A 43,684-nucleotide genomic window follows, 5' to 3' on the forward strand; every position below is an offset into this window, starting at 1 on the left:
GCCTGTGCCCAGCGGATCGAGGGCAGCGACCGCGGCGCGCTGAGCATGCTGCGCGGCAACGAACCGTACAAGCAGCACTGGCGGCCCGAGGTGCGGGTCAACCAGCGCTTCCTGCTGGCCCGGCGGCGCACCCTGCCGCTGCTGTGGGCCGGTGTCCTGCACGCGCGCCTGCGGCGTCGGGCGGGCGCCGCGCTGCGGGCACTGCGGCAGTGGCGGGACGACCGGAGCCGCCCCGCCACGGAGGCCTCGGGACCGTCAGTTCCGGCGTGAGAACCAGTCGAGGCGCATGCAGAGCTTGCCGCCCATCCAGTGCTCGACCCACGGGCCGAGGTCGAGCGGCGAACACGTGCCGTTCGGCAACGGACCGACCGGCGTCGCCGGCTTCGGGCTCGGGCTCGGGGCCGGAGTCGGGCCGGTACCCGTGCTCGGGCTCGGGCTCGGCGAGGTCGAGGGCTGCGGAATCGTCGTCGGGGCCGTCGGCGGGGTCGAGGGCTGCGGGGGCGTCGGCGGCTGCGGGGTGGGTTCGGTGCGACCGTACAGGAGCGAGCGGTAGAGCTCCGAGGCACGCGGGTTGTCCGAGCACCCCCACACCCCGTGCGGGCAGTAGTCGGTGATGGTGTTGTAGACCGGCTTGTGCGCGTCCATCCAGGCCAGCATGCGGCGCATGTACTCGGTGTTGTCCCCGTTGCGGAACAACCCCCACTCCGGGTACGAGATCGGCTTCTTGTGGGCGGCCGCGAAGTCGACGTGCTGCTGCAGCCCGTACGGCTCCTTGATCTGCTTGTCGAAGTCCACCCCGCGCGGCTGGTCGTAGGAGTCCATGCCGATGATGTCGACGAGGTCGTCGCCGGGGTAGCACTCGGTCCACGGCACCGCGTCGCGCCCGCGGCTCGGCGTGAAGTCGAAGCGGAACTTCTGCCCCGGCACCGACCGCATCGCGGTGACCGCGTTCTTCCAGTACTTCTTCCACGACTCCGGGTCCGGTCCGCAGCGGTGGGTGTACGTGGTGCCGTTCATCTCCCAGCCGAGCACGATCACGGTGTCCGGGACCTTGAGGTCGACCAGGCGCTCGGCCAGCCGCTTGAAGTGCACGTCGAAGTCCCCCGCGGCGCCCTTCGCGAGCAGCTGACGCACCCGGCCGTCGGGGATTCCGGCCTCGTTGAGCGCCTGCATCGGCACGTTGAGGACGAGGGTGCGGTCGGCTCGCTCCCTGCGCCAGGTGGCCCAGTCCTGGAGGAACCCGGCCCGGCCCTCGATGTCCGACCAGGTATTGCCGGGCAGATAGGTGTGCCCGACCTTGATGTCGGTCCCGCCGAGCCACTTCTGCAGCGCCGCGATGCGCCGTACGCCGAGCGTGCCGGAGTCCAGGAAGGCGCCGAAGTCCGCGGCGGCGGGGTGGGCGGGGGTGGGAGTGGGAGTGGGATCGGCACCGCTCCCGGGGCTTTGCCCGTCTCTTGGTACGGCTCGTTGTACGTCGCCCTGCCCGTCTCGTTGTACGTCGACGCCGGGGGCCAGTGCCAGACTGCAAAGGGCACCTGCCGCCAGAACACTCGTGGTGAAGGTGGCCGCTCTATGACGTCGCCGACGCATGTGCGCTCCCTTGGTTCTGAGGACCCTCCGGATTCCCGGTTGGAAAATATTCTTATTGCGCCGATAGGGAAGATAAGCAGCGAACGCGATAAGCCGCTCGAAAGGGTGTATGCCGGATTCCCCTCCGCCACACCGCCCCCTGAGGCCCCCTCAGATCTCCTCCCGACCGGCGACGGGCACGACGAAGGGCCCGGCTCCTTCTCAGGAGCCGGGCCCTTCGTCGCGAGGGGAATGCGACCGAGCGATCTCTGTGCGGACCCCTCAAGGTCCGTATTCGTCAGCCGAGTTGAGGTGGCCGTCCGAAGTGTCCCCGCCCGGCCCCCACCCCGAGCCCTCGGCCGTCACTTGCCGCGGGTGGGGGTCCTGGCGGACGCCTCGGGTCAGGCCTGGGCCATCGCCCTGCCGCGTCGGTAGAGCACCCCTCCCCCCAACACGAGCCCAGCAGCGCCGACCCCGGCCGCCACCAGCCCGGCCCCGTCCCCGAACCCGGTAGCGGCCAGCTGCGGCCCCGCCGCCATGTGCGCGGCAGCGGGAGCCCCGACGACACGAGGCGCGGACCGCTGAGCGGGCTGCGTCCGAGGCGCAGGGTGAGGCCGCGGATGCTGCGCGGGAGGCACGGCGTGGGCGGACGGGGCGTGGTGGGCCGGAGGGGCGTGGTGCGTGGGGGGTGCGTGGCGGACGGGGGGTGCGGGGTGCACCGGCGGTGCGTGGTCGACGGGCGGGGCGTGGTGCACAGGCGGAGCCTGGTGAACCGGAGGGGCCTGATGCACGGGCGGGGCCTGGTGCACCGGAGGGGCCTGGTGCACGGGCGGAGCCTGGTGAACCGGCGGGGCCTGGTGCACCGGGGGTGCCTGGTGCACGGGCGGGGCCTGATGCACGGGCGGGGCCTGGTGAACCGGAGGGGCCTGGTGGATCGGTGGGGCGTGATGCACCGGGGGTGCGTGATGCACGGGCGGTGCATGGTGGACCGGCGGGGCCTCGTGGACCGGAGGGGCCTGGTGGACCGGGGGTGCGTGATGCACGGGCGGCGCGTGGTGCACCGGGGGTGCCTCGTGCACGGGCGGGGCCTGATGCACGGGCGGAGCCTGGTGAACCGGCGGGGCCTGGTGAACCGGAGGGGCCTGGTGCACCGGAGGGGCCTGATGCACGGGCGGGGCCTGATGGACCGGCGGCGCATGATGCACAGGCGGAGCCTCGTGAACCGGCGGCGCATGATGCACCCGGGGTGCGTGGTGGGTGCGGGCCGGGGGCGGGGGCGTACCGGGGCCGGAGTTGCAGTGGCCGCCCATCGCCGGGTTCATGAGACCCGCCGCGCTCGCGGTGTCCCCGCACGCCTGGACCGGCGCATCGGCCGGCGCCCCCGCCGAGTTCCCCGTCAGCACGCCCGGCGAGCCGCTCGTCACGGAACTCGCCCGACTGGCAGCGCCCTGCCCGTACTCGCGGCCGTACTCGTGCCCGTACGAACCCCGGTCCTGCCCCGGGCTCCCGTACGAGCCCCCGTACGCGTCGTCGTACGAGCCCCCGTACGGACCGCCGTGCTCCCCGTACGAACCGGCACCGTCCTGGCCGGCCCGTTCGGCCAGCGCGTCCGCGGCCCGTTCCGCCGGGCTCTCCACGGTCGGCGAGACCGTCTCGCAGTGGTTGCCGAAGGACGGGTTGAGCGCTCCGGCCGGATCGACGGAGTTCCCGCACGCCTGGACCGGGACTTCCACCGGCGCCGAGATCGAGTTTCCCGACAGCAGGCCCGGCGAGCCCGTGGTCTCGCCGTCCGTGGTGGCGGCCTGGGCGTAACCGCCGCTCATCGAAAGGACACTCGTGGCTGCCACGGCAGTAAACAGGGTCTTGCTGATGACCTGGCGCAATGGGCTGTCTTCCGTGTCGCAGGGAAAAGCTGAGGGGAAACGGAGAAAACCGATTTTGGGGCGTGCGGAGGGCACGCCCCAAAATCGGAGTGGAGAGTCCTGGTGCTACATCACTTGTTGATGCAGGTGTTGCCGAACGCCGGGTTCAGCAGCGCGATCACGTTGACGGTGTTGCCGCACAGGTTGATCGGCACGTGGACGGGGACCTGGAGCAGGTTGCCCGACAGGACACCGGGGCTGCCGACGGCCGCACCCTCGGCGCCGGCGTCCGCGAACGCGGGGGCGGCCGCGCCACCCGCGGCGATGACCAGACCGGCCAGAACCGTCGCAGCCTTCATGTACTTCACGTGGGTTTCCTTCCCTCAGTCAAAAAGTCGCGCAACCAGTCGTTGCTCACGGCGCGTTGCCAGAGCTTTCGCCCAAGGAGCCGCTGACAACGTGGTAACGACCGATCCCGGCAAAGGAAACCGAAGGGGAAGTGCCCTGCCGAGTTACTCACCCAAATGGCAGGAGGTAACGCCCTTTGCCCTTACGGGATTTCCCGGATTCGCCGATTCCCCGAAACGTGTGCGGCAACGCATTCGGCACAAAAAAACTCGGGCCGCCGCAGCCCCGGAAGGGACCGCGGCAGCCCGAGCCGCTGCGTACGGGATCAGCCGTTCGCGGCACCGTTGCCGGAGAGGACCGGGATCTGGTCCAGGATGTGCGACAGCGGCTCGTCGCCCTTGGCCTGGGTCGAGTTCTCCGTGCACTGCTGGTTCTGCGGGGCCGAGAGGACCGGCACGTCCTGCAGGACGGTGACCGGCACGAGGCCGACCAGGGACGCGAGGTTGGCCTTGACCGGAACACCGAGGCAGGGCTTGTTCAGCGTGCCCTGGACCAGGGACAGCTGGGGGCTCATGTCGCCGTCGGTCTTCGAGTTGCCGAAGGCCTGCTTCGCGCCGTTGCCGCTGAGCGAGGTCGTGCCGCCGTGGTCGCCGATCGCCATGGCCGGAGCGGCCAGCATGGCGGAGGCGCCGACGAGCGAAACGGTGGCAGCGGACGCGGCCATAACCTTCTTGAGCATGGTCTTCCCTTTTCTTGGTGGAGAGCACGTGCAGTACCGCGCTCTTATTCCACTGCGCCGTACTACTGCCTGGTCAACTTCGCCGCACTGGTTTGGTTCCGGCGCTTCACCCGAACGGTTCCGCAAGAGGCGCCAAGATGCCGAACAATGCCCCGAACGCCGTCCCGAACACAACGCCGTAAAGTGCGATCGGTTCTCCATATAATCCCAGCCTGGAATCGCCGCAGGAACCCGGAAGGTCGCATTTTCGTACGGCCGAAAGAGTGAACGGCAGAAACCAATCCACCCTGGGACCGGTTGGGCAGGTGGCTCCGTACGGGGCATCCACCAGAAAGGGACCACCGTGATCAAGAAGGCTATGGCGGCAGCAGCCGTCGGCGTGTCCGTCGTCGGCGCAACCGCGGCGATGGCGCCGCAGGCGATGGCGATCGGAAATGACGGCGGCACCAGTTCTGTCAGCGGCAACGGCGCGATGCAGGCGTACGGGAACTCCTCCACGTACGGCAACATGAGCCCGCAGATCGGCCTGATCCAGGGCTCGTTCAACAAGCCCTGCATCGCCCTGCCGGCCAAGGCGAACCTGGCCTCCCTCGTGGGTCTCGTGCCGGTCACCGTGCTGCAGGACGTGCCGATCCTCTCGGCGCCGCAGACCCAGCAGTGCACGGAGAACTCGACCCAGGCCAAGGGCGACGAGCCGCTCTCGCACATCCTGGACAACATCCCGGTCCTGTCCGGCAACGGCGCCGCGAACCACTGAGACCAGGGTCCCCAGGACAGCCGGACCGCTGTCAATCCCTTCGGTGGTCCGGCACCCTGATTTCCAACGGCCGGATCGCCGGTGAATTCCGGCGATCCGGCCTTTTGCCTTGCTTGGCATTGCTTGGTACCGGGCGGCGTAATTCAGCCCGCTTTCACGCCGGCCAGCAGGAACCGTTGACGAGTTCGTTCCATTCCCAGTCGGGACGGCCCGGCACCGTACGCCCTTCTGCGGCCCAGGAACGCACCAGGTCCGCGTAGAGGGGCTCGGCCGCCGCCTCGCTCTCGAATCGTCGACGGGTGATCGGGATGAAAGTCTGCCGGCGCCAGGCACCCTGCGTCTCAGTCATGTTTCCTCACCATCGGTCGTGGTGACTGCCTATTACCACGGCCAGGCGGATTTGAATTCCGCGATGCTCTGTCCGGGGGACAGGGCGCAACTTAAAGAGATTCTTTCCGTTTCTCTTCACAGATCCCCGTCAGTGGAATCAGACCAACAGGAGTAGACATGCAGAAGTTGTGGTCGGCCGCAGCCGTCGCCGCAGCCGTTTCCGGTGTCGCGATGATGGCCGCGCCGCAGGCGATGGCGATCGGGGACGACGCCGGTACGACGTCGCTCAGCGGCAACGGCAGCGAGCAGGCCTTCGGCAACGCGAAGACCGACGGCGACATGAGCCCCCAGATGACCCTGGTCTCGGGCTCCCTGAACAAGCTCTGCGCCGGCGTTCCGGTCAAGGCCAACCTCGCCTCCCTCGTCGGCCTCGTGCCGGTCACCGTCCTGCAGGACGTGCCGATCCTCTCGGCCCCGCAGAACCAGCAGTGCACCGAGAACTCGACCCAGGCCAAGGGCGACGAGCCGCTGTCGCACATCCTGGACCAGATCCCGGTCCTCTCCGGCAACGGTGTGGGCAACGGCTGAGCACCACCAGCCTGAACGACGGCCGGTCCCGGGTCACCCGGGACCGGCCGTTCGGCGTGCGGGGCCGGTGCCCGTCAGGCCAGCGCCTCGTCCAGCAGCACCGCCCACTGGGCCACCACCCGCTCCCGGCGGCCCGCGTCGTCGGTGAGCAGGTTGGCGAGACCCAGGCCGCGGGCCATGTCGAGGAAGCCCTGCACCGTCTCGCGCACGCCCGGCACCGACTCGTCGGCGCCCAGGAGTTCCACGGCGATGCGGTGCGACTCGCGGCCCACCTTCGCCTCCAGGTCGGTCACCCGGGCATGCAGCTGGGGCTCGTTGGCGGCCGCCACCCACAGGTGCAGCGCGGCCCGGAACAGCGGGCCCGTGTACAGCCCGACGAGCCCGGCCACGACCTCCCGCCGGTCCCTGCGGTCCAGGGCCCGCAGCGCGAACGACCGCTGCTCGGCGACGTATTCGACCGCGGCCGTGAACAGGTCCTCCCGGGTCGGGAAGTGGTGCTGGGCCGCGCCCCGCGAGACCCCGGCCCGCTCGGCCACCACGGACACCGTCGACCCCGCCCAGCCGTGCTCGGCCAGACACGCCACGGCCGCCTCCAGCAGGCGCTGCCGGGTGGCCCGGCTGCGGTCCTGCTTGGGGGTCTTCGGTGGGGTCACAACACCCATGCGGGGTCCCGTCGTTCGAGGAAGGCCGTCACTCCCTCCCGCGCCTCGGCGGAGGCGAAGAGGGACGCCGAGCGGGCGGTCAGCTCCTTCGACCAGCGGTCGAAGGTCTCCGACACGGTAGCCGTGACCAATGCCTTCGACGCGGCCAGGCCCTCGGGCGAGGACCGGCGCAGCCCGTCGAGGACCGGTTCGAGGGCCGCGTCCACGTCGTCGGCGGCCAGCGTGACGAGACCGGTGCGGGCCGCCTCCGCCGCGTCGAAGCGCTCGCCCGTGAGGTAGTAGCGGCTCGCCGCGCGCGGGTCCATGCGAGGAAGGACCGGCATGGAGATCACGGCCGGGGCGAGGCCGAGCCGGGCCTCGGTGAACGCGTACGAGGAGTCGGGTCCCGCGACCGCGATGTCGCAGGCCGCGAGGAGGCCGAGGCCGCCCGCCCGGACGTGTCCCGTCACCCGCGCCACGACCGGTTTGCGCAGCTCCACCACCGTACGCATCAGGGCGACGAAGGCCTCCGGGTCCGGCGGCGCCTTCAGATCGGCGCCCGCGCAGAAGGTGTTGCCGGTGTGCGTGAGCAGCACGGCCCGTACGCCCGGATCGCCCGCGCAGCGCGCGAGGGCCGCGCCGAGCCCGGCCACCAGGGGCGCCGACAGGGCGTTGCGGTTGGCGGGCGAGTCCAGGGTGAGGGTGGCGATGCCCCGCTCGTGGGCCTCGCGGACGAGTGACCCGCCCCTTTCACGCGCCACGCCTGTCCCGTCGGCCTTGCCCGTCCCGCCTGTCCCGTCGGCCTCGTCCCTCACGTTTCTCCCGTCCGCCTTGTCCGTCCCGTCCGTCCCGTCCGTCACGTCGGCAGCCCCTTCCGTCGGTCCATGTCCGCCTCCGCCCGCACCGCTCGGTCCCCGCACGCCTCCGCCTCTCCGTTCATGCCCGGTCCTTCTCGCGCTGCCGCAGTTCACGCCGCAGGATCTTGCCGGACGCGGCCCGGGGCACGGCTTCGACGAACTCCACCCGGCGGACCTTCTTGTACGGGGCGACGCGCTCGGCGACGTACGCCGTCACCTCGTCCGCGTCCAGGGCCGGCGCCCCCGCCTGGCGGACGACGAACGCCTTGGGCACTTCGTTTCCGTCCGCGTCGTACACGCCGATGACGGCCGCGTCCGCTATGGCGGGGTGGGTGAGCAGGAGCGCCTCCAGGTCGGCGGGGGCGACCTGGAAGCCCTTGTACTTGATGAGTTCCTTGACCCGGTCGACGACGTACAGCCAGCCGTCCTCGTCCACCCGGCCGACGTCTCCGGTGTGCACCCAGCCGTCCGCGTCGATCATGTCGGCGGTCGCCCCGGGCCGGCCGAGGTAGCCCTTCATGACCTGGGGGCCACGGATCGCGACCTCCCCCTCCTCGCCCGGCCCGGCGTCGCGGGCCGGGTCGTCCAGGCACAGGATGCGCATCTCGGTGGACGGCAGGAGCTTGCCGACCGCCCCGGCCGGTGGGTCCGGGGTGGCCAGCGGGACGGTGTGGGTGCCGGGCGACAGCTCGGTCATGCCGTACGCCTGGCGTACCGGCGGCAGCCCCAGGCGGGCCGAACAGGCCGCCGCCAGGCGGGAGTCCAGGGGGGCCGCGGCGCTGACGACGTACTCCAGGCAGGACAGGTCGTACTGGGCGACCGCCGGGTGCTTGGCCAGGGCGAGGATCACGGGCGGGGCGACGTACAGGCCGGTGATGCGGTGCTTCTCGATGGCGCCGAGGAACTGGTCGAGGTCGAAGCGCGGCAGCACCACGACGGTGGCGCCGCAGCGCAGCGGGGCGTTCATGAGCGCGGTCATGCCGTAGATGTGGAAGAACGGCAGGACCGCGAGGATGCGGTCGCCGGGCACCATCGGGACCAGCGGGTGGAGCTGGGCGAGGTTGGTGGCGATGTTGCGGTGGGTGAGCATCACGCCCTTGGGCACGCCCGTGGTGCCCGACGAGTACGGCAGGACGGCGACGTCCTCGGCCGGGTCGAAGGCGACGGCGGGCTCGGGGGCGTCGGTGTTCAGCAGGTCGTGCACGACGGAACGGTGGCCCTCGGCCCGGTCGCAGACGAAGATCTCCCGGATGCCGCCGACGAGTTCGGCCGCCCGGCGGGCGGTCTCCAGGAGCGGGGAGACGGTCACGATCCAGCGCGCCGAGGAGTCGCCGAGCTGCTTGGCGAACTCCTCGGGCGTGCTGAGCGGATGGACGGTGGTGACGGCGGCCCCGGCCCGGGTCGCCCCGTAGAACACCACGGGGTAGAGCACCGAGTTGGGGCTGTGCAGGGCGAGTACGTCTCCCTTGCGCAGCCCGGACGCGGCGAGGGCCGCGGCCAACCTGCGGTGCCACACGTCGAGTTGACCGTAGGTGATGGCACTCGTGCCGCTGGTGTCCGCGGCGTCGACGAGAGCGACGGTGTCGGGGTGGGCGGCGGTCGAGCGGGCGAGGACCGCCTCGTGGATGGGCTCGTCGACGACGGGCACGTCGGCGTACTCGCTGCGGAAGATGCGGGGCGCGCTGGGCGCGGGAACGACGGGGGAGTCCATGGAGGGGTCTCCTAGTACGGCTGGGCGGACTTGTCGAGGCTCGGGGACACCGCGCACCCCGCGGCGTGGCTAGTACGACTTGGGCAGGCCCAAGGACTGGTGGGACACGTAGTTGAGGATCATTTCGCGGCTGACCGGCGCGATCCTGGCCACCCGGGCGGCCGTGATGAGCGAGGCGAGCCCGTACTCGCGGGTCAGGCCGTTCCCGCCCAGGGTGTGGACGGCCTGGTCGACGGCCTTCACACAGGCCTCGGCGGCCGCGTACTTGGCCATGTTGGCGGCCTCGCCCGCTCCGACGTCGTCGCCCGCGTCGTACAGCGCGGCCGCCTTCTGCATCATCAGACGGGCCAGTTCCAGCTCGATGTGGGCCTGGGCGAGGGGATGGGCGATGGCCTGGTGCCCGCCGATGGGGAGCTTCCACACCTGGCGGGTCGTGGCGTAGTCGACGGCCTTGGCGAGCGCGTAGCGGCCCATGCCGATCGCGAACGCGGCCGTCATGATCCGCTCCGGGTTGAGCCCGGCGAACAGCTGGAGCAGCCCCGCGTCCTCGTCGCCGACGAGCGACTCGGCGGGCAGCCGTACGTCGTCGAGGACGAGCTCGAACTGCTTCTCCTCCGCCTGGAGTTCCATGTCGATCCGGGAGCGCTGGAAGCCCGGGGTGTCGCGCGGGACGATGAAGAGGCAGGGCTTGAGGCTGCCGGTGCGCGCATCCTCGGTGCGGCCGACGATGAGGGTCGCGTCCGCTATGTCGACGCCCGAGATGAAGACCTTCCGCCCGCGCAGAATCCAGCCTCCGCCGTCGGCGTCGCGCCGGGCGGTGGTGGTGATGCGGTGCGAGTTCGAGCCGGCGTCGGGCTCGGTGATGCCGAACGCCATGGTCAGCGTGCCGTCCGCGAGACCCGGCAGCCACGTCCGCTTCTGCTCCTCGGTGCCGAAGCGGGCGATGACCGTGCCGCAGATGGCGGGCGAGACCACCATCATCAGGAGCGGACAGCCCGCCGAGCCCAACTCCTCCAGAACGATGGACAGTTCGGCCATGCCGCCGCCCCCGCCCCCGTACGCCTCGGGCAGGTTGACGCCGAGGTAGCCGAGCTTGGCGGCCTCCGACCACAGCGCCGCCCGGTCGAAGCCGCGGCCGTGCCGGGCGCCGAGCGCGGCGACGGCCGCCCGCAGGTCCTTGTTCTCCTGGCTTTCGATGACACCGCTCATGCTTCTTCGTCCTCCGATACGACAACGGCGAGCAGGGCACCGACCTCGACCTGGCGGCCGGGTGCGGCGTGGAGCGCGGTGAGGGTGCCGGAGACCGGAGCGACGACGCGGTGCTCCATCTTCATGGCCTCCAGCCAGAGCAGCGGCTGTCCCGCACGCACGCGACAGCCTTCCTCGACCCCGTCGGCGACCCGCACCACGACCCCCGGCATGGGGGCGAGCAGCGAGCCGGGCGCGACGAGGTCGCTGGGGTCGGTGAACCGGGGGTGGGCGGTCAGCACGTGACACCCCGAAGCGGTGTCCACGAAGACCGTGGAGCCGTACCGCGACACGGTGAACTCCCGCACCACACCGTCGATGTCGAGCCGTACGCGACCGGGTTCGACGGCGTCGAGTCGGACCTGCGGGTAGCCGTCGGCTTCGAGGCCGCGCCGGGTGAGGCGATAGCGGACCTCGTGTTCGCCGTACCGCTTGACCTGCGGCTGCGACGGCACATTGCGCCAGCCGCCGCCGAACCGGCCGCCCCGCGCCGCCGCGTCCGCGAGGGCGGCGGCGAGGGCCGCGAACTCCGCGCCGGGCAGGGCGGTGGTGAGGTCGGTGAGGTTGCGGTCGTAGAAGCCGGTGTCCAGGCGGGCCGCGTCGGCCCCGGCGAAGTCGGGGTGGCGCAGGGAGCGTACGAGCAGGTCGCGGTTGGTGGCCGGGCCGTGGATGCGGGCGCGTTCGAGGGCACGGGCCAGCTTGCGGACCGCATCGGCGCGGGTCGGGGCGTGGGCGACGGCCTTGGCGAGCATGGGGTCGTAGTGCACGCCGACGGTGTCCCCGTCCGCGTACCCGCGGTCCAACCGCACGCCGTAGACGGCCAGTTGATGGATTGGGCCGGTCTGCGGGGCCCAGCCCGCGGCCGGGTCCTCGGCGTAGAGGCGGGCCTCCACAGCGTGGCCCCGGGCGGCGGGCGGGGTGGCCGCGAGGGGCTCGCCCTCGGCGATGCGGAGCTGGAGAGCGACCAGGTCGAGGCCGAACACGGCCTCGGTGACGGGGTGTTCGACCTGGAGGCGGGTGTTCATCTCCAGGAAGTGGGCCCGGCCACCGGCGACCAGGAACTCGACGGTCCCGGCCCCGCGGTAGTCGGTGGCCTTCGCGGCCCGGACGGCCAGGGTGTGCAGCTCTTCGGACACCTCGGGGCCGAGGCCGGGCGCGGGGGCCTCCTCGATGACCTTCTGGTGCCGGCGCTGCAGGGAGCAGTCGCGGGTGCCGAGGACCCAGATGGTGCCGTGGGCGTCGGCGAGGATCTGCACCTCGACGTGGCGTCCGCCCTCGATGTACGGCTCGACGAACACGTCCCCGTCCCCGAAGGCGCTGAGCGCCTCGGCACCAGCGGCCGCCAACTCCGCGTCAAGGTCTGCCAGTTGACGAACGACACGCATTCCGCGCCCGCCGCCTCCCGCCGTGGCCTTGATCAGCAGGGGGAGATTCGCCTCGGTGACATCGGCGAGGTTCAGGGGTGGCAGCCCCATGAGTTCCTTGGCGCGGGTCTTGGACGCCATGGCCTCGATGGCCTCGGGCGGCGGCCCGATCCAGACCAGCCCGGCGGCGGTGACCGCCCGCGCGAAATCGGCGTTCTCGGAGAGGAAGCCGTACCCGGGATGCACCGCGTCGGCGCCGGCGGCGAGGGCGGCCTTCACGATGAGGTCGCCGCGCAGATACGTCTCGGCGGGCGTGGCCCCCGGCAGCCGTACGGCGGCGTCCGCCTCGCGTACGTGCAGGGCGCCGGCGTCCGCGTCCGAGAACACGGCGACCGTGGCGATGCCCAGCTCACGGCAGGTGCGAAAGACGCGGCAGGCTATCTCGCCCCGGTTGGCGACGAGTACTGACTCGATCATGGCCCTCACATCCGGAAGATGCCGAAGCCGCCGCGGGCGCCTTCGACGGGGGCGGTGTGGATCGCGGACAGGCACAGGCCCAGGACGGTCCTGGTGTCGCGGGGGTCGATGACCCCGTCGTCGTACAGCCGCCCGGACAGGAACATCGGCAGCGACTCCGCCTCGATCTGCTGCTCGACCATCGCGCGCAGACCCGCGTCCGCGTCGTCGTCGTACGGCTGGCCCTTGGCCTGCGCGGAGGCCCGCGCCACGATCGACAGGACACCCGCGAGCTGCTGCGGCCCCATCACGGCGGACTTGGCGCTGGGCCAGGCGAACAGGAAGCGCGGGTCGTAGGCCCGCCCGCACATCCCGTAGTGCCCGGCCCCGTAGGAGGCCCCGATCAGCACCGACAGATGGGGCACCTTGGAGTTGGACACCGCGTTGATCATCATCGCGCCGTGCTTGATGATGCCGCCCTGCTCGTACTCCCTGCCGACCATGTAACCGGTGGTGTTGTGGAGGAACAGGAGCGGGATGTCGCGCTGGTTGGCGAGCTGGATGAACTGGGCGGCCTTCTGCGACTCGGCGGAGAACAGCACGCCCTGGGCGTTGGCGAGGATGCCGACGGGATAGCCGTGCAGCCGGGCCCAGCCGGTCACCAGGCTCGTCCCGTACAGCGGCTTGAACTCGTCGAAGTCGGAGCCGTCGACGATGCGGGCGATGACCTCGCGCGGGTCGAACGGGGTCTTCAGGTCCTCGGGGACGATGCCGAGCAGTTCCTCCTCGTCGTACTTGGGCGGCTCGGCGAGCCCCGCCGGGTCCGGGTGCGCCTTGCGATGGTTGAGGCGGGCGACGATGCGGCGGGCCTGGCGGATCGCGTCGTGCTCGTCGACGGCGAAGTGGTCGGCGAGCCCGGAGGTACGGGCGTGCATCTCGGCGCCGCCGAGCGACTCGTCGTCGCTCTCCTCACCGGTGGCCATCTTGACGAGCGGCGGCCCGCCGAGGAACACCTTGCTCCGCTCACGGATCATCACCGTGTGGTCGGACATGCCGGGGATGTACGCCCCGCCCGCCGTGGAGTTGCCGAAGACGACGGCGACGGTGGGGATGCCGGCGGCGGACAGCCGGGTGATGTCCCGGAAGATAGCGCCGCCCGGGATGAAGATCTCCTTCTGCGAGGGCAGGTCCGCACCGCCCGACTCGACCAGGCTGATGCACGGCAGGCGGTTGGTGTACGCGATCTCGTTCGCGCGCAGGGCCTTCTTCAGCGTCCAGGGGTTGGAGGCGCCGCCGCGGACGGTGGGGTCGTTCGCGGTGATCAGGCACTCGACGCCCTCGACGGTGCCGATGCCGGTGACCATCGAGGCACCCACGGGGTAGTCGCTGCCCCAGGCCGCGAGCGGGGACAGCTCCAGGAAGGGGGTGTCCTCGTCGAGCAGCAGCTCGATGCGCTCGCGGGGCAGGAGTTTCCCACGTCGCCGGTGCCGCTCGGTGTACTTCTCGCCGCCCCCCGCGAGGGCCTTGGCATGCTCCCCGTCGAGCTCGGCGAGCTTGGCCCGCATGGCGGCGGTGGCCTGCCGGTACTCGGGAGCGGCGGGGTCCAGTGCGCTGGGGAGGCTGGGCATGGGGCTCCTCGGGATTCGGCGGGGACGGGGGGCGGGGTCCGGGGGCGGGGTCCGGGGGCGGGGTCCGGGTGGGGCGGGGCGGGGTGGGGGGTGCGGGTGGGGTGCACGGTGCGGGTGGGGGGTGCGGGTGGGGTGCGTGGTGCGGACGGGTTCGCCTGCGGCGAGGCGAGGCGGGGTTGGGTGGGGCTCGGCAGGGTGGGGTGGAGCGGGCGGCGGGAGGCTCACTCCAGCAGTTCCACCGGCACCGGGACGACCCGCCCCCGCAGCCACTCCCCCACCCCCTTCCCCTGGGGGTCGAACCGGGCCTGCGAGGCGACCCCCTCCCCCAACAGCCCCTCGACCACGAAGTTCAGCGCCCGCAGGTTGGGAAGAACATGCCGAGTGACGGGCAACTCGGCTACCTCCGGCAGGAGTTCACGTACGGCTTCGACCGTCAGCGCATGGGCCAGCCACGCCCACGCCGCATCCGACCTCGCCCACACCCCCACGTTCACGTCCCCGCCCTTGTCCCCGCTCCGAGCCCCCGCCACCGCCCCCATCGGCACCCGCCGCGTGGGCCCCGAGGAGTCGAACGGCGGAAGGACCGGCTCCGGGACCGGGACGAGGAGAGCTCCGCGGGGCGATGGAGGCATCAACTCCCGCACTCCGTCGGTGTGTACGGCCACGTGCTCGACCGAACCCGCGTCCACGTACCGCGCCGAGAACACCCCGTACGGCGCCCCCTTCGACGGCGGGGCCGTCACATGGAACCCGGGGTAGCTGCCGAGCGCCAGCTCGATGGCGGCGCCGCTGACCACCCGGCCCACCGCCTCGGCGTCGGCGTCCCGCACGACGAGCCGCAGCAACGCGCTCGCACGCTCCTCCGTGGGGGCGTCCGCCCGATCCGTACGGGACAGCTCCCAACTCACCACCTCAGGGCGCGACTTGGCGCGGGCGAAGGCATCCTCCACCTGCGCCCGCACGAGCTCGGCCTTGGCCTCGACGTCGAGCCCGGTCAGGACGAACACGACCTCGTTGCGCCACCCGCCGATGCGGCTGATGCCGGCCTTGAGGGTCGGTGGCGGCGCCTCGCCCCGCACCCCGCTGATCCGCACCCGGTCGGGGCCCTCCTGGTCGAGCCGTACGGTGTCGAGCCGCGCGGTGACATCGGGCCCGGCGTACCGCGCCCCGGACGTCTCGTACAGGAGCTGGGCCGTGACCGTGCCCGTGTCGACGAAGCCACCCGTTCCCGGATGCTTGGTGATGACGGCCGAGCCGTCGGCGTGGATCTCGGCGAGGGGGAAGCCGGGGCGGGTCAGGTCGCGACGCGGAACCTCGGCGAAGAAGGCGTAGTTGCCACCGGTGGCCTGCGTGCCGCACTCCAGAACGTGCCCCGCGACGACCGCGCCCGCGAGCGCGTCGTACTCCTCGGGCCCCCAGCCGAACCACCACGCGGCGGGCCCGGTGACCAGTGCCGCGTCCGTGACCCGCCCCGTGACGACGACCTCGGCCCCGCCGCGCAGACAGGCCGCGATCCCGGCGCCGCCGAGGTAGGCGTTGGCGGTGAGCGCGCCCTCGGGCAGCGGCAGCGCGTCCCCCTCGACGTGGGCGACCCGCACGGGGACACCCACGCGTGCGCTCAACTCCCGCACCGCGTCGGCCAGTCCGTCCGGGTTGAGCCCGCCCGCATTGGTGACGATCCGCACCCCGCGCTCCCGGGCGAGCCCGAGGCACTCCTCCAGCTGCCGCAGGAACGTCTTGGCATAGCCGAGCCGCGGGTCGCGCAACCGGTCCCGGCCGAGGATGAGCAGGGTGAGTTCGGCGAGGTAGTCACCGGTCAGGACGTCGAGGGGGCCGCCGGTCAGCATCTCCCGCATGGCGTCGAACCGGTCTCCGTAGAACCCGGAGGCGTTGGCGATCCGCAGTATTCGCCCGTCGTGCGCGCCCTGGGTCATCGGGCGGCCCGGGGCGGGCGGCCGGGTCCTGCGGGGCCCGCGAAGGCCTGGGCGATACCGAGCCACCGCTCGGCGTCCGGGCCCTCTGCGCGTACGGAGGTGTCGTCGCGGTGCAGCCGCTGGGTGACCAGCAGGCAGAACTCCAACGCGTCGCCGAAGACGCGCTGTTGGGCGTCCTCGGGCCCGTACGCCCAGAGGCCTTCGCCGTCCGGAGCCGTGAGCTCGACCCGGAACTCCTCGGCCGGGGGCTTCAGTCCCCGCACCGAGAAGGCGTAGTCGCGGGCACGGATGCCGATGCGGGCGACGTGCCGCAGCCGGTCGGTCGGGCGGCGGGTGCGGCCGAGGGCGTCGAAGACGTCCTGCCCGTGCGCCCAGGTCTCCATCAGGCGCCCGGTCGCCATCGAAGCGGTGGACATCGGCGGCCCGTACCAGGGGAACCGCGCCCCGGCCGGGGCCGCCCGCAGCGCGTCCTGAAGCCGTACGCGGCTGTCCCGCCACCAGGAGAGCAGTTCGGCGGGCGGCAGCAGGGCCCCCGCCTCGGCCCCGTCGTCCACGAAGGTGTCCGGCGAGGCGACGGCCTTCTCGACCTCGGCGTCGAAGGCCTCGGGATCGGTGACGGACAGCAGGGCCGCGGTGTCGGTCCACGCGAGGTGGGCGACCTGGTGGGCGATGGTCCAGCCCGGCGCGGCGGTGGGCGTGGCCCACTGGGCCGGACTCAACTCACCGATGAGGACGTCGAGTTCACCGCCTTCGGCCCGCAGGTCGTCAAGTACGGCTAGCACGGCGTCGGTTGGACCGGCCGGTTCGGACACGGTGCGCTCCCCTCCGGGACAGCGGACGGCGGGTGTGTCCCGGAGCATGGCAGCCGCCCACGAAACAAGCAAGCGTGCTTGCATGTATTTTCGGCCGCGGACGGGGTTGTCCGTCCCTCGTCAAGATCGGCCGGGTTACGGCTCTGTCCCAGCGGCCGTGGACGGCGAGTTGGCTTACGAGGACGGCCAGTTGGCGGACGAGGACGTCGGAAACCACCACCCCGACCGGGCCTCGGCAGGGGCCGACGGGGGTGTGGGCGTCGGCGGGGCGGGCTGTGGGCCGGCTGTACGTGTAACAGGAATGTCCTGGGCGGCGGGCGGGAGGAACGGTTCGCCCGGCCGTGTGGTCCTGTTGAGCACAAGCGCTCGCTGGTACCGACCGGAACCGAGCGGCCCGTACAGCCAACCGATACTGAGGAAGAACCGATGCGCGTTCGCAAGCTCACCCTCGCCGCCCTGGCCGTTGCCGCGGGTCTCTCGCTCACGGCCTGCCAGAGCGACGACGGCTCTCCCGCGCCGAGCGACTCCGCCGCTTCCAACGCCTCGTCCGCGGGCGGCGGTTCGGGCTCGGCGGGCGCGAACGCGAGCACCGGTTCGGGTACGGGCGCGGACCAGGGCAGCGGCAAGGGCACGGGCGGAACGGGCAAGGGCACGTCGGCCGGTACCGGTTCCAGCGGATCCGGCGGCAGCGCCAAGGGAAGCGGCGGCAAGTGCCGCACCAACGACCTGAACATCACGGCGTCGGACGCGACGGTCGGCGGCGACAAGGAACGCACCGTGGCCGTGGAGTTCACCAACACCAGCGGCCACGACTGCATGGTGTCCGGGTTCGCGGGCGTCGACCTGAAGACCAACTCGGGGAAGATCTCGGCCACGCGGACCGGCGAGCCGGCCACGCCCTACACCCTCAAGAACGGCAAGTCGGTCTTCTTCGGCATCACCTACCCGTCCAACGACACGGGCGGCTCCGGCGTCCGCATCACGGGCCTCCTCGTGACCCCGCCCGGCGAGACGAAGACGGTCACCCTGGCCTGGCCGGGCGCCTCCTCGCTTCCCGTCACCGAGAGCGGCAGCACCCCGGTCAAGGTCGGCCCCATCGGCAGCGCGGGCCAGGGCGGCGCGAGCTGACGGATCACGACCGAACGAACGGCCCCGCCCGCGCCGATCCGACGCGGGCGGGGCCGGGCGGGGGCTGAGCCACAGGGGGGCACAGCCCCCGTTCCCGCGTCGGGGGCGCGGCGGGCAGAGCGCCACCCCCGGGCGGGAGCGGGCTCCGCATCCCCCTCCGCAGGGGGTACGGGGCGCAGCCCCGGGGGGGCACAGGGGGCGAAGCCCCCGCACGGGGTCCGGGGCGCAGCCCCGGGGGGGCGCAGGGGGCGAAGCCCCCGCAGGGGGTCCGGGGCGCAGCCCCAGGGGGGCGCAGGGGGCGAAGCCCCCGCAGGGGGTCCGGGGCGCAGCCCCAGGGGGGCGCAGGGGGCGAAGCCCCCGCACGGGGTCCGGGGCACAGCCCCGCAGGGGGTCTGGGGCGCAGCCCCCGCAAGGGGTCCGGGGCGAAGCCCCGCAGGGGGTCTGGGGCGCAGCCCCAGGGCTCAGCTCATCCAACCCCGAGCCACGGGCGGGAGGGCGGGCAAACCCCCCGGGGTCTGGGGCGCAGCCCCAGGGGCCGGAACCAACCAACCCCGAGCAACGGGCGGGAGGGCGGGCAAACCCCCCGGGCCGAGGCCGAGCACCCCCAGGGGAGCAGCCCCCTCCGGCAGGGGAGCCACCCCGCCACCCCCGGAGCTAACCCGAGACCGCCCGAATCTGAGTCCGCACCGCCCCCATACTCGCCCCGATCACCAACCCGATCGCCAGCGCCTGCGGCCAGGACAGCGCCTGGCTCAGGATGAGGAAGCCCGCCGTCGCGGCGATCGCCGGCTCCAGGCTCATCAGGATCGCGAAGGTCGACGCGGGCAGGCGCCGCAGCGCCAGGAGTTCCAGGGTGTAGGGCAGCACCGAGGACAGGATCGCCACGGCCGCGCCGAGCGCCATCGTGGAGGGGACCAGGAGCTTGCCCCCGGCCTGCGCGATGCCGATCGGCAGGAACAGCACCGCGGCCACCGCCATCGCGAGGGCGAGCCCGTCGGCCTGCGGGAACCTCCGGCCGGTACGCGCGCTGAACAGGATGTACACCGCCCAGCACGCACCCGCCCCGAGCGCGTAGGCCGCGCCGACCGGGTCCAGGCTGTCGAAGCCGCCCCCGCCGAGCAGCACCACGCCGGCCAGGGCGAGCGCGGCCCACAGGACGTTCACCAGGCGTCTGGACGCGAAGACGGAAAGGGTCAGCGGGCCGAGCACCTCCAGGGTGACCGCGACGCCCAGCGGGATGCGGTCGACGGCCTGGTAGAACAGCCCGTTCATGCCCGCCATCGCCACTCCGAACGCGACGACCGTGCCCCAGTCCGCCCGCGAATGCCCCCGCAGCTTCGGACGGCACACCAGCAGCAGCACGACCGCCGCCGCGACGAGCCGCAGCGTGACGACCCCGGCCGCACCCGCCCTCGGCATCAGCGTCACGGCCACTGCGGCACCGAACTGCACGGATATGCCGCCCGCCACCACCAGCGCCACCGGCCCGAACGCCGCCCGGCGCCCGCCCCGGGCCGGGCCCTTCGGCGCACCCGCCGCCTCCGGTACGGCGACGGCGGCCACCGCGACCGGCTCCGCCGCACTCGCGCCCTGGACCGGATTCACCGGCGCTCACCTCAATCAGCCCGCACGGGCCAGTTCACTCAGTTCAATAGGATGGACTTGCGGATTCAGTATTCTGCACTCCGCCCCGGCCGCGCAACCAGCTTTTCGACGGCGAGCGGAATGACTCCCTCCACCCAATGTAAGCGGGCCGTGTAAGCGGCACCCCCGCCCGATACCCCTCACCCATCCTCGCCCGGGTCCGCGCCGAGCCCTTCCGCCAGCACCTCCGCCAGATGCCTCGCCCGACGCCCCGCCAGCTGGGCCAGCTGCGTACGGCAGGAGTAGCCGTCGGCCAGGATCTCCGTGCCGGGGGCGGCCGCGCGTACCGCGGGGAGCAGTTGGTCCTCCGCACAGGCCAGCGAGACCTCCCAGTGGCCCCGCTCGAACCCGAAATTCCCCGCGAGCCCGCAGCACCCGCCGCTCAGCCCACCCGTCAGACCCGCCTTCTCGCGCAGCCGCCGCTCGGCCGCGTCGCCCAGGACCGCGTGCTGATGGCAGTGGGTCTGCCCGGCCACGGGCCGGTCCAGGCGCGGCGGACTCCAGCCCGGCGCGCACTCCTCCAGCGCCTCCGCGAAGGTGCGTACCGACGCGGCGAGCCGGGCCGCCCGGGGGTCGTCGGGGAGCAGCTCCGGCAGATCCGTACGCAGAGCGGCCGCACAGCTCGGTTCGAGCACGACGACCACCGGCCGCCCCGCCTCCCCCAGGTACGCCTCCATCGCGTCCAGGGTGTGGCCCAGCACCACCTTCGCGCGGTCCAGCTGTCCGGTGGACACATAGGTGAGGCCACAGCAGACCCGGCCCGCGGGGATCTCCGCCCCGATCCCCGCGTCCGCCAGCACGCGCAGCGCCGCCCGCCCCACCTGCGGGGACAGATGATTGGTGAACGTGTCCGGCCACAGGAGCACTGCCGCCCCGCCCGAAGCCGAACGCCGCCCAAGCGACCCACGCAGCCCACGCAGCCCACGCAGCCCACGCAGGAACGTACGCGGCGCCAGCGGCGGAATCGCCCGCTCCGGGGCGATGCCCGCGATCCGCTTCACGAGTGCCGCGAGCGGACGGACCCGGGCCGCCGCGTTCAGTGCCGGCGCCAGCGGCGCGGCAAGCCGCAGCCACTCGGGGAGCCGGCCCAGGGCGTAGTGCGCGGCGGGACGGCGGCGGCCCGCGTAGTGGTGGTGCAGGAACTCCGCCTTGTACGTGGCCATGTCCACGCCCACCGGACAGTCGCTGCGGCAGCCCTTGCAGGACAGGCACAGGTCGAGCGCGTCCCGCACCTCGTGCGAGCGCCATCCGTCCGTGACCACCTCGCCCGCCAGCATCTCGTGCAGCAGCCGCGCCCGCCCGCGCGTCGAGTGCTCCTCCTCCCCCGTCGCCCGGAAGGAGGGACACATGACGTCCTGCGAACTTCCGTGCGTGGAGCGGCACTTGGCCACCCCCACGCATCTGCGTACCGCTGCCGAGAAGTCGCCGCCGTCGTCCGGGTAACCGAACTCCACGTCCACCGGGCGCTTGGGCAGCACCTCGAAGCGCAGATTCTCGTCGAGGCGGGCCGGGCGGGCCAGGATGCCGGGGTTCAGGATTCCGTCCGGGTCCCAGAGATCCTTGAACTCGACGAACACGCCCACCAGTTCGGGCCCGTACATCTTCGGCAGCAGCTCCGCGCGGGCCTGTCCGTCGCCGTGTTCGCCGCTCAGCGAGCCGCCGTGCGCGACCACGAGGTCGGCCAGGTCCTCGGAGAACGCACGGAAGCGCCCCACCCCGGCGGGGGTGAGCAGATCGAAGTCGATGCGGACGTGGATACAGCCGTCGCCGAAGTGTCCGTACGGGGTGCCGTGCAGTCCGTGGGAGCTCAGGAGCGACCGGAACTCCCCCAGATACGAACCCAGTCGGGCGGGCGGGACCGCGCAGTCCTCCCAGCCCGGCCAGGCCTCGGTGCCGTCGGGCATCCGGGTCGCGGTGCCCGCCGCGTCCTCCCGGATCCGCCACAGCGCGCGCAGCCCGGCCGGGTCGCTCACCACGAGGGAGTCCAGCGCCCCGCCCGCCCGGACCAACTCCCCCGCGCGCGAGCGGGCTTCGGCCTGCGTCGTCCCGCCGGTCTCGACGAACAGCCACGCCCCGCCGCGCGGCAGGCCCGCCCCGCCCCGTACCCGTACGAGATCCGCGGCCATGCCCTCCACGGTCAGCGGGTGGTGCGGAAGCAGGGCGGGGGCGGCTTCGGCGGCCGCGCTCTCGTCGGCGTAGCCGAGCACGGCCAGGGCGCGGGCGGGCGGGGACTCGACCAGGCGTACGGTCGCCTCGGTGACCACGCCCAGCGTGCCCTCGCTGCCGCAGAACGCCCGGGCCGCATCGGCCCCGCGCTCGGGGAGCAGGGCGTCCATCGCATAGCCGGAGATCCGGCGCGGGAGGTCCTGGGGGTAGCCGGTGCGCAGGGCTGACAGATGACGGATGACGAAATCGTCCAGCCCGACGGGCGTCGTCGAGTTCTGCCGGCCCCGCGCGAGGAAGTGGCGCTCACCCCCCGCCCCGACGACCGTCAGATCGCGGACGTTGTCCGCCGTCGTCCCCCACGCCACCGAATGCGCCCCGCACGCGTTGTTGCCGATCATCCCGCCGAGCGTGCAGCGGCTGTGCGTGGAGGGGTCGGGCCCGAAGGTGAGGCCGTGCGGCGCGACCGCGTCCCGCAGTACGTCCAGAACAACTCCGGGCTGCACCACGGCCGTTCGGGCCGCCGCGTCCACCGAGACGAGCGACCGCATGTGGCGGGTGAAGTCGAGCACGATCCCGGCGCCGGTGGCCTGGCCCGCGATCGAGGTGCCGCCGCCGCGCGGCACCACCGGCACCCGGTACGTCCGGCAGACCGCCAGGACCGCCGCCACGTCGTCGGCGTCGCGCGGGGCAACCACACCCAGCGGCACCCGGCGGTAGTTCGAGGCGTCCATCGTCGTCAGGGCGCGGGCGGTGACGCCGAGGTCCACGCGACCCCGTACCACGCGCGACAACTCCCGCTCCAGCTCCCGCGCAAGCTCCCCGACCCGATCATTCGCAGCATCTGCCATGGGGCCCAGGATGCCCCCGCCCCTTGGGGGTGCGGGCGCTTCACCACGCCACTCCCAGCGTGTCCTGAAACAGCCATGTTGACCTGAATGCGACTGGCCAACGGTCCCAATGTGCGGGAATGTTCACCAAGAACTATCCAAATCGATCACCAACTCTCCTATAGTTGCCCCTCGTTCCCTGTGAGACAGGAACGGCCCCTTCCCTTTCGCCCGCCATAAGCGCTCTAAGGCATTGATCGATGACGGCGTCGCCCTCCCCCCTTCGCCCCTCCGCGCTGGCCCTGTTGATCACCGCGGTGGTCACCGGCGCGTTCTGCACGGTGGCGGTGGTCTCGGCCGAGCCGGGCTCCCGTGCCGTACTCGGCTGGAGCCTCGGCATCGCGGCGGCCCTGCTGAGCGCCGGCGCGTACGCCGTGACGCACAGCGTGCTGCGCAACCGCGTCCTGCGTGAACGCCTAGCCGCGCTGAACACCCAGATCAGCGCGCAGGAGGCCAACGCCGCCCGGCGCAGCGCCGACGCGGTGCGCCTGGATGCGGCGCAGGCCGCCGAACGCAAGGCCCTGATCGCCGCCCACGCCGCCGAGCTGCGCCGCGCCGAGTCCTCGCGTGCCGCAGCGCTGGCGGCGACCGCGAACGCGGCCGGCCGCATGCAGGCGCTCGCCACCGGCATGCTCGCCGACCTGCGCGACATGGAGCACCGGCACGCCGACGAGGACGTGCTCGGCGACCTGCTGCACCTCGACCACCGCACGGCGCAGGCGGGCCGCCTCGCGGACTCCATCGCCGTACTGACCGGGGCCCGTTCGGGCCGGCGCTGGGCCCGGCCCATCGTCATGGAGTCCATCCTGCGCGGCGCCATGGGCCGCATCGGCGGCTACCAGCGCGTGCGCCTGCACTCCACCAGCGACGCGGCCGTCGCCGGGCACGCCGCCGAGGGCGTCATGCACGCGCTCGCCGAACTCCTCGACAACGCGGCCAACTTCTCGCCGCCGACCGCCGAGGTCCACGTGTACGTGGAGGAGGTACCGGCCGGGGTGATCATCACCGTCGAGGACAGCGGTCTCGTCATGAGCGACGTCCAGCTGCGCCGGGCCGAACAGGCCGTCTCCGGGCGCCTTTCGGACCTCGCCGGGCTCTCCGGCACACGGCTCGGTCTCGCGGTCGTCGGCCGGCTGGCCCGCAAGCACGGCCTCACCGTGTCGTTCCGGCCCTCCGCGCGCGGCGGCACCGGCGCCCTGATGCTGCTCCCGCACGAGCTGGTCACCCACGTCGCCGCCACTCCCGCGGCGGCCCCGCTCGCGCCCGCCCTCGACGTACCGCAGGACCTGTTGCCTCCGGAGTCCGCCACGGCGGAGTCCAGGACCCCGGCCGCGGCAGCGCCCCCGGCAGCGATCCCGGCATCGGCGTCGGCATCGGCATCGGCATCGGCACAGGCACCCGCTCCGGACGGCGAGCCGGAGGCCACTCACGAACCGGCCGCCGAGCCCGCGTCCGGCACCGGCACCGCCCGCCCCGCCCCCACCGTCCGCACGAGCGGGACCAGCACCGGCACCGGCACCAGCACCAGCACCAGCACCAGCACCAGCAGTGAAACCAGCGGGGAATTCCCGCAGTTCGGCGAGAGCGGTCTGCCCAAACGCAAGCGCGGCCGTGCGCTCGCCGCAGCCCACCCCGAGGGGCCCGACGCCCCGGCGGCACCGGCCCGCGCCACGACCGCGGCCTCCGACGCGGCCGCTCGCTTCAGCAGCTTCCGCCAAGCCGTACGCGCGAACTCTCCCACCCCGGAAGGCAACTCCGAATGACCGGCACCACCACCGACGAGAAGCTCAACTGGCTCCTGGAGAACCTGCTCCAGCGCACCCCGGGGGCCCGCCACGCGCTCGTCCTGTCCCGAGACGGCCTCAAGCTGTGCCGCACGCCGGAGCTCTCCGTCGACCAGGCCGACCAGCTGGCCGCGATCGCCGCGGGCATCCAGAGCCTGTCGCACGGGGCGTCCATGGAGTTCGGCGACGGCAGCGGCGGGGTGCGCTCCGCGATGGCCGAGTTCTACGGCGGCATCCTGTTCATCGTCGAGGCCGGCGAGGGCGCGCACCTCGCGGTGGTCGCCGCCGAGGACGCGGACGCCGGACTCGTCGGGCACAACATGTCCGAGCTCGTGGAGCAGCTCGGCGAGTACCTGAGCGCCGAGCCGCGGGCATGAGCAGGCCGGGCCGGGACGACTCGCCGGACCGGCTCTACACCCTCACCGGCGGGCGCAGCCGCTCCGGCTCGGACGCCTTCGACCTGGTCACCCTGGTGGTCACCGAGTCGGAACCGGCGCCGGGCATGCAGTCCGAGCACGCGGCGATCCTGCGCATGTGCCGCTTCCCGACCGCGGTCGTGGAGATCGCCGCCGAGCTCGGGCTGCCCGTCACGGTGGTCCGCATCCTGCTCGCCGATCTGCACGACACGGGCCGCATCAGCGCCCGTCACCCGCGCTCCGCCCATCGCCTTCCCGACCCCGACATCCTGGAGCAGGTGCTCGTTGGCCTCCGAAATCTCTGAACGGCCCGCCCTCGCGGGGACCGCCGACAACGGCCTGAAAATCGTGGTCGTCGGTGGTTTCGGCGTCGGAAAGACGACCATGGTGCGCTCGGTCAGCGAGATACGTCCGCTGAACACCGAGGAGACCATGACCAAGGCGGGCGAGGCCGTGGACGACCTCGACGGCGTCCGTACGAAGACGGCCACCACCGTCGCCTTCGACTTCGGCCGCATCACCCTGGACGCGCACAACGTCCTGTACCTGTTCGGCGCGCCCGGCCAGGAGCGGTTCTGGTTCCTGTGGGACCGCCTGTTCGCGGGCACGCTCGGCGCGGTCGTCCTCGTCGACACGCGGCGCCTGGCGGACTCCTGGTACGCCATCGACCGCCTGGAGCACCACGGCACGCCGTTCGTCGTGGCGTGCAACGACTTCGGCGGGCCCGCGCACACCGAGGACCAGGTGCGCGAGGCGCTCGACCTGCCGGCCGAGGTGCCGCTGCTGCGCTGCGACGCGCGCGCCCGTGCGTCCAGCAAGACCGTCCTGATCGCCCTCGTGGAACACCTCGCCCGCCTGCAGAAGGCTCCGGAGCTCATACCGTGACGTGCCCCATTCCCACCCCCGTCCCGCTGAGCGGCCCCCGGTTCCAGACCGAGCCGAACGAGCTGTACCGCGACCTGCGGCGCGACCACGGCGCCGTGGCGCCCGTGGTCCTGGACGGCGACGTGCCCGCCTGGCTGGTGCTCGGCTACCGCGAGCTGCACCAGGTCACCAGCGACCCGGCACTGTTCTCGCGCGACTCCGACCTGTGGAACCAGTGGGACCGCATCCCGGCCGACTGGCCGCTGCTGCCCATGATCGGCCGCAAGCAGCCGTCGATCCTGTACACGGTCGGGGAGCGCCACCGCGAGCGGGCGGCGATGGTCTCCGACGCCCTGGAGGCGGTCGACCCCTTCGAACTGCGCGCCCACGCCGAGCGGTTCGCGGACGAGCTGATCGACGCGCTGTGCGGCACGGGCGGCTGCGACATCGTCGGCCAGTACGCGATGCTCCTGCCGGTACGCGTCCTGGCCCGGCTCTACGGATTCACCGACGAGCAGGGCCCGGGCCTGGTCACCGCGATGAACGACATGATCAACGGCCGGGAGGGCGCCCTGGAGGGCCAGCGCCACCTCGCCGAGTCGATGTACGCGCTGCTGACCGCCAAGCAGGTCGAGCCGGGCGAGGACGTGGCGTCCCGGATGCTCGCCAACCCGTACGGCTTCTCCGTCGAGGAGGTCGGCCAGGACCTGATGGTGATGATGGCCGCCGGCCACCAGCCGACCGCGGACTGGATCGGCAACTCGCTGCGCCTGATGCTCACCGACGACCGGTTCGCGGCCTCGCTCGCGGGCGGCCGGCACAGCGTGGGCGAGGCGATGAACGAGGTGCTGTGGGAGGACACGCCCACGCAGAACGTGGCGGGCCGCTGGGCCGCCCGCGACACCCACCTGGGCGGCCGGCACATCCGGGCCGGCGATCTGCTGCTCCTCGGCCTCGCCGCGGCCAACGGCGATCCTCAAGTACGCACCGACGCGGGCGCGTTGACGGGCGGCAACAGCGCCTTCTTCTCGTTCGGTCACGGCGAGCACCGCTGCCCCTTCCCCGCGCAGGAGGTCGCCGAGGTCATCGCGCGGACCGGGATCGAGGTGCTGCTCGACCGGCTGCCCGACGTCGATCTCGCGTCCCCCGCCGCGGAGTTGACCCGTCGCCCGTCCCCGTGGCTGCGGGGTCTCACCGAACTTCCCGTGACGTTCACACCCACTCCTGCCCTTGGAGCAGCCAGATGAGCAGCCGGCCGAACAGTCCGTCGCAGTGCCCCGTGGACCACAGCGGTGCCATCACCCTCGACCCGTTCGTCGGCGACCTGGACGCCGAGAGTGCGGCGCTGCGGGCGGCGGGTCCGCTGGTACGGGTCGTGCTGCCGGGCGGGGTGGCCTGCTACTCGGTGACGCACCACGCGGAGGCCCGCAAGCTCCTGACCGACCCGCGTCTGGTCAAGGACATCGACGTGTGGGGTGCCTGGCAGCGCGGCGAGATCCCGCCGGACTGGCCGCTGATCGGGCTCGCCAACCCGGGCCGCTCGATGCTCACGGTGGACGGTGAGGAGCACCGCCGACTGCGCGCGCTCGTCGCGCAGGCGCTGACCGTGCGCCGGGTCGAGCGGCTGCGGGCCGGCATCGAGACGCTGACGACGTCGATGCTGGACCGGCTCGCGGCCCTTCCCGAGGGTGAAGTGGTCGACCTGAAGGCGGAGTTCGCCTACCCGCTGCCCATGAACGTGGTCAGCGAGCTGATGGGTGTGGACGCGGCCGACCATCCGCGTCTGAAGTCCCTCTTCGAGAAGTTCTTCTCCACGCAGACTCCGCCGGAGGAGGTGCCGCAGATGATGGCGGACCTCGGGGAGCTGTTCGCGGGCATCGTCGAGTCCAAGCGGCGGGCGCCGGGCGACGACCTGACGAGCGCGCTGCTCGCCGCCTCCGAGGACGGCGACCACCTCAGCACGGAGGAGATCACCAACACCCTCCAGCTGATGATCGCGGCGGGCCACGAGACGACGATCAGCCTCATCGTGAACGCGGTGGTCGCCCTGGAGACGCATCCCGAGCAGCGCAAGCTGGTGCTGGAGGGGGCGGTGCCGTGGGAGAACGTCATCGAGGAGACCCTGCGGTGGTCGACGCCGACCTCGCACGTGCTGTTCCGGTTCGCGACGGAGGACGTCGTGGTCGGGGACCGGGTGCTTCCTGCGGGGGAGGCCCTGATCGTCTCCTTCGGGGCGATCGGGCGGGACGAGGCGCAGCACGGGCCCACTGCGGGGGACTTCGACGTGACCCGGGCGCCGAACCGGCACATCTCCTTCGGGCACGGGCCGCACGTCTGCCCCGGGGCGGCGCTGTCCCGCCTGGAGGCGGGGGTGGCGCTGCCGGCCCTGTACGCCCGCTTCCCCTCCCTGACGCTGGGGGTCCCGGCGGCCGCCCTCCGCAACAAGCCGATCGTGACCCAGAACGACCTCTTCGACCTCCCGGTCCGTCTCACCTGAACTCCCGGGGCCCCGCCCCCGGCCCGGCCGACACGGGGCGCCCCGGCCTACACGGGGTGCCCCGGCCCACACGGGATGCCCCGGCCCACACGGGATGCCCCGGGGGCTCCGCCCCCAGCCCCCTCTGCTCGGCCCCGGCCCGCGGGGAACCGCTCGCGCAGTTCCCCGCGCCCCCAACCCCGTTCATGGCTGCGGACCACGGTCGCTTCTCGCGCAGTTCCCCGCGCCCCCAAAACCCGTCGTCGGCCTTGCACCGTGCCCGCTTCTCGCGCAGTTCCCCGCGCCCCCAAAACCCCCTGTCGGCCTCGCACCGTGGGTGGCCGGTCGCGCAGTTCCCCGCGCCCCTATCAATACCGGTGCGGGGGCACCTACAGCCCGTCCGGCGTTTGAGGACGAGCGCCGTTCAGGCGCGACGGGGGTGCAGGGGGCGGAGCCCACTGCGGGGGTCCGAGGGGCGCAGCCCCTCAGGGGGTCTGGGGCGCAGCCCCAGGGAGCCGGAACCAACCAACCCCGAGCCACGGGTGGGCGGGCGGGCAAACCCCCCGGGGGGAGGGGCGTCCGTGTGGGGGGCGTCTCATCGGGCGGACCCGGGGGACCGGCCGGGCCGGAACCGGATACGCTCCGGCACGTGGCTGAGATCCAGATTCCCGCTGACATGAAGCCCGCCGACGGCCGTTTCGGCGCGGGCCCCTCCAAGGTGCGTACGGAGGCGCTGAACGCCCTGGCCGCCACCGGCACCTCCCTCCTCGGCACCTCCCACCGCCAGGCCCCGGTCAAGAACCTGGTCGGCGAGGTGCGCCAGGGCATCGCCGACCTCTTCTCCCTCCCCGAGGGGTACGAGGTGATCCTGGGCAACGGCGGCTCCACCGCGTTCTGGGACGTCGCGACGCACGGCCTGATCGAGAACAAGTCCCAGCACCTGAACTTCGGCGAGTTCTCGTCCAAGTTCGCCAAGGCCGCCAAGGCCGCCCCGTGGCTCGCCGAGCCGACCGTGATCAGCAGTGACCCGGGCACCCACCCGGACCCGAAGGCCGAGGCGGGCGTGGACGTGTACGCGTTCACGCACAACGAGACCTCGACCGGTGTCGCCGCCCCGATCAAGCGCGTGGCCGGCGCCGACGAGGGCGCCCTCGTCCTGGTGGACGCGACCTCCGGCGCCGGCGGCCTGCCCGTCGACATCACCGAGACGGACGTCTACTACTTCGCCCCGCAGAAGTCGTTCGCATCCGACGGCGGCCTGTGGCTCGCCGCGTTCTCGCCCGCCGCCCTGGAGCGCGCCCAGCGCATCCACGCGAGCGGCCGTCACGTGCCCGAGTTCTTCTCGCTGCCGACCGCGATCGACAACTCGCTGAAGAACCAGACGTACAACACCCCCGCCCTGTCCACCCTGTTCCTGCTCAACGAGCAGCTGAAGTGGATCAACGGCCAGGGTGGGCTCGCCTGGTCGACGGCCCGTACGGCCGCGTCCTCGGGCGCCCTGTACGGCTGGGCCGAGGAGTCCAAGCACGCCTCCCCCTTCGTCACGGACCCGGCGAAGCGCTCGCAGGTCATCGGCACGATCGACTTCGCGGACGACGTCGATGCCGCCGCGATCGCCAAGGTGCTGCGCGCCAACGGCATCGTCGACACCGAGCCGTACCGCAAGCTCGGCCGCAACCAGCTGCGCATCGCCATGTTCCCGGCGATCGACCCGGCCGACGTCGAGGCCCTGACGGCCTGCGTCGACTACGTCATCGAGCAGCTCTGAGCGTTCCGCGACGGGCGCGGCGCGCCTTGTGACACGAACGCGGACGAGGGCCCGGCACCGTCTCGGTGCCGGGCCCTCGTGCGTGTCCGGGCGCCCGGATGCCGGGATTCGCGCCGGGACCTACGTCCCAAAAATGTAAGTAAAGCGGACGTATGCGGCGGGTCATCGGCGCAGGGGCCCGGCCGTTTTCCGGGCCGGGACCTTCGGCAGGGGCCGTCCGGCCGCCCCCGTACCGGCGAAACCAAAACGCGCACAGTTTCCTCCTTATCGGTGCATCCGGCGAACAGCCGGACATACAGGGAGAATTGATTATGCGCAAGGCATTCACCGCTTCCGCCGTCGCCGTCGCCGCGGCACTCGCCCTCGCCGCTCCGGCCACCGCGTTCGCCGCCGGGTCCGCCTCGGCGTCCCCGACCGACTCCGCGTCCTCCCCGAGCTCCTCGGTCGCACCGAGCTCCTCGGCCTCGCCCTCGGGTTCCGCGACGCCGACGCCCTCCGCCCCGAGCGTGACGCTGTCCTCGGACACCGGCCGCCCCGGCGACAAGATCACCGTCACCATCCGGCAGAGCGGCCACAAGGGCACGGCCCACGTCGTGTCCAAGGCCTTCGGCGGCCGGGTGAACCTCACCCCCGACGCGAAGGCGACCGGGGTGTGGCACGGCACGGCGACCGTCGCCAACTACCCGCGCGACTACTTCGGCGTCCAGGCCTTCGTGGACGGCAAGCTCTTCGACACGGTCAAGTTCACCGTGGGCGAGCCGAAGGACGACCACAAGGACGACCACCACGGCAAGGGCGACCACGACAAGACGCCCCCGCCCGGCCCGCACCACGGCACGACTCCCCCGCACCACCACACCGCCCCCAAGGGCGGCGTGAACACCGGCATGGCGCCCGTGCCCGAGGACCACGCCGCGACCAACTCCGCGCTCGCCCTCGGCATCACCGGCATGGGCGCGACCGCACTCGGCGGCGCGGGGCTGCTCAACCGTCGCGGCCGGAAGCAGGACTGAGCGCGTGACCCCCCGCACCTGCCGCCACCGTTCCCGCCGGGGTGGCCGCACCGCCGCCCTGGCGGGGGCCGCCGCACTCGTGGCGGCCCTGACCGCGAGTGGCTGTTCCGCCCGCGCGGACGGCGCCACGAGTCCGCCCCCGGCGACGGACGTCACCCCCGCCTCGGCGCTCGCCGCCTCCGTCCCGGACCGCATCGCCATCCCGGACATCCACGTGGACGCCCCGCTGGGCGAGGTCGGCCTGGCGGCGGACGGCACGATGCAGACACCGCCGTTCGACCGGCCCAAGGAGGCCGACTGGTACAAGGAGGGGCCCACCCCGGGCGAGCCCGGACCGGCCACGATCGTGGGCCACATGGACACGGCCGAGACACCGAAGGCGGTCTTCCACGACCTGGCCCGGCTCAAGAAGGGCGAACGGATCGAGGTGCACCGCAAGGACGGCGCCGACGCCGTGTTCGCCGTCGACTCGGTGGACACGTTCAAGAAGGACGCGTTCCCCACGCAGAAGGTCTACGGCGCCACCGAACGGCCCGAGCTGCGTCTGATCACCTGCGGTGGATCGCTGACCAAGGACCGCCACTGGGACTCCAACGTCGTCGTCTTCGCCCATCTGACGGGCAAGGCCTGACGGACGGGCAAGACGAACAGGGCCTGACGGACGGGCGCGCCTTCGGGGCGCGGGTGGCGACCCGCGCCCCGAAGGCCCGCCCGTCCGATAACTGCCCTATCCGGTAAGGGAGTTGGTCCCTACCATCCAAAGCGATCCGGCGCGTACCGCACCACGGCCGGACCGGTCCGAAGGTTTGACATGTCCATGTCTCAACTATGTCTCGTCGAAGGCGCCCGGAGCGCTTCGACGGCACGCCGACGGCATGGGCACTCGGCTGGACTCCCCACATCCACGCAAGGCCACCGACAACCGATCGGAGCATCAAGATGCCCGGTGCACTTCTCGCAGGCGGCGCGACGGCGGCGTTCCTCGCCTCCACGCTCTTCACCCAGGCGGCTCCGGCCGCGCCCTCCTCCATCATCGCGCCGCCCGACAAGATCGTGATCGAGGTCGCGACCGTCAACGGCTCCGGCTGCCCGGTCAACACCGCCGCGGTCGCCGTCTCCCCCGACAACACCGCCTTCACCGTCACCTACAGCCAGTACCTGGCACAGGTGGGCGCCGGCTCCAAGCCGACCGACTTCCGCAAGAACTGCCAGCTCAACCTGATCGTGCACGTCCCCTCCGGCTTCACCTACGCCGTCGCGAGCGCCGACTACCGCGGCTACGCCCACCTGGAGAAGGGCGCGAGCGCCACCCAGAAGGCCTCGTACTACTTCCAGGGCTCGCCCGACACGGCGAGCAGAACCCACCCGTTCAACGGCCCCTACGACGACGACTGGCAGGCCACCGACTCCACCGACTGGGGCCAGCTGGTGTGGGCCCCCTGCGGCGTGCAGCGCAACTTCAACATCAACACCGAACTGCGCGCGAGCCTCGGCACCGCCGACCCGAAGACCAACAGCTTCATCGCCATGGACTCCACCGACGGCGACATCCAGACCATCTACCACCTCGCCTGGAAGGAGTGCCCGCAGCAGCGCTGAGCCTCGGCCGTCGGGGCCCGCACCCGCCCGGTGCGGGCCCCGCGCGGCCCCTCGGGCCCCTCAGCCGGTCCGCCTGCGCAGCATCCGCTTCGCGCCCAGGCCGAGCACGGTGGCGCCCGCCAGAACCATCGCGCCGAGCAAGAAGTTCCCCTCGCCCGCACCGCCACCCGAACGGGTGGAACTGCCGCCCGCGGAGGGCGACTTGGCGCCGTCGCCCTTGAGGGGGACGCGCACCACCGCGCTGCCGGCGCCCTCCGAACCGACCATCAGGGCGCTGCCGTCCGGGCTGTACGTCACCGATTCGGACTGCTGCTGCACCGGCGTGCCCGGCACCGCGTGCCAGTCGCCGAGGGGGTCGCCCGCGCCGCCCTTCCAGGCGTACTCGGCCAGCGCGAAGTAGCCCCGCAGCGCCAGCTTCGTACCGTCCGGAGAGAACGCGCCGTCGGTCACCCAGGGCACCTCGCCGACCCGGCGGAAGACGTTCGTGCCGGTGGCGGACAGTTTCGCCGGTCCCTCGTAGAGGCCGCCGCCGCTCTCGCGCTTGGAGGCGATGTAGAGGCGGCCGGTCTTCGGGTGGACCATCAGTGCCTCGGCGTTGCGCGGCCCGTCGGCGTACTGGACGGTGTACTGCGTTGCCCTGACCGTCTGGTCACCCAACCGGGCGGGCTCGTGGAAGCGGTAGATCCAGACGTGGCTCCAGGAGCCGTCGAGGTTGTCACCGATGTCGCCGACGTACAGGTCGCCGTCGGGCCCGATCGAGATCGCCTCCACATCGCGCGGGCGGCCGACGCCCTCCAGCGTGATGCGGGCGACGGTCTGCCCGGTCCGCGCGTCGACGGCGTAGACGTAGGGGCCGTCGCCGCTGTCGTTGTGCGTCCAGTAGACGCCGGGATGGGCGCGGCTCGCGGCGAGGCCGCTGGACTCCTTGATCCGGGGGTCCTTGATGGTGAACCCGCCGTCGTCGGCCGCGGCCGGTCCCGCCGCACACACGAGAACGAACCCGGCCACCCCGCACACCCTCCACAGCGAACGCATGCCCCCAGTGTCCACGGCCGCCTCCGCGCCCCGTCGAGGCGTCCACCGTGCCGAGGCGTCCACCGCCCGACGTGTGTTCACCGTGCCGAGGCGTCCACCGCCCGACGTGCCCACCGTGCCGAGCATGTTCATCGCGCCGGGGTGTTCACCGTGCTCGGGGTGTCCACCGTCACGTCGCCGCCGGCGTACCGATCGGTAATGATGATCCCCATGCGTTTTCTCTTCGTCGGCGACTCCATGACCATCGGATGCCCCGGCGACTTCACCTGGCGCTACCGCATGTGGCGCCACCTCGAAGCGTCCTTCGACGGCCCCTACGAGATCGTCGGCCCGCGCAGCGCGCTGTACGACCCGGCGGCCGGGGCGGCCGTCTCGCACGACTACGCCGCCCCCGACTTCCCGCCGGCCGCCCGCCGTCACCTCGCGGGCTGGGGCGAGGGCTGGCTGCACATGGCGCCGGCGATCGGCCCCGCGGTCGCCGAGAGCCGGGCGGACGTGCTCCTCGTCTCGCTCGGCCTGATAGACCTCGGCTTCTACACGGACGCCGCCCAGACCGCCGCCAACGTGCGCGCCTTCGTCGACGGTGCCCGGGAGGCCAACCCGCGCATCCGGATCGTGGCCCTGCCCGTCATCCCGAACATCCGGGCCGAGCAGGACGCGCCGTTCGCCGCCGAGGTCGAGCACTTCAACGTGCTGCTCGCCAAGACGGTCGCCGACCTCGACTCGGCCGCCTCGCCGCTGCTGCTCGCCACGGTCCCGGACACCTACGACATCCACCGGGACACCTACGACGGTACGCATCCGGGCCCCGGCGGCGAGCACAAGCTGGCGGGCGCGTTCGCCGAGGCCCTGCACGGCGCCTGGGAGCTGGCCGGGCGCTACGCGTCGTAGGAGGCCCAGTTCCGGACCGCGAACCCGCCCGCTCCGCGCCGGACTTCGAAGGCGCCGGGGCCGCCGAAGTGGGCCGGGACGACCAGTTCGTGCTCGTCCGCGGCCCGCGCCAGAACGCGGAGGCGGGTGGCTGCGGCCCCGGTCTCGTCCTCGCAGAAGCAGCTGTTGTGGGCCGGGTGCGCGATCTGTACCGGGCTGTGCAGCAGATCGCCGACGAACACGGCCCGCTCGCCGCCGGACCGCAGCCTCAGCACGGATGAGCCGGGGGTGTGGCCGGGCGCCGACTCCAGGACGAGGTTCTCGTCGATGCGGTGCTCGCCCTCCCACAGCACGGCCTGCCCGGCCGCCACGACCGGCGCGACGCTGTCCTCGAACAGGGCCACGTCGTCGAGCCGCAGGTCCCGCCCGTTCGCCGGGTCGAAGTGGGCGTGGTCGGCGGCCGGCATCAGGTAGGTGGCGTTCGGGAACGCGGGCACCCACGTGCCGGGCCCCTGCCCCACCGTGTTCCAGCCGACGTGGTCGGCGTGCAGATGGGTGTTGACGACGATGTCGACGTCCTCGGGCCGCACCCCGACGGCTGTCAACTGCCCCAGGAAATCGGTGTTCCGGTGGTGGAACATCGGCATGCTGGGCCGCTCGCGGCCGTTGCCGACGTTGGTGTCCACCAGGACGGTCCGCCCGCCGCTGCGCAGCACCCAGGTCTGCAGCGCCCCGATCCACTGGTCGCTGTCGCGCTCCCAGAAGTCCGGCGCGAGCAGCTCCTCGTCGGCCTCCCACATCTCGATCCCGGCCTCGGGCACGATCCGGCGGGCGGGCCCGAAGGCGCCCTGCCACTCCACGACCCTGATGATCTCGACCTCGCCCAGGGTGATGCTGTCGCCCATGCCCCGCCGCCCTTCGTCCTTATCCGTCGGCCCGCCCGGCCGTGCCGTCCGTCGGCTCGTGTCCGTCGGCTCGACTCTAGGCGGGGCGGAGTGAGCCGCTCAATGCCTGTCCGGCTCACTCGAATACGCGAACGTCTCACCGGGCCGATGGATCACGGCCGACGGTGGCTAGCCTTGCGGCATGGACCTGGTGAGCGATGCGATCTCGGCGGTACGTGTGGGGCGGCCCTCCTCCACCAGGCTGCGCGTGGGCGGGAGTTGGTGCGCCCGGCTCGATCCGTACGAGGGCGCGGGCTTCCACGTGGTCCTGGAGGGAAGCTGCTGGATGCGCACGCGGGACGGCACGGCGGCCGCCCTCAACACGGGTGACGCGGTCCTGCTCCCGCACGGCAGCGGACACGTCATCGCCGACCGCCCGGCCGGCCCGGCCGCCCGCGCCCGGGCCGTCGACTTCGCCCAGTGGTCCCGTCCCACAGCACCCGACTCCCCCTCCGGCGAAGGCGATACGGAGCTCCTGTGCGGCAAGTACCGGCTCGACCGCCGCCACACCCACCCGCTCATGGCCGACCTCCCGGACCTCGTACACATCCCCAACCGGGTCGGCCACCACGCCGAACTGCGCGCCGCCATCGACCTGTTGGGCCGCGAGGTCGGCTCCGCGCACCCCGGATCTGCGGTCGCCCTGCCGAGCCTGCTCGATCTGCTGCTCGTCTATCTCGTACGGGCCTGGATGGCGGACAGCACCACCTCGCGCTGGCCGGCCGCCCTGCACGACCCGGTGGTGGCCGCGGCCCTGCACGCCCTGCACGAGGACCCCGCGGCGAGCTGGAGCAACGAGCGCCTGGCCGACCGGGTCGGCGTGTCCCGGGCCACGTTGGCACGCCGCTTCACCGCGCTGGTCGGCCGCGCCCCGATGGCGTACCTCACCTGGTGGCGCCTCACCCGGGCCGCGGCCCTCCTGCGCACCACCCCGGACGCCCTCGACGTGATCGCCCCACGGGTCGGCTACAGCACCCCGTACGCCCTGTCGCACGCCTTCAGCAGGCAGTACGGCACGACGCCGGGACGCTACCGGGCCGGGCTCACGGCATGATGACGAGCTTGCCCCGGGTGTGGCCGCCCTCGCTCAGCTCCAGGGCCTTGGGGGCCTGCGCGAGCGGGAACGTCTCGGCGTGCCGGATGCGCAGCCTGCCCTCGACGGCAAGCCGGGCGTGCGCCTCGAAGACCGGCACGGGGTCCGCCATGGCCTGGCCGCTGAACGGGACGCCGTGCTCGGCCGCGGCCGTGTCGGCGATGGTGACGATGCGCGCGGCGGTGCCGCCGCGCAGCTCGATGGAGTCGGGCAGCGCGCCCTTTCCGGCCGCGTCGTACACCGCGTCGATGCCCTGCGGGGCCACCTCGCGCACCCGCTCGACCAGCCCGGGACCGTACGCCAGCGGGGTCGCGCCGAGCTCGCGCAGGAAGGCGTGGTTGTCCGGCGATGCGGTACCGATCACCGTGGCCCCCCGGGCCACCGCGAGCTGCACGCCGACCGAGCCGACGACGCCCGCCGCACCGTGCACCAACAGGGTTTCCCCCGCTGCCAGTTCGAGCTGCTCCAGGACCCGCTCGGAAGTCTCGCCCGCGACGGGAAGCGCGACGGCCTGCTCCCAGGTCAGCCCGGCCGGCTTGGCCACGACATGGGTGGCCAGCGCGTACTCGGCGTAGGCGCCGGTGTCCGCGTGCCCGAACACCTCGTCGCCGACCGCGAACCCGGTGACGCCCGGCCCCAGTTCGTCCACGACGCCCGCGAGCTCCAGGCCCGGTACCGCCGGGAAGGTCACCGGGAAATTGTGCCGCATCCAGCCGTTGCGGATGCGGTAGTCGACCGGGTTGACGCCCGCCGCGACCACCTTCACCCGGACCTGGCCGGGGCCCGGCCGGGGCTTGTCCACCTGGCCGAGGGCCAGCACCTCGACGCCGCCGAACCGCTCGTAGACGATCGCTTCCATCACAGCACTCCTCGCATCGCTCACCACGTCGTGTCCGGCGTGGTGGATCCAGCCTCCGCCGCCTCCCGGCCCAACCCGGCCCGCCTTACGGCCGGTTCGACCTGTCCACAAGGCGGGGCGCACCCGGCCGGGGCGACCGTACGCTGGGACGATGGAGCCCCGCACGAGCCGCAGTACATCCCCGGACGCCACTCCGGCCGCCGCTGGTACGCCGTCCAGGGCGGACGCCGCGTTCACGACGGACGCCGTGTCCATGACGGACGCCCTGCGTGCGGTGGGCTCCCCGTCCACGGCGGATGCGGCGTGCGCGGCGGATGCGTTGGCTGCGGACGCGGGGTCGGCTACGGAGGCGGCGTCCTTCGCGGGCGCGGCCGCCTCCGCGGAGGCGAGGCCCGCCGACTCCACGGGAGCGAGGTCCGCCGCCTTCGCGCTCGCACGCGCCGCGGAGCTGGTGCGCGGGCCGCTGAACGAGATCCTGCCGACCCTTTCGGCGGCCCTCGCCCCGCTGGTCGCGCACACGGTCGTCGCCGAACTGTCGGGCCAGTGCGCACACTCCCCGTTCAAGGTGCACCTGCCGCACGGTGACGCGGGGACGGCCCCGCGGATCGCCGTCGCCGACCTCCAGGCCCTCGGCCCCCGCGTCACACCGGGCCACCCCTGGCAGGGCACCGCCGTGCTCGGCGGCGAGGAGCGGGCCGTGGTGGCGCTCGCCAGCGAGGCCGCCCCGATGGCCGGGCAGCCGCCGCTGCTCGTCCTCGTACGCAAGCCGTCCGGCGGCCTGCTGACGGACGCGGACGCGGCGGTCGCCCAGCAGCTGTGGGACCTGGCGACCGGACACCGGGCCCGCCTCACCTCCGAGGCGGTGCCGGGCGCCCTCGCCCAGTCGCGCTCCACCGCCGCCGAACGGGCCCGGGTGATCGCCGAGCTCGGCGAGGCCCACGAGACCGCGCTCACCGCGCTGCTCGGCGTACTGCGCAGCAAGGGCCTGGACGACCGGGAGGCCCGCTCGCGCGCCGTCGACGTCGCGGTGTCCGCCCTGGTCGCGGTGCGCGCCGAGGCCGACCGCAACCAGGAACTCACCGAGGAACCGGCCGCCGAGGCGTTCGCCCAACTCGCCGAATCCCTCAAGCCGTTGCTGCGCCACAGCGAGGTACGCCTCGAATTCGCGGCCCCGGAGGCGGAGACCGCCGAGACCTCCCTCGCGGCGGACGTCGCCCACCTCGCCCGCGCCGCCGTGCGCGCCGTCGTCCTCGCCATGGCCGGGCAGGAAGGGGTGCGCCGCATCCACGTCCGCTGGCGGCTCGCCGACTGCCAACTCGTCGCCGCCGTACGGGACGACGGGCCCGGCGACCTGCCGCGCGCGGCCCTCGACACCCATCGCGTGGCCCAGCGCCTGGCCGCGCTCGGCGGCACCCTCGCCGTGGACGCGCTGCCCGGCTGGGGCACCACCGTCACCGCCACCCTGCCGCTCGGCACCGCCCCGGGGCCGCGCCTCGACCCGCTGTCCGAGCTGCACCCGCGCGAGGCGGAGGTGCTCGGCCACCTCGCCCGGGGCCACCGCAACCGGACGATCGCCCAGGAGCTGCACATCAGCGAGTCGACGGTGAAGTTCCACGTCGCGAACATCCTGGCCAAGCTGGGCGTGAGCTCGCGCGGGGAGGCCGCGGCGATGCTGCACGCGGTGGCGTGAGCCGCCTCGGGATCGCCGGTGCCGGGCGCGGACGACCGTGCCGGAGCCGCAGTGGGACCGCTGCCGATACCGGGCGCGGGGCAACCGTGCCGGAGCGGCTGCGGGGCCGATGTCAGTGCCGGGTGCCAGACTCGATCGCGTGAACGAACGGTGGGCCGTCGAAGCGACCGAGGGCGGCGGGGCACGGCTCACCCCCCTCGGGGACGACGGGCTGCCCGTGGGCGCCGTGCGCCAGGAGGCGGACCTGGTCGCGGCGGTCCGGAGCCGCCCCGAGGTCGGCCGCTGGGTGTGGCGCTCCACCGCCGGGATCTACCCCCGGCTGCTCACCGCCGGCGTCCGGGTCGAGAGGTGCTACGACATCGAGGACGCCGAGCTGCTCCTGCTCGGCCACGAGGGCCGCTCCGGCGAGCCCCGCTCAGCGGCGGCCGCCTGGGCCCGCCTGCACCACAGACCCGTCCCGGCCGACCCGCCCCCGAGGGCGGCCGAACCGGGCTCGCAGTCCTCGCTCTTCGAGCCCCAGCACAGCGCGGGCCTGCCCTTCGAGGCGCTGCTGGAGGTGTACGCGGACCAGCAGCGCCGGCACGACCGCACCGAGCACCCCGGCCGGATGCGGCTGCTCACCGCGTCCGAGTCGGCGGGGATGCTGGTCGCCGCCGAGATGAACCGGGCGGGCCTGCCGTGGCGTGCCGACGTCCACCGCGCCCTGCTCCAGGGCCTGCTCGGCGAGCGCTATGCGAGCGGCTCGCCCCGCACCGGGGGCGGCGGCGAGCCGCGCCGCCTCGCCGAGCTCGCCGACCAGGTGTCGGCGGCGTTCGGCCGACGGGTCAGACCGGATCTGCCCGCCGATGTGGTGAAGGCGTTCGGCGAGGCCGGCATCCGCCTCAAGTCGACGCGGCGCTGGGAGCTCGCCGAGCTCGACCACCCGGCCGTGGAGCCCCTGATCGAGTACAAGAAGCTGTACCGGATCTGGACCGCGCACGGCTGGAGCTGGCTGCAGGACTGGGTGCGCGAGGGCCGCTTCCGCCCCGAGTACACCCCGGGCGGCACGGTCAGCGGCCGCTGGACGACCAACGGCGGCGGCGCCCTCCAGATCCCCAAGGTGATCCGGCAGGCGGTCGTCGCCGACGAGGGCTGGCGCCTGGTGGTGGCCGACGCCGACCAGATGGAGCCGAGGGTGCTGGCCGCCATCTCCCGCGACCCCGGCCTGATGGAGGTGGCGGGACACGACGGCGACCTGTACACCTCGCTGTCCGACCGGGCGTTCTCCGGCGACCGCGAACACGCCAAACTGGCCCTGCTCGGCGCGATCTACGGCCAGACCTCGGGCGACGGCCTGAAGAACCTGGCCGCCCTGCGCAGACGCTTCCCGCTCGCCGTGGCGTACGTGGACGAGGCGGCCAAGGCCGGCGAGGAGGGCCGCCTCGTACGCACCTGGCTCGGCCGGACCAGCCCGCCCGCAGCGGGCGCGGGCGAGGCCGACGAGGCGGGCATCCCCCAGGAACAGGAGACCCAACTCGCCACATCCGGAGCCGAGTACACGCCCGGCTACGCCTCCAGCGACGCCCGGGCGCGCGGCCGGTTCACCCGTAACTTCGTGGTGCAGGGCAGCGCCGCCGACTGGGCGCTGCTGCTGCTCGCCGCCCTGCGGCAGGCGATCGCCACGGCCGGCCTCCGGGCCGAGCTGGTCTTCTTCCAGCACGACGAGGTGATCGTGCACTGTCCGGCCGAGGAGGCCGACACCGTGACGAAGGCGATCCGCGAGGCCGGCGAACTGGCCGGCCGGATCGCCTTCGGCACCACCCCGGTCCGCTTCCCCTTCACCACGGCGGAGGTGGAGCGCTACTCGGACGCGAAGTAGCGCCACCCACAGGCCAGTTGGCCCCATCCGGGCACAGGACGGACCGTACGGAGCGAGGGCGGGCGGCGCGGGCGGTCCGGGTGAGGACGGCTCGTCCGGAGCGAGGCCGGGCGGCGCGGGCGGTCCGGGTGAGGACGGCTCGTCCGGAGCGAGGGCGGGCGGCCCCCACTCGCCGAGGCAGGCGGACAGCTCGGCGACGTGTCGCACCCGGCGAGCCGACGACCTGCCCGTGGCCGCCGGTTTCAGCAGCATCTGCACAGAGCCCCCTCCAGGCCCCCGCAGCCCCGCCCGTATGCTCTCGACGTCCCATCGCCCCGCCGCCTGCCGACCAGGAGTGCACGATGCTCAACGCCCGGATGCCCACAGCCGCGTCGGTCCTCACCGCCGTCGCCGCCGTCGCCGCCGGCGCGCTGCTCCTGGGTTGCTCGGCCCACGTCGAGGTCGGAACGTCCGCGCCGAAGCTGTCCGCCGACAAGGTCGCCGACACCGTCGCGGAAAAGCTCGCCGCCACCACGGGTCAGCCGAAACCACACGTCACCTGCCCGGGGGATCTCGTCGGCAAGGTCGGCACCACCATGCGCTGCACGCTCACGGGAAGCGACGGCAGGACCCTTGGCGTGACGGTCGACGTCACCTCGGTCAGCGGGAACAACGTCAACTTCGACATCAAGGCCGACGACAAGAGTTCGCCCGCCCCGAACTAGGCGCCCCTACAACGCAGTTGACCCCTGGGGGACAACGGCGCCACGGCATGACGGCACGGTACGAGCGCGTACCGGCGGATCACCGCAACGGGGGCGTCGGCCTGGCCGGCGCCGAACGGCCGACGAACGCGGAGGCACGGCTGATGGCAGGAACGGAACCGGGAAGCGGCACGGCAGCCGAACCGGTGGCCATGCGTCTGAACCAGATACCCGGCGACGTCGGGGGCTCCCAGGCTCCACCGAGCCCGCCGGGTGGCCAGAAGCTGGTCTCCACCCCGGCCCAGAAGCAGGCGGCGGCCAACGCCATCGAGCAGCACATCGAACCCGACACCCGCAAGGCCGGGGATTACGCGGACACGGAGACCAATACCGCGGTCTCGGCCCTCCACGGAGGGTGGCACACGTCCGGTGCGCTGAAGAAGGCGCATGCGGCCTGGGGGACGCAGGTCACGAACCTGATGAACATGCTCGGCGCCGACAAGGCGGCGCTGCGCAGCACCACCAACACGCTGCAGACCACGGACTACCACGCCGCGGCGCACTCGGACGCGGTGTCGGTCTTCTCCGGATACTGACCGGTCGACGTCACGCCCCGGGAGCGGGGCTCGGACTCGGGCGCGGACTCAACGCGCACCCCCAACCCTCCAACCCTCCATCTACCAACACCCAACACCCAGACACCCAGACGGCTTGGCGAAGACAACGGGGAAACCATGCCGACCTACCACGAGATCCTGACCACCGACCTGTCCGCGCTCACGACGGCCGCGGAGCACTGGGACGGAATGGCGGGCGAATTCCACCAACAAGAGACCGCCTACCAGCGGGACGTGCACGGCATCACCCTGAGCCCGGGCTGGTCGGGGCTGAGTGCGGAAGCCGCGAACGGGCGCTTCGACGCCACGCTCAAGCAGTTCCAGGCCGCGCAGGTCGAGGCCAAGGCGATGGCCTCCCTGCTGCGCGAGGCGCACACGGACTTCACCGATCTCCGCAAGAAGCTGGAGTCGGCCCGCGCGGACGCGGTCAAGGCGGGCATGGCCGTCTCGGAGGGCGGCTCGGTCTCGTACGACACCACGCATCTGACCGAGGGAGAACGCGGCGCCCTGCACCACGACCCCGACTATCAGGAGTCGGTGCGCAAGGCGGTCGCTTCCTGGCAGGCGGAGATCGACCGGATCGTCAAAGCTGTGAACGACGCCGACGCCGACGTGGAGAACGCCCTCACCCGGGTGGTGATCGACTCCGACATCAGTGACGGAACGCTCACGGGCTTCAACGGCCGGGCCCACGGAGACACCAAGACGTACGAGGACGAGGCCAAGCGCGAGGCCGCCCGGACCAAACCCGACGGATGGAAGTCCGAGGGCAAGACGGAGGCGTCCGGGCCCGGTGCCGGCGCGAGCGCGAAGGGGCCGGACCTCGGCGCCGGCGAACTCGGCGAGGTGGAGGCCCACGCCGATCTGGGCAGCGCCGCCGCCGAAGGCTCGCTCACCCGAGGCCACTGGAAGCTCGACGGAAAGGCCGACGCCTACGCGGGCGCCAAGGGCTCTGCCGGGGCGAGCTTCTCCGAGACCGGCGTCGACGGCGAACTGAACGCCTTCGTGGGCGGTGAGAGCTCGGCCGAGGGGGGCGTGAGTTACGGGCCCGCCGGCGTCACCGGGCAGGCCGACGTCATGGCCGGCGCCGAGGCCAACGCCAACGCGGGCGTCGACAAAGAGGGTTTGCACCTGGGCGCCGAAGCCTTCGCGGGCGTCAAGGGCAGCACCGAGGTCGGCGCGGACCTCGGAGGGATCTCGGCAGGTGCCACCGCGGGAGGCTGGGCCGGCCGCGGCGCCGAGGCGAAGCTGGACTTCGGCAAGAACGAGGAAGGCGTGTGGAAGTTCAGCGGCAAAGTCGGGCTCTCTCCCGCCCTCGGCGGGGAAGTGGGCGTCGACTTCAGCGTCGACCCGGGCAAGGTCGTCGACACCGTGGGCAGCTTGGCCGACGCCGTGGGTGATGGGGCGGGTTCGTTGGGGCACGCGTTCACCCGTGTCTTCTGAGCC

General features: G+C 72.7%; 39 protein-coding genes and 1 pseudogene (1 of these 40 running past the window's edge). 21 read left to right on the top strand and 19 right to left on the bottom strand.

Annotation, left to right across the window (positions count from 1 at the left end; all coding sequences use genetic code 11):
* Positions 1 to 270, top strand: partial view of a GNAT family N-acetyltransferase gene (locus IE267_RS15975; protein WP_189763664.1) — the 3' portion only. 870 nt of this gene lie to the left of the window's left edge; 270 of the gene's 1,140 nt are visible here — the last part of the coding sequence; its start codon lies off the left edge, out of view; the stop codon is at positions 268 to 270.
* Here IE267_RS15975 and IE267_RS15980 read toward each other — a convergent pair.
* The 5 genes and pseudogenes from IE267_RS15980 to IE267_RS15995 form a co-directional block, all read right to left on the bottom strand.
* Entirely contained in the window at positions 256 to 1,590 is a 1,335-nt protein-coding gene (locus tag IE267_RS15980; RefSeq protein WP_189763665.1) for a glycoside hydrolase family 26 protein, read from the bottom strand. The two genes, IE267_RS15975 and IE267_RS15980, sit on opposite strands and share 15 nt — an antisense overlap.
* A gap of 380 nt (positions 1,591 to 1,970) precedes the next feature.
* Complete coding sequence (locus IE267_RS40285; RefSeq protein WP_506417447.1) at positions 1,971 to 2,993, bottom strand: chaplin; 1,023 nt, start codon at positions 2,991 to 2,993, stop codon at positions 1,971 to 1,973.
* A gap of 288 nt (positions 2,994 to 3,281) precedes the next feature.
* A pseudogene (locus tag IE267_RS40625) lies at positions 3,282 to 3,392 on the bottom strand (chaplin family protein); the annotation flags it as partial.
* 170 nt (positions 3,393 to 3,562) lie between these two features.
* Positions 3,563 to 3,790: a chaplin gene (locus IE267_RS15990; RefSeq protein WP_161246237.1), complete on the bottom strand. Its 228-nt coding sequence runs from the start codon at positions 3,788 to 3,790 to the stop codon at positions 3,563 to 3,565.
* Between the two features lie 314 nt (positions 3,791 to 4,104).
* Positions 4,105 to 4,518: a rodlin gene (locus IE267_RS15995; RefSeq protein WP_100573928.1), complete on the bottom strand. Its 414-nt coding sequence runs from the start codon at positions 4,516 to 4,518 to the stop codon at positions 4,105 to 4,107.
* A gap of 343 nt (positions 4,519 to 4,861) precedes the next feature.
* Here IE267_RS15995 and IE267_RS16000 point away from each other — a divergent pair, with 343 nt between their 5' ends.
* Positions 4,862 to 5,275 (top strand): rodlin, encoded by a 414-nt coding sequence (locus tag IE267_RS16000; RefSeq protein WP_100573927.1) that lies wholly within the window; start codon positions 4,862 to 4,864, stop codon positions 5,273 to 5,275.
* Positions 5,276 to 5,429: 154 nt separating this feature from the next.
* Here IE267_RS16000 and IE267_RS16005 read toward each other — a convergent pair whose 3' ends face one another.
* Positions 5,430 to 5,624, bottom strand: coding sequence for a hypothetical protein (locus IE267_RS16005; RefSeq protein ID WP_161249091.1), 195 nt, complete (start codon positions 5,622 to 5,624; stop codon positions 5,430 to 5,432).
* Between the two features lie 158 nt (positions 5,625 to 5,782).
* Between IE267_RS16005 and IE267_RS16010 the strand changes: the two genes are divergently transcribed.
* Complete coding sequence (locus IE267_RS16010) at positions 5,783 to 6,193, top strand: rodlin (protein WP_161249093.1); 411 nt, start codon at positions 5,783 to 5,785, stop codon at positions 6,191 to 6,193.
* A 74-nt stretch (positions 6,194 to 6,267) separates the two neighbouring features.
* Here IE267_RS16010 and IE267_RS16015 read toward each other — a convergent pair whose 3' ends face one another.
* From IE267_RS16015 to IE267_RS16050, 8 genes are all read right to left on the bottom strand, one after another.
* The gene (locus IE267_RS16015; RefSeq protein ID WP_167159041.1) at positions 6,268 to 6,855 is read right to left on the bottom strand and encodes a TetR/AcrR family transcriptional regulator; all 588 of its coding nucleotides are present in this window, start codon (positions 6,853 to 6,855) and stop codon (positions 6,268 to 6,270) included.
* Positions 6,843 to 7,595 (bottom strand): enoyl-CoA hydratase family protein, encoded by a 753-nt coding sequence (locus tag IE267_RS16020; protein ID WP_189763667.1) that lies wholly within the window; start codon positions 7,593 to 7,595, stop codon positions 6,843 to 6,845. Before IE267_RS16020 ends, IE267_RS16015 begins: the two co-directional genes overlap by 13 nt.
* Before the next feature lie 175 nt (positions 7,596 to 7,770).
* Positions 7,771 to 9,402: a 4-coumarate--CoA ligase family protein gene (locus IE267_RS16025; RefSeq protein WP_189763668.1), complete on the bottom strand. Its 1,632-nt coding sequence runs from the start codon at positions 9,400 to 9,402 to the stop codon at positions 7,771 to 7,773.
* A gap of 69 nt (positions 9,403 to 9,471) precedes the next feature.
* Positions 9,472 to 10,611, bottom strand: coding sequence for an acyl-CoA dehydrogenase family protein (locus IE267_RS16030; protein ID WP_167159035.1), 1,140 nt, complete (start codon positions 10,609 to 10,611; stop codon positions 9,472 to 9,474).
* Entirely contained in the window at positions 10,608 to 12,491 is a 1,884-nt protein-coding gene (locus IE267_RS16035) for an acetyl/propionyl/methylcrotonyl-CoA carboxylase subunit alpha (RefSeq protein ID WP_189763669.1), read from the bottom strand. Before IE267_RS16035 ends, IE267_RS16030 begins: the two co-directional genes overlap by 4 nt.
* A 5-nt stretch (positions 12,492 to 12,496) precedes the next feature.
* Positions 12,497 to 14,098, bottom strand: coding sequence for an acyl-CoA carboxylase subunit beta (locus IE267_RS16040; protein ID WP_189763670.1), 1,602 nt, complete (start codon positions 14,096 to 14,098; stop codon positions 12,497 to 12,499).
* Between the two features lie 221 nt (positions 14,099 to 14,319).
* Positions 14,320 to 16,032: an acyclic terpene utilization AtuA family protein gene (locus IE267_RS16045; RefSeq protein ID WP_189763671.1), complete on the bottom strand. Its 1,713-nt coding sequence runs from the start codon at positions 16,030 to 16,032 to the stop codon at positions 14,320 to 14,322.
* The gene (locus IE267_RS16050) at positions 16,029 to 16,844 is read right to left on the bottom strand and encodes a TIGR03084 family metal-binding protein (protein WP_373304554.1); all 816 of its coding nucleotides are present in this window, start codon (positions 16,842 to 16,844) and stop codon (positions 16,029 to 16,031) included. Before IE267_RS16050 ends, IE267_RS16045 begins: the two co-directional genes overlap by 4 nt.
* Before the next feature lie 426 nt (positions 16,845 to 17,270).
* Between IE267_RS16050 and IE267_RS16055 the strand changes: the two genes are divergently transcribed.
* A complete protein-coding gene (locus tag IE267_RS16055; protein ID WP_189763673.1) occupies positions 17,271 to 17,972 on the top strand; it encodes a DUF4232 domain-containing protein in 702 nt (233 codons plus the stop codon).
* 654 nt (positions 17,973 to 18,626) lie between these two features.
* Here IE267_RS16055 and IE267_RS16060 read toward each other — a convergent pair.
* Positions 18,627 to 19,577 carry an EamA family transporter gene (locus IE267_RS16060; protein ID WP_189763674.1) on the bottom strand — a complete coding sequence of 317 codons (951 nt, stop codon included), beginning with the start codon at positions 19,575 to 19,577 and terminating at the stop codon, positions 18,627 to 18,629.
* A gap of 179 nt (positions 19,578 to 19,756) precedes the next feature.
* Entirely contained in the window at positions 19,757 to 22,630 is a 2,874-nt protein-coding gene (locus IE267_RS16065; protein ID WP_189763675.1) for an FAD-binding and (Fe-S)-binding domain-containing protein, read from the bottom strand.
* Positions 22,631 to 22,869: 239 nt separating this feature from the next.
* Here IE267_RS16065 and IE267_RS16070 point away from each other — a divergent pair, with 239 nt between their 5' ends.
* The 10 genes from IE267_RS16070 (at position 22,870) to IE267_RS16115 (ending at position 32,589) form a co-directional block, all read left to right on the top strand.
* Positions 22,870 to 24,432: a sensor histidine kinase gene (locus IE267_RS16070; RefSeq protein WP_189763676.1), complete on the top strand. Its 1,563-nt coding sequence runs from the start codon at positions 22,870 to 22,872 to the stop codon at positions 24,430 to 24,432.
* Positions 24,429 to 24,830 carry a roadblock/LC7 domain-containing protein gene (locus IE267_RS16075; protein ID WP_100573913.1) on the top strand — a complete coding sequence of 134 codons (402 nt, stop codon included), beginning with the start codon at positions 24,429 to 24,431 and terminating at the stop codon, positions 24,828 to 24,830. The genes IE267_RS16070 and IE267_RS16075 overlap by 4 nt, the downstream gene beginning before the upstream one ends.
* The gene (locus IE267_RS16080; protein WP_100573912.1) at positions 24,827 to 25,174 is read left to right on the top strand and encodes a DUF742 domain-containing protein; all 348 of its coding nucleotides are present in this window, start codon (positions 24,827 to 24,829) and stop codon (positions 25,172 to 25,174) included. The genes IE267_RS16075 and IE267_RS16080 overlap by 4 nt, the downstream gene beginning before the upstream one ends.
* On the top strand, positions 25,155 to 25,754 hold the full coding sequence (locus IE267_RS16085) for a GTP-binding protein (protein ID WP_167159020.1): 600 nt from the start codon (positions 25,155 to 25,157) through the stop codon (positions 25,752 to 25,754). The genes IE267_RS16080 and IE267_RS16085 overlap by 20 nt, the downstream gene beginning before the upstream one ends.
* On the top strand, positions 25,751 to 26,980 hold the full coding sequence (locus tag IE267_RS16090) for a cytochrome P450 (RefSeq protein WP_189763677.1): 1,230 nt from the start codon (positions 25,751 to 25,753) through the stop codon (positions 26,978 to 26,980). The genes IE267_RS16085 and IE267_RS16090 overlap by 4 nt, the downstream gene beginning before the upstream one ends.
* Entirely contained in the window at positions 26,977 to 28,230 is a 1,254-nt protein-coding gene (locus IE267_RS16095) for a cytochrome P450 family protein (protein ID WP_189763678.1), read from the top strand. Before IE267_RS16090 ends, IE267_RS16095 begins: the two co-directional genes overlap by 4 nt.
* A gap of 628 nt (positions 28,231 to 28,858) precedes the next feature.
* Positions 28,859 to 29,977 (top strand): phosphoserine transaminase, encoded by a 1,119-nt coding sequence (gene serC / locus IE267_RS16100; RefSeq protein WP_167159015.1) that lies wholly within the window; start codon positions 28,859 to 28,861, stop codon positions 29,975 to 29,977.
* A 311-nt stretch (positions 29,978 to 30,288) separates the two neighbouring features.
* Entirely contained in the window at positions 30,289 to 30,990 is a 702-nt protein-coding gene (locus IE267_RS16105) for a hypothetical protein (RefSeq protein WP_167159013.1), read from the top strand.
* Between the two features lie 4 nt (positions 30,991 to 30,994).
* Positions 30,995 to 31,621 (top strand): class F sortase, encoded by a 627-nt coding sequence (locus IE267_RS16110; RefSeq protein ID WP_229861211.1) that lies wholly within the window; start codon positions 30,995 to 30,997, stop codon positions 31,619 to 31,621.
* A 308-nt stretch (positions 31,622 to 31,929) separates the two neighbouring features.
* Positions 31,930 to 32,589: a DUF4360 domain-containing protein gene (locus IE267_RS16115; RefSeq protein ID WP_167159011.1), complete on the top strand. Its 660-nt coding sequence runs from the start codon at positions 31,930 to 31,932 to the stop codon at positions 32,587 to 32,589.
* A gap of 60 nt (positions 32,590 to 32,649) precedes the next feature.
* On the opposite strand, the gene IE267_RS16120 is transcribed toward IE267_RS16115, so the two are convergent.
* Positions 32,650 to 33,624, bottom strand: a complete 975-nt coding sequence (locus IE267_RS16120; protein ID WP_189763679.1) for a WD40 repeat domain-containing protein — start codon at positions 33,622 to 33,624, stop codon at positions 32,650 to 32,652.
* Positions 33,625 to 33,834: 210 nt separating this feature from the next.
* On the opposite strand from IE267_RS16120, the gene IE267_RS16125 reads away from it, so the two are divergent.
* On the top strand, positions 33,835 to 34,515 hold the full coding sequence (locus IE267_RS16125) for a GDSL-type esterase/lipase family protein (protein ID WP_167159007.1): 681 nt from the start codon (positions 33,835 to 33,837) through the stop codon (positions 34,513 to 34,515).
* On the opposite strand, the gene IE267_RS16130 is transcribed toward IE267_RS16125, so the two are convergent.
* Positions 34,503 to 35,399: an MBL fold metallo-hydrolase gene (locus tag IE267_RS16130; RefSeq protein ID WP_189763680.1), complete on the bottom strand. Its 897-nt coding sequence runs from the start codon at positions 35,397 to 35,399 to the stop codon at positions 34,503 to 34,505. The two genes, IE267_RS16125 and IE267_RS16130, sit on opposite strands and share 13 nt — an antisense overlap.
* Before the next feature lie 181 nt (positions 35,400 to 35,580).
* Here IE267_RS16130 and IE267_RS16135 point away from each other — a divergent pair, with 181 nt between their 5' ends.
* Positions 35,581 to 36,492, top strand: coding sequence for an AraC family transcriptional regulator (locus IE267_RS16135; protein WP_189763681.1), 912 nt, complete (start codon positions 35,581 to 35,583; stop codon positions 36,490 to 36,492).
* On the opposite strand, the gene IE267_RS16140 is transcribed toward IE267_RS16135, so the two are convergent.
* Positions 36,482 to 37,390, bottom strand: a complete 909-nt coding sequence (locus tag IE267_RS16140) for an NADP-dependent oxidoreductase (RefSeq protein ID WP_167159000.1) — start codon at positions 37,388 to 37,390, stop codon at positions 36,482 to 36,484. The two genes, IE267_RS16135 and IE267_RS16140, sit on opposite strands and share 11 nt — an antisense overlap.
* Positions 37,391 to 37,541: 151 nt before the next feature.
* Between IE267_RS16140 and IE267_RS16145 the strand changes: the two genes are divergently transcribed.
* From IE267_RS16145 to IE267_RS16165, 5 genes are all read left to right on the top strand, one after another.
* On the top strand, positions 37,542 to 39,080 hold the full coding sequence (locus IE267_RS16145; RefSeq protein WP_229861213.1) for a helix-turn-helix transcriptional regulator: 1,539 nt from the start codon (positions 37,542 to 37,544) through the stop codon (positions 39,078 to 39,080).
* A 139-nt stretch (positions 39,081 to 39,219) separates the two neighbouring features.
* A complete protein-coding gene (locus tag IE267_RS16150) occupies positions 39,220 to 40,938 on the top strand; it encodes a bifunctional 3'-5' exonuclease/DNA polymerase (RefSeq protein WP_189763682.1) in 1,719 nt (572 codons plus the stop codon).
* A 341-nt stretch (positions 40,939 to 41,279) separates the two neighbouring features.
* Positions 41,280 to 41,642, top strand: a complete 363-nt coding sequence (locus tag IE267_RS16155) for a DUF4333 domain-containing protein (RefSeq protein WP_229861214.1) — start codon at positions 41,280 to 41,282, stop codon at positions 41,640 to 41,642.
* Between the two features lie 47 nt (positions 41,643 to 41,689).
* Entirely contained in the window at positions 41,690 to 42,217 is a 528-nt protein-coding gene (locus tag IE267_RS16160) for a hypothetical protein (protein WP_229861216.1), read from the top strand.
* Between the two features lie 138 nt (positions 42,218 to 42,355).
* Positions 42,356 to 43,681 carry a hypothetical protein gene (locus tag IE267_RS16165; RefSeq protein WP_189763683.1) on the top strand — a complete coding sequence of 442 codons (1,326 nt, stop codon included), beginning with the start codon at positions 42,356 to 42,358 and terminating at the stop codon, positions 43,679 to 43,681.
* Positions 43,682 to 43,684: the final 3 nt, after the last annotated feature.

Origin of the sequence: Streptomyces xanthochromogenes, assembly GCF_014650455.1 — a bacterium.
Classification (GTDB): domain Bacteria; phylum Actinomycetota; class Actinomycetes; order Streptomycetales; family Streptomycetaceae; genus Streptomyces; species Streptomyces xanthochromogenes.

Coding starts and splice junctions, on each gene's coding strand:
- IE267_RS15980 (WP_189763665.1), bottom strand. CDS start 1,590: ATGCGTCGGCGACGTCATAGAGCGGCCACCTTCACCACGAGTGTTCTG.
- IE267_RS15990 (WP_161246237.1), bottom strand. CDS start 3,790: ATGAAGGCTGCGACGGTTCTGGCCGGTCTGGTCATCGCCGCGGGTGGC.
- IE267_RS15995 (WP_100573928.1), bottom strand. CDS start 4,518: ATGCTCAAGAAGGTTATGGCCGCGTCCGCTGCCACCGTTTCGCTCGTC.
- IE267_RS16005 (WP_161249091.1), bottom strand. CDS start 5,624: ATGACTGAGACGCAGGGTGCCTGGCGCCGGCAGACTTTCATCCCGATC.
- IE267_RS16010 (WP_161249093.1), top strand. CDS start 5,783: ATGCAGAAGTTGTGGTCGGCCGCAGCCGTCGCCGCAGCCGTTTCCGGT.
- IE267_RS16015 (WP_167159041.1), bottom strand. CDS start 6,855: ATGGGTGTTGTGACCCCACCGAAGACCCCCAAGCAGGACCGCAGCCGG.
- IE267_RS16025 (WP_189763668.1), bottom strand. CDS start 9,402: ATGGACTCCCCCGTCGTTCCCGCGCCCAGCGCGCCCCGCATCTTCCGC.
- IE267_RS16030 (WP_167159035.1), bottom strand. CDS start 10,611: ATGAGCGGTGTCATCGAAAGCCAGGAGAACAAGGACCTGCGGGCGGCC.
- IE267_RS16035 (WP_189763669.1), bottom strand. CDS start 12,491: ATGATCGAGTCAGTACTCGTCGCCAACCGGGGCGAGATAGCCTGCCGC.
- IE267_RS16040 (WP_189763670.1), bottom strand. CDS start 14,098: ATGCCCAGCCTCCCCAGCGCACTGGACCCCGCCGCTCCCGAGTACCGG.
- IE267_RS16045 (WP_189763671.1), bottom strand. CDS start 16,032: ATGACCCAGGGCGCGCACGACGGGCGAATACTGCGGATCGCCAACGCC.
- IE267_RS16055 (WP_189763673.1), top strand. CDS start 17,271: ATGCGCGTTCGCAAGCTCACCCTCGCCGCCCTGGCCGTTGCCGCGGGT.
- IE267_RS16065 (WP_189763675.1), bottom strand. CDS start 22,630: ATGGCAGATGCTGCGAATGATCGGGTCGGGGAGCTTGCGCGGGAGCTG.
- IE267_RS16070 (WP_189763676.1), top strand. CDS start 22,870: ATGACGGCGTCGCCCTCCCCCCTTCGCCCCTCCGCGCTGGCCCTGTTG.
- IE267_RS16075 (WP_100573913.1), top strand. CDS start 24,429: ATGACCGGCACCACCACCGACGAGAAGCTCAACTGGCTCCTGGAGAAC.
- IE267_RS16080 (WP_100573912.1), top strand. CDS start 24,827: ATGAGCAGGCCGGGCCGGGACGACTCGCCGGACCGGCTCTACACCCTC.
- IE267_RS16095 (WP_189763678.1), top strand. CDS start 26,977: ATGAGCAGCCGGCCGAACAGTCCGTCGCAGTGCCCCGTGGACCACAGC.
- IE267_RS16105 (WP_167159013.1), top strand. CDS start 30,289: ATGCGCAAGGCATTCACCGCTTCCGCCGTCGCCGTCGCCGCGGCACTC.
- IE267_RS16115 (WP_167159011.1), top strand. CDS start 31,930: ATGCCCGGTGCACTTCTCGCAGGCGGCGCGACGGCGGCGTTCCTCGCC.
- IE267_RS16120 (WP_189763679.1), bottom strand. CDS start 33,624: ATGCGTTCGCTGTGGAGGGTGTGCGGGGTGGCCGGGTTCGTTCTCGTG.
- IE267_RS16125 (WP_167159007.1), top strand. CDS start 33,835: ATGCGTTTTCTCTTCGTCGGCGACTCCATGACCATCGGATGCCCCGGC.
- IE267_RS16130 (WP_189763680.1), bottom strand. CDS start 35,399: ATGGGCGACAGCATCACCCTGGGCGAGGTCGAGATCATCAGGGTCGTG.
- IE267_RS16135 (WP_189763681.1), top strand. CDS start 35,581: ATGGACCTGGTGAGCGATGCGATCTCGGCGGTACGTGTGGGGCGGCCC.
- IE267_RS16140 (WP_167159000.1), bottom strand. CDS start 37,390: ATGGAAGCGATCGTCTACGAGCGGTTCGGCGGCGTCGAGGTGCTGGCC.
- IE267_RS16145 (WP_229861213.1), top strand. CDS start 37,542: ATGGAGCCCCGCACGAGCCGCAGTACATCCCCGGACGCCACTCCGGCC.
- IE267_RS16155 (WP_229861214.1), top strand. CDS start 41,280: ATGCTCAACGCCCGGATGCCCACAGCCGCGTCGGTCCTCACCGCCGTC.
- IE267_RS16160 (WP_229861216.1), top strand. CDS start 41,690: ATGACGGCACGGTACGAGCGCGTACCGGCGGATCACCGCAACGGGGGC.
- IE267_RS16165 (WP_189763683.1), top strand. CDS start 42,356: ATGCCGACCTACCACGAGATCCTGACCACCGACCTGTCCGCGCTCACG.